Below are 44,374 nucleotides of genomic sequence, written 5' to 3'. Positions count from 1 at the left end.
AACCAATTTGGGAGTTGAAAATAATCTCTATTAGCCTTAAATCTATATGAAGGATTAACAGAAACATGCATTTTTGTAATTCTGCTCAAATTTTTATTTAAATTTTTAGGAATATTTGCCCTTTCGAAGTTTAGAGTAGTTAAAAGCAAGTCGGGAATACCATTCTTACCCACTAATGTAGTAAAACCATCACTAAATAAAACGGAACTGTTGTCATGTTCACCTGAGTGCATATTTATACTTACACCTTGAATATAACTTTTATCTTTTTTTTTCATTTTCATTTTAAATCTAGGGAAACAGATATATTAAGTTAGATTTTGCAGCGCCAATCCATTTATTTGGTCTTCTTAATTGAGCTTCACCTCCTCCAAAATTGGCCTTTATTGCAACATTTAAACTCTTTATTAAATAATCAATTGCCTCATCATCAACAACAAATTCTCTCTTAGAAAACTTTCGAAATATATCATATCGTATTTTTGTCATTATTAAAGCTAATTCAATCTTAGTCATAAGTGCACCTGCAAATTGCCCATTTCTTTTTCTTGAATTAATCCTTATATTTAAACTATTTATGAAAACCTCCAAAATACCTATCCCTCTGTTATTAAAATTATAATCATAGAATATCTCCTCATAAGTTACATTAGTGTAATAAGATTCGCCAATTTTCTTAAAATTAAAACTAAAAGGATTAGTCGGAACACTTAATATTAGTCCACCGTCTTGCTGTGCCCTATTATTTTCATTACCACTATTATTTTCCTTGTCATATATTGGCTTGCTTTCAGGATTACTGTCGTTTATGAATCCCCCATCTCCTTGATTTTTCCACGTAGTCTCATTTCCTTTCGATTCTCGAAAAAGTTTATTTACAAATTCCTTAGAAATCCTACCGTCAGGATCAATAAATCTAATTGGGTTATCGAAGGCATAGTTATAAGGAGACCATCTCCTGCTAATCTCAGCCATCGGATCTACTACATTCCACCTACCTATCTCCGGGTCGTAGAACCTTGCGTCATAATCGTACTGATCCCCAAGCTCGCCCTGGATCTCCTTACCATTATAAAGATAATTATTATTTCCGCCTGCCACAACCTTACGCTTACCAAAGGGATAATAATTGTCCCGCTGCGCTACATCAACTGCTGTAGGGCTGCTACCACGTTTCAATGTAGCCCGTACATTGCCCAAATGATCAGTCAGATTATAATGGTACACATAGTTTGTTCCATTCCGTTGGGCATAGCCCTCCGAATTATGGATAATATCAATAGTACCATTATTGTATTCGATACCACCCACATAATCCCTGGTGGTGGTGATTATGTTAGGTGCTGTGCCGATCTTCGAAAGCTTCTGCAGCTTCACTCCAGCCGAATTATACAAAAATGCTACGTCCACCCCTATTTTTTTGGCCGTTTGCGGCAGGTTCAGGTAATTATAGGTAATCGCCATCCCCATACGGTCAGTTTTGGCATTACCGTTAGCATCGTAGGTATAGCTTCCTGTCAAGCCGCCACTCAGGCTCATCAGTTTATTGCCGGTATAGGTATATGTCGTGGCAACAAGGGCATCTCGTTTCAGGGTCTTGATATTGCCCATACCAAGATCATCATAGGTAATCACCTCAGCTATGCTCGCTACCCCTGTCTGGCCATTGCTACCACTGGTCAACCTGTTCAGCTTATCATATTGATAGCTAAACGTGTTGGGTAGCGTCGCATCATCGCCCCAAAGCTGCTGGCTGATATTGCCGTTCCACTGTGGATTTGTCCCATCCTGGTATTTCAGCTGCTGGCTGAATTTGGGCGATGTACTTTTACTTAGCCAGCCCCGCTCATTGTAGGTATAGTTAGTACTGTTGACAAAGGAAGTCTCCGTGCCAGCCTTGCCCACAGCTTTGCTTTTCAGCTGGCCGATCTCATTGTAGCTATTGGATGCCAGAGTCACCTCAGTCTGAGAACCGATCTTCTCTTTGGTCGAAACCAGTCTACCAACATGGTCATATTCATTGGTGGTCACGATAGTTGTTGTAGCCCCTGTCGCCGGTGTATGTACCCGGGTACTAGTCAGCAACTCGCCCGGAAAATTATAGGTATTGGTCACATAATCCGTGCCCCCAAGATGGTTTTTCGAAGCGCTCTGGATCACCCTGCCGTAGTCATCGTAATATAATACTTTGAGCAGCGGCTGGGTACCATCTGTCCTATAGATTTTGCTACCGGTCTGCAGTGACTTGATCTTGGTACTTTTGGTGATTCCGCTGGCAGGAAGTGTAGTCGCTTCGGCAAAGGTATAGTCATCGTAATAATTGACAATGAGCGGCGTAATCGAAATACCTGGACCAGCAAGCGGAAAAGTAGTTGCAAGAGCTGGATAATCATCTCCCACGCGCGTCTCCCAGAGCGGTCCTGCCGTCGCATTCACAAGCCCGCTCACATCCGCTCGGGTTACCTTTGCCGTATTGATATAAAGTCCACTGGAAGTAATACGTCCAAATGCATCATATCTGTTGTAGGCCCACTCTTTTCGTACCCGCTGCTCGGCATCCTGTGTAAGCACAACCTGATCATTTTTGTTATACGCCAGATATTCCCATCCTTTTCCAGGGATCTTTTTCTCGATCAGCCTGCGACGTTCATCGTACCTGTAAGCATAGATATAATTGTCAAAATTAACATAAGTAGCATCCGTTAAAAGCTCACTAAAACCCGTCCCCGTCACTGCCGGCGGGATCACATAACGCAGGTCCCCAAAATCATCATAAACATAATAAGTATCAAGTGCCTTGCTTTCGCTCTCCCACACACGCTTGAGGACAACACGTCCTTCAACATCCTTGTACTCATCCACCGAACCAATACGTATAGCCGTATTTACAGTATTCTCATCCCTGACAGTGGTACGATAGAGTTTCCCAGCACCATAGTTCGTCGTACCACTGGCTCCGCTTGCCGTTACCGTCCATAGCTTAACAACATCAAGCCCCGTGGCCGTATTGGTGCCATAGTCCGTTTTTACCGTATGCCCTGTTCCTACAACTGCCAATGGCTGCCAGGCCGACCCCGGTGCCCCCTGTTCCAGTACACGATTCAGCGGGCTGTTCTCAAAGACAGTAACGGAATAGGGATTTGCCGTCTTCACCACTGCTGCATCCCACCCTATACCGTCCTTGTAAAAGTCCGACTGTGTCGTTTTAGCTCCCGTCCGAAAACTGCCATTGCCTGACTTCTCGCCATAGGGAAGATATTTCGTCGACTCACGTCCAAACCCGTCATATTCTATATACTGCACGATATCTTTGTAAGTTGGACTGGCCATAAGTTGCACCGTCTGACTCGGTCTACCCAGCCCGTCAAAGTATTGGATACTCTGGTTCTCCTGCCCGATCGTGCGCTGGTTCCCAAGTTGAGCAAGCTTTACCGTATCTCGAAAAGTCCGTGTCAGGATATAATTCTGACCTGCTGTCGGAGTGCTCACAAGATTCTGAAAGCCGGCAATACTGATCGTTACAGTTTTACCTGCTGGCTGTACTGGAATATAGAAGCCATCTTTTAAGGTAATGCTCTTGAGGGCCTGGATATTTGTTTGACCATTATAAGAAGTCAAGGGAAGATCATCTACCAGTGCCTGGCCATGGACAGCCCCCAATACAACTAATGATAGTAAGATTAAAAAGTTCTTTTTCATAACTGAAAAGCTTAGTTGGGTCTATAATGGTAATCGATGGACTTATTCACATAATTAAGATGGTCAAGGATCGCCCTCATACGTTGCATGCCATCGTACGTATAGGTCTCTTTTATCCCACGTGCATCTGTTTTGCTGGTCATGCCGACTAAAGGCTTGTACGTATAACTCGTCACCAAGGCATTTGGAAGGCCGGCTCGTAGCTTATCGGCGGCAACCTTGACCAGCGCCTCCATAGTGGCTTCTGTCTGTGCGACTAGGTTCAGGTTGTCAATAGCCGCTTGCGTAAGCGCTGTTGCAACTTCCGCATATGTTGCGTTCTTGATCTCCATCACTGGATATTGGCCCATATAGCCCCAAAGGTAAACAGTAGTAGGATTCTCTAATTTTTTAAGTTCTTGTAGCTTATTAAATGAATTGTAAGAAAGTATCTTAATTTCATCTGAATATCGAGTATCAGCGCTAAATATAGCCGGGCTTCCCAATGGAGGCTGTGTTCCTAAGGAACGATTACTGAATTTAAACATATTAAGCGGCACAGGATTAATAGAGGATAGGGCCTGTCGAGACTCGATAAGGCCTCTGCCTCCTGGACGATATTTGTTAATTGTTCCCGAAACAATACTTTTTACCGAACCTAAATCTCGATACGTTATACTTTCAATCGGAAGCCCCGTGATATAGTTTGAGGCCATATTGTCAATGAAAGAAGTACCAGGGGCATAATCATTTGGATACAATGTATGGGTAACAAGTCTATTCGATTTGCCATCGAGAATAGTATGGCGAGACAGTAATGCATTTGTTGGGTTATCATAGAAAAAAGCCTCCACAGTTTCATTAAAATCAACTCCATTCGTTGCATAATCTTTTGTCCGAATAGTATCGGGATATATCCACCCTTGATTATGATCATAGCCCATAAGGTCCAGAGGCTCCCAATCGCTGCTGGGATCTATTATACTCTGATAACGTTCATTGACAACATATGCTCTATATGTAACCGATTTTCTATCATCTCTATTATATGATGTACTCACCCTCTTTACCGGAATCCTTTGACCGTCCACATATTTATATACAAGACGATCCAGTTCCAGTCCGTTCAAATTTGCATTACTGGTCCACGGTGCATTGAATTCCTGCCCTCGAAAAAGTATTGGCCTTGCATTTGGAAATTGATTGAAAAGATAAATGGTACCACTATTGTCAAGACTATTCTCTTCAATGACATCGGAATAATATTGGGGGGCAGAATCATACAAATCATATGAATAAAATGGATTCGACTGTAAAATATGCTTTTCATATTCACCATAATATACACCGCTTTCAACTGAGCATCGATAGCTCCCTCTCAAATGCCACTCATATATAGGATCATAGGTAGGTGATCCAGTTGATTTTTTATCAGGATCACCTACTTTGTGATAGCTGTATTTTTTTTCGTAAACGGAACCATTTTCTTTTGTAATTACTTTTTGAATTCTAACTCCCCCACTATTTTGATTCTTGAAAGACTGTACATCAGGTGTAAGTTTATAGCTAAATAAAGCAGAAGCTGTCACAAAACTCCCTTTTCCAGCTTCAACTTTTACCTGATAATTAACCCCTGGAGCCAAAGTCTCTTCAAAAACAGCTGTTTTATAAGCTTGTACACTGTTTATGGACATGACGACCCCATCTCTGATGAGAATTACACGTCCAGTACCTGGATAGGGTCCATCTGTTGCTGTTATATCACACAAAATTTCAAATTTCACCCTTTGTTGCATTGGGACCGTAAAAACACTGGAAGTATTTGATCCTGTACCTATATTTCCTACTCCTTGAGCGTCAACCCTCTGAAACGTAGAAGTTCCGGGAATAGTGTATTCTTTCCAGACAGTATTAGGCTCATAAATTAAGCTGTCCTGCCCACCAGTTGGATAAATTATTCGTGAAAGCATCCCCGCTCCAACATACTGACCATCAGGACCCCTGTTCGCTGTCGCATATTTAAAATATTGTTTAAATGATTCATTTTGTGAAGGGGGAATCAAGGTACTATTTGATTTACCATTGTTATACCCAAAATAATCCTGACTATTGGAATACCTTGCGGTTAACTTATCCATATCCTGATAGGCAAACTTATATTTTGAGTCAGCTATGCCGTTCGCATCAAAGAATTGTACTTCGGTCAGAAAACTTCTACTCGGCAAACTAGCTTTAACCATTAAATTTGGATTAAGGCTGGAGGCACCAGCGCTATGATCCAGATAAGAAAGACCGATTTGCTTAATTGGGCTGGTAGAACCTGTTTTGTAGATCTTGATATTCTGCAATATTTTACCTACCTTTGCATTATGGTCAATATAACTTAACTGAACTTTTCCTATATTTGAATTGATTTCTGTCAATAGATAGGTATTCGTATACATAGCAGAGGTACAATTATTGGTAGAAACATCGGGCGCGCCCGAATTGCAGGGTACAGTTTGGGGTATATTATCAATCCTATAGGTCTGGGATTCGCTAACTCCTGTTACATAAGTGTAATGTATCCCTTCATAGGACATATTTATTACGGAACCATCAGGATGTGTTATTTTATATAAAAAAAATGCTGTATTGGTCGGATTTGGGAATACTCTACCGCAACCGCTCCCCATTTTATAAGTATTCTCAACAACCTGATCTCCAAACTCGTATTTCACACCATCTGGGGTATATATTTCAAATATCGTCCCCGAAATTCGTCTAATCTTCAAGCCATTATAGTTCAATAAAATTACATTGTTATTTTGATCAAATATGAACTTACCCGAATAGGTGCCAAAATTGAAACTATATATATCGGGCTCACCATCATAAGAACTTGCAGTTATATTGTAACTGATCATTCCCTTGACATAGTTGAATGTCTGCTGATCAGCTCCATAAGGATCAAAAGTGCTCGGCAACCGGGTAGTATTTCGTTCATCATCCTCACCCAAAACAGTACGGCGTATTACTCCACCCATATTGGCCGTCCATCCGGTTCCGATAATGCCCCCGTTATCGTTCACCCTAATTCCATTACTTGAATAATTTATCTGCAGCGGTACCTGCAGTGATCCCTGGACAAAAGTATAGAGATCAATAGTCTTATTAACGGTTCCAGAAGATAAACCGACATTAACACCTCCATACTGGCCCAAACTACTAGCAGTGGGGGAAGCAGGAATAATATCGAATCCGTCCTTTACCCCTTTTCCATCGGGAACTTGACCAAACAACAGGGCCGAACTTCCCAGAATAAATAAAGAAAATAAAATTCTATAGACTGTCCACATATATTTCTTTTTAATGATAAACTTATATTCTATTAATTAGTTACCGGTACTTATTTGGTAGGCTTTAAGGATCTGATCTCTTTATCTTGTTGCTGAACAGTTTTATTTAATTGAATTACCTGTAAAGTCAACTCCTCAATCTTCTTCAATAGTATTTTATTCATCTCACCCAATGAAATACCATTGGCTTCAACCTCACTTGCTTTAGGAACATCGGGAAGGTGACCGTTTTTCTGGATAAATTTTTCAGTTTCTTCCAGAGATGGTAGTTTATAATCTTCTTCAAAGACATAGTCTGCCCATCCCGCAGTTTCCACTTTTATTTCCTGGCTGCGGATCTTTCCGTTGACAGCCAGGTCGTAATCCCCTGGAGCCTGTGTCTTGATGCCGACTTTTCCCGAAAAATAAAAATCGCCCGCGCCTACCGGATTACCCAAGAGCGCACTTATCGTTGGTTCATTGCCGTTGACTTCTTCCAGTCTTGGCCCATAGAAATACTGTCTGTCATTGACATTTGGATCATAAAATAGAAAGCTTCTCAGACGAGTTGAAGTTGCTGTAGTCGGAAATTTAAAATCGGTTATTGAAACGACTTTCTTACCGGTAACACCATCATAAATTCCACCTGAGCTTGCTGTAGAAGCATCTCCTGAACCATGAACATAGCCGACCAATAAATACCATCTGTTCAATTCGGGCAGGTCACCATACCAAAAATAAGGATTGTTATTGGCGCTTCCGTCCAGGTTATTTACCCCAGCTTCACAACCTAGATAACTATAACCGTCCGTCGAATTTGTTTTCTTAAGCCATATGGTATAACGATAGGCTTTCTGATTATTAATGGCAGTAGTAGGCGCCACAAAGCCACCATCTCCATTTTGATCGCCACTCGGTTTGGCAGTCCAAAGCACTACCTGAGTACCCGATGGACCTATTCCCCATTCGCGCTCATTTTCGGAGACAAGCCCATTTAACGAAAAGCCAGTAATGCTTCCGCTGCCGGTTACCCATTCGTTGAGATTTATTAAATTTTGTGCTTTGCTTCCTAAAGCACAAACACTAAGGAGAAGGAACAGTCCTAATGGTGACTTTTTCATAATTGTTAATAATGGGTAAATAAAGATCAGTTCCCTTTGAACAAAATCTAGGTTAATTACTTTTCATCAATACAGTCTATTTGTTAGCTAAAATCAAGAAAAGGTCTGTTTTCTTAAATTTTAATGAAAATTACAACAAAAAAATATTTAAAAAAAGTGTTCTCAAAAAAAAATCGCGTATAAAAAATTTCCAGAAAAACACATTAATTAATAAGTGTAACATATATTATATATTTCCATATCCTTCACTCAATGCATCTTGAAATAAGGACTAGTTATAAAATATTTTTAAACTGTAAGTAAGTCCCTTACTAACTAAGGGACTTAAAGAAACAGTAACCGTACATTTATTAAGGAATATTTTTAATCCATTTGTCGCTAAAATATTCCCAATATTTTCGACTGAAGACAATGAGATAAACACCATTGACATTAGTTCCCCGCTGCGCATTCAACCAGGTTAATCCTCCATTTGAGGTTGACACTTCAAAGCCAGCAGGTATAGTACCTTTCAGCTGGCGGTCATACTGCCACCATCCCGAGCTATGCCAATAAGGATTGATCAGGTAATAACCTTGCTCGTTGCGTACAATTTCCTTAAAATTATCGAACCCTCGGCCGTTATCTTTATTAGTCCCAACCAAGACGGCAAAAAATCCCAAACTTTCCAGAAAACTTCGTGGTATATAATTACTCAGATCGATATTGCCACTGCCAACAAATGGGATATAGGTCTGAAAAATATCGTCAGCTTTCGGAAATATATTGGATACAACATATTTCTTCGTCCGATCTTTACCGCAGGTGTACGAATCAACCTTGCTTTCGCTTTTACAATCATGGAAACGTAGATACTGATTGTCGGATTTAAAATATCGATTACTATTATTCAGAAACGAGCAATTGTTAAAAAAGTAATCAGCTTCATTGGCCACCCATCCCGAGACTGAATATTGATTGGCATCTTCGCTACCAAAACCATTGAATACACAGCTATCAAAAACAACATTTTTACCATCGTAAAATCGCAGGTTGTTTCCATTACTGTAAAAATCGACTCCCTGAAATAGTACAATACTTCCAATCTGTGCGTTACGGTTTGTGACGGTCGTCATTTGGCTGATCCGCCCACCGATAAACTTCGTCACGGCATCACCTGAACTTTCGATATACGATAATATCGAAGCTTCCAATTGTTCTAATCCGTCGACATTCTTTTGTTCAACATCACAGTTTAAGTAGGTAATATCCGAGATACTGGCTGCATTTGCAGCTAACATATTAAAGTTAAAAAATTTGACATTTTCAAAGGTATTCTGAAAATAACCGGTCTGCTCTGTATGAAAGCATTTGGAAAAGTTTGCGATCGTTGAATCCCGGACGATCATGCTTGATTCACGGTTATTATAATTGATCATAAATTCGTGAACGATACCACATCGGGAAAAATTACCAGAAGTTTGCTTACCTACAAAATGACAGCCCTCCAACATATACCTGGCTCCGGATTTGGTCCCCATGATATGCAAAGCATCCCCATAGCTATCGGGCAATGTCATGGGAAGATTCTTGTCGCGGCCTCCAAAATTATTCACAGTGATATTTGAAAGGTTAAGTCGTCGGCTTCCCATTAAGCGAATCGCACTTCCTATACCGTTATCGATGCGAATATTTGATAGTCTAATCCTTTCTGCAGAGATTTGAAATGCCGAAACAATGTCATTATTATAAGGAGTAGCAGACGGGACCGCATCGTATGCCGAGAGATCAAATTCAAGTCCGTCTATCTCGACGCTATGCCCAACGTTATTGTCGAAAATATTGTACAAATTTGGTGGATAAGGGTATATTCCATCAGCCCCTAAGCTGAACACATTAACCTCCCGGTTTTGAGTCACGTTCCAAATATTCTGACCTTTACTATGGGTAAGCTTTTGATTGGGCTTAATCAAGGCACCATTAGATAAAATGACAAGCCTGACTCTGCTGCCAACTTCAAACGGAACCCGGATATTTTTGGTGATGTTATAATGCGCAGCTGTCTTTGGGATATAAACAGGAGCCTTATGATATAATGCACTTTTGATGCAGCGGATTAGTGCATCCGCATCGTCAGTTAGACCATCTCCTTTGGTACCAAAGTATCTACTATCAATTTGTTGGGTGAATTTATGTTCCAGCTTTTTACCACCGACAGCTATTACGCTACCCGCATTATCCTGCTCAGCAGTGTTACTGATATAGTAATTGATCGGGTGCGGTGTATCATTTGCCTGGTGGTAGCCCAATAGTCGCAGTCCGTCATAGGTACCGTTTGTTAATGCTGTAAGTTCTGCCGCCGATAGAGTCCTTATATCGTCTAGCCTGTTTTTAATAAGAAATTGATTTGCCATTATGTTGTTGTTTTTAAATCTTACACAAACTTAGGCTTCATCTAGGGGCTATGGCAGGAAAAGAAGGAGTATGTTATCGGTAGGATGAAACTACCGAAAAGTCGATTTTAAGGATGACTAGGAAAAGCAAAAAGCCAGGTCACACAACCTGGCTTTTATAAAATACTGCAACTTAGGCTTACAATAACTAGGGAGCAGCTTTATCTGCCCCTTAATTTATCGATCTCGACAGCCTGTTTCTTCACCGTCTCATTCAATTGAATCATTTGCAGCGTCATCTCCTCAATCTTTTTTAATAAAATTTTATCCATTTCATTAAGCGAGTATCCTTCCTTTTCCACGACTTCAGCTTTTGGAACATCGGGCAAATGGCCATGTTCATTTATAGGACATTTGAGGTATAATGATAGGTTGATTTACCTTTTAACCAAATGACAAAATCACGGCTACCACTGGATTTTGTAGCGTCATGATAACCAGCTACAAAAGGAACGATTACGACCATATCCTGGCGTCCCTGATAGATATTGGTTTCTATAAAATGAGATCCATGTCCCCACATCATCGTGTGGATCCTGAATCTTGCCATTACCGATCCATTCCAGTTGGCGTCTTCATGCGCATCAGATCGGCCGATTTGAATTTCGGTAGGTTGATGTCCCACCCAGCCATAATCGTTAAAAATTACGGGATAGTATTTATCAATATCACCATTAACAACAAACTTACCACTACTAGCCTGTCCAAATACCAACTGCGTAACGCTTAATAACAAAGCGAAAAAGAATATTTTCATAAATTTTAATATATGCTTTAAAATAAATTTGATCCTCTTTATAAAAGACAACTTTTTAATGATCTACTATCTTTTCATTCTTTTTGTCGATCACAGCTTTCATCTCTCGAATCTGCTTTTGCTGGTCAATCATGTGTAGTGTCATTTCCTCCATTTTTTTTAACAGCAAAAGATTCATTTCGGCTACATCCAAACCATCAGCTTGAATCTGTTTTGCCGATGGAATCTCGGGTAAATGCTTATTTTCTTTCACATAACTTTCAATCTCCTCCAGGCTTTTTAGTTTATAATCAGGTTCGAAAACGTAGTCAGGAACAGAGATATCTGTCTTAACCTTGATTTGATTGGCTAGGATATTACCGTTTACAGCGAGTTCGGCTTGAGGATCAGCAGTGCCTATTCCAACTTTACCCAAGACATTAAATCTTGACACGTAATTGGTGATTTGTCTATTTGCAGAATAATCTACGATTTCACTCAAAACATCTGTATTTTGAGGTGTATTATTCTTTTCGTAAATAACAAACTCTAAGCTCATTCCAGAAGACTTTGCCCAGCCAATAAACTGAATCCCATTACCATGCCATGCAGCATAAGGCACATCCAAGGCAATATATTTTTTTCCCTTATACCGACAGGTTTTGAGCTGCCAGCGAAATGATTCTTCATCATTGGACACCAAATTGGCAAATGTTGCGTTATAGGAAGATGAGCTATTTACATTTGCAACGTTAAGACGATTAAATGCACCTTGGCTTCCCCGTCGAGCAGCTAATGTACCAATCAGATAGTTATCGGCTAAAAGTGTATTATCATATATTTCATGTAGAAGAATTAGCGACTTAGTAAAGTCCCCGTTTCCTGCAGTATTAATAATTTTGTGTACATAATCACCAGATACAGTTGTGACCTGGGCCATCGAAATTCTGAGATTGAATAAAGCTGTAAAAAGTAGTAAAAATTTAAAAATTTGACGCTTCATAAGGTTGTTTTATACTTATAATTTGATTTTAATTATTTCCCTTCTTTAACTCGTCGATCTGCTTTTGCAGTGAAATAACATGTAAGGTCAGTTCTTCATTATTTTTCAGAAGCTTCTTGATCATTTCGCCCAATTGAACACCATTCTGTTCGACTTCTTTTGCCGTTGGCATGTCAGGTAGGTGCTTATTGCTTTTAACAAAAGTTTCTATCTCCTTTAAACTATTCAGTTGATAATCTTCCTCAAAGACATAATCGGGCCACTCGGTTGCTGTAGTTGTTACCTTAATTTCCTCCGCTTGGATTTTTCCTTTGACGGAAAGCTTTTGCTGTGGGTTATCGGTGCCAATTCCAAGGTTTCCTTTGGCATTCATGGTCATGTAATTACTCTCATAGCTACCCCAAGAGAAAAGTGGCCGATTTACAAGTGGTCCCGAACTCCTACGGGCGTCGAAACGTACCATGGGCATAATACCGACATCTGAAGTCTCAGGCACACTAGCTCCTATACCAAGCGCAAAATCGTCATTATAGGTCCTGGAAGCTTGGATCCAAGGTATAAATCGTCCATTTATGGCCGTACCATTTGCAATCGTCAGGCTTTCATTAGGGGCATCACTAACGGTATATTGAACAATTTTTTCCCATAGGTTATTTTCTGCTGCCTTTCGGACATCAATTTGATAGACCGGGTTTGTTATACCGATTCCAACATTTCCTGTTGCAGGAAATATATTTGTTTGCGCATGGCCTTGTGACAGCAAAATTCCAGAAATAACTGCTGTCATAAAAATAGATTTTAAATTCATATGGCTTGTATTAATTCGAAGCGAACACTGTTGCTAAACTCAGAGAGAAGGAAAACTTGACTTTAGCTATAAGCTAATCTAAAAGCAATAATGCTTTTATTAACAATATTTCTATATCTGTAAGCAAATAAGCAACAACATTTAAAGGTTAAAACAATTATTAGCCAAATATACAAACACTTTTAATTAATAAATCTCATTATTTTAAAAACATGATTAATGTATAAGATAAAATAGCTAAAAAAAATCGGTTTACATAAAGGTTGACAAATCAGAGGCTTAAATACTTTCGTCCAACTATTTTGGAAATTCAAAAATGGCTAAACATTATTTTCAATTAATTAATCACCCCTTTTTAGATCTCACACCGATGCAGTACAAGTTTTTCATCGCGCATTTAGATCACTGAAAGGCACCCACTGATTACTAGCGATTAGTATTTTTTGATTCTAACAGTTTTATTCGTTGATCCATACGTTCAATTAATTTTCGCTGTTGCTCCAAAAGGTCCTTTTGTTGTTCCGATTTTAGGTTTTGATTTTTTATTTCTGTCTCTTGTTTGATCGCATATAACGTGAGTTCTTCTATTTTTTTAAGCAGTTGTAGATTCATACCCGCTACATCGAGGCCATCCCTTTCGATCTCTTTGGCAGAAGGAATTTCGGGGAGATGCTTATTCGATTTAATATATTGCTCAATAAAATCCAGACTGTTGAGCTCATAATCCGGTTCAAATACATAGTCTGGAACCGATATATCTGTTTTAATTTTGATCTCTTTTGCGAGTATGTTACCATTTACCGAAAGTTTCGCTTGAGGAGTTTCCGTCCCTATACCAACATTACCACTGGAAAAAATATGATTACCAGTTCCAGTTAACAAGAGTCTGCCAGTAGATTTAATATCACTGTGCGAATCCAATAGCGTCCGCCAATTATTAAATTGCCCAGTACCATTCTCACCGCCGCCTCCACTCCATGTACTCGTCCTAAAATACATCCGCTTATCGCTGGCTCCAAAATAAATATTCGACTCCCAATGAGATATTCTACCATAAATTGCCAATAGAGTTCCATAACTGTTGTTACCAGGACTTGTTCCCCCAGGACGATAAGTAACATAATCATCAAATAGCTTTAAACTCATTGGCCCCAACTGTGTACGCGGAGCACTGCTAAAATCATACCCGATGGCCGGGAAATTTATCTCATTCCCTTTAATGGTTCCAACCACGTCAAGTGATTTGGTCGGACTATTTGTTCCGATCCCCACATTGCCCGAAGTGGGGAAGATGTTTTGGGCAAAACTATTAAGACCGGCCAGCAGAAACAGCAAAGTGACACAAAAAATAACTTTTTCTTTTTTACAAAATTCCATAAGTTAAAACATACAGGTTTATTACTATTTTTACGATATTCTCATGTTTTTCTGCCGAAGATCTTCGATGACTAAAACCGATATCATCATCTCTTAATTTTAAAACATCCTAAGCACACAAAAACAAAATACGGGTCATCCAAGACAAACAATAAAGAGGAAATTTCAGACACACCTCTGTAGGTGGCATTTATTTAATAAAATTATTTGTACTATCCGGCTTTATTGATAATGGTCTAAAATTGAACGTATCTCGTCTTGTTTCAAGCTTCCCTGTTTTGATGTATTTTCGTGAAGTTATGATAAACTGTCTTTCATCTATTATGTGTCCTTTATCAACATAGGTTTGATATTTTTCAGCATAGATTGGGGTTAAGTATCGTTCTAGCGTGATATTATTTCCGTCAACTATATATAATCCCCAGATATATCCCGTCTTTTTATCATTAACATAAGTTTTCGAAAAAGTATCATCAATATTCTTAAAACCCTCTTTAATTCTTGGGTTCCCGCCTTGATAAACTATTCCGTTTTTATACAAGAAGATAACATCAAAAAAAACGCTATCTAATTTAGAATAATAATATCCGTTCAACAAAAGTTTTTCACTACTATTCTCTTCCAGCTGTAATGTCGGAAGTTGTCGACGAACAGAACATGAAACTATTAAAATAAAAATAACGCAATAAAAAATTGTCCTTACCATACCGTAAATGGATTAAGTGTGCGATAATAAACATCTAAATTGACCATATTGCTCAATACCGGAAAAATTGGATAGTTCTTCCCATTGCCATGCGCGAATTTGTTCTGAAAAATATTTCTGTTGTCCTCACTATTTGTCCCGATATTAAATCCCTTATAGCCAAAAGTCCAGGAGCCCAATCGAAACATATTCGTATTTTCTCCATCATATGTTTTTTTTCCATTAATTTCACTCGAAGGCCTCTTTGTCAAATTTAACCCATCGGATGGATCTCCAGTTACCATTAGTAGAGTCGTCGATACATCGCCAACCGTCGCCCTAATACCCGTCGTTCGCCAGCGGTCTCCTCCATCACCCAAGGGTAGAGAACCCAGCTTTGCATGTCCAAGCCAATCGTTTTCATAATGTACAGCCCAATTTTTGCCGTAAAATCCGATTGAACCGGTCCTTTGATCCACATTCCCGCCCTTGAAGCTCATCGTTCCCAAACTAAGCTTAAAGCCCTCTCCCCCGATACCAATTTGCCCTCCCATACGTCGTTCAACAAAACTGCTTCCTGTAAAAATATTCTTGTTCCAGGCGGTAAAGCCAGAACTAAAACCAATATCAAAATTTTCCGAAGAATATCCAAGTGAATAATTTAAGCCATATCCCCAGCCGTTCGTACCCATAAATAGTGAAGGACCGACGCCGAAACCAAAATTTCCTATGGACATGGAAAGACTATATTTAGATAAAATAGAACTGCTCATTGAATTGACCAACGTGCCTGGATAGGTGCTTAAAGACGCCATAGACGAACTCCAGCTCGAACTAAAAATACTTGCTCCTTGCATTCCCGAAACTGCTCCGTATGCAGTGACCGCTCCCATTAGTGCCGCTCCTGTCCATCCCTTAAAAAAAGAATCACCTTTTATTGCATTACCCAGCCCGTTACCTAACACACCCACGGCAGCTCCGATGAGAACAGGCACAATCCACTCACCGTTCGGATCAATATAGATTGCCGGATTATTACCCATCGCTAAATAGGGATTGACAAATTGACTTGCTGGATCCATCGCAGACCATTTTCCTGTCGCAGGGTCATAAAGCCGCGATCCATGATCATACCAATTTAGCCCACCCTGATCGTACAGTTCTTTGCCCGAATATAAAAATTTACTCTTTTCTCCTGCGGCATAGGCTAAATTCAGACCATTTGCAGCATCTCCATACATCGAAAGTCCGTAGGCATAGTAGCTATTCTGCTGCACAACCTTGGCAATGGAGTGATTAGCATCCGGAACAAAGGTTACCCGGACATTGCCCAAATGATCTTTAATATCGTATTCGTAAACATATGATCCGGCATTTAGTCTCGCTCTGCCCTCTTCTGTATGAATGAATTCGATCTGATTTTGCCGATATTGAATACCATCCACATAATCTATCTTATAGCTAGCAGTACCATTGATATAATTTGCCTGAAGTTTTTTCCCAGTTCGATCATACATAAATTCCAAACGGTGCCCCGTACCAAAGATAATGACAGCTGGTAAGTCCAAATCATTATAAGCGATTTCAATTCCTTTACCACTATCTTTAATCATATTGCCATTGGCATCATAGGTCTGTTCAACGGCTTGTACAACTTTGTCATCTAATCCCAAGGCCTTACTCGAAGCATTACTCACATCATCTATCTTAAGACTTCGATACCCTTGATAAGTATAAACCAGGCTGTCTATTTGCTGTATGGCATTATTCGTAAATGCATAACGTCCCAAATTTGTGATACTTCCACTTGAATTGTATTTGACAAATTCGCTATGCGCATTGTCCACTATATCATTCTTTTCGGAAATTGCAGCAGTCATTCGATTAAGTGCATCGTAGCGATATTGATAGCCCATTTTTGGCGGAGCGACGGACTGAGACGCCACTTTACTGGTCTTCCACTGAAATGATGCGACATTGCCATTAAACTGAGGAGCCTTAGCATGCGTGTTATATTCGAGTTTACTCCCAAATAAATCCGCATTGCTATCTGAGTCACCATCATTCATCGTAGAGGAAGATGTCAAATTGGGGTCATTGATCGAGGTCAACCAGCCACGCTCATTATATCGATAATCAATACTTTGCAAAAACTTCGTTTGTCCGGGGGCTTGATGCAATTTTTTATCTACCAACTGGCCAAGTTCATTGTAGGTATTGGCAACAACTTTGATTTCCTCCTGGTTGTTTATCTTTTGACTTAATGTCAATGCTCTTCCATTTTGATCATATGTATATTCATTTTTTACGTTAACGGCCTGCCCCGCTGTTCCGCTATGTTTTCGCTCAGCGGACACAAGCTCCCCTGTAAAATTGAATTGGTTGTCGACTTGATCGATCCCGCCGAGATGGTTCGTTGATTTTGTCTGTATGCAACGCCCATTTCGATCATAATAATTTGCGGTCCATAGTACTGTATTGGCATTATTTATTTCCCATGTTTTGGTCACAGTCGCCATCCCTGTTGGGTAATCAACTTTGACATTTCCGGCGAACGCAGAATAAGACAAACTTGCAGGAAGAGCATTTACATTATAATTATCATAATAGTTGATGATAGCGTAAGACGCGATCCCAGATGTCGGCCATGCAGTATTTGTATAACCTGTACTGGATGTACTTGGTTTTTCATAGGTTACTGCCGCTGCTTCTGCCGCAGTTCTTAACGCTGTAAAAGATTCTGTGGACGTGTAAGATCCAGACATAATCGTACGTCCCTGTGCATCATACTTGATGAAATTCCATTGATTTTTCAATCTTAATTTTGGACTTTGGGACGCCACCAGTTGATTTTGGTTGTTATAGATATAGTAATAGGCTGCTATCCCTGGTTCCTTTTTCTGTATAAGTCTCCTTTTCCAATCATAGGTATATCGATATCCCAAAAGATCAATATTGGCACTTGTCATTGTTGCCACATCAGGGTTTAAAGCAGGCGGCAAGACGAAGTATAATTCGCCTAGATCCGAGTACACATAATACGTGGAAAGAATAACGGTTTCACCTGATTCAGCCTTTATGAAAGCTCGGCTTAAAACAGTTTTCCCATTTTTGTCCAAATATGCTTCGCTTGTATTGATACGCCCATCGGAAGCCACCCAATTATTATTTTTACTTATTGCAACCTTCAATTGATTGTCGGCGTAATAACCGTCCGCTGTTGGTATCGCCAATGCGCTTGTGTCCTGGCTATTGACTGTAAATTTTCTCACTTTTCTCGTTGCAGCCGTATTTGACAGATCGACGTTGTTGTTGAGTGTTTCCTCGAAACGTGCTGTTCTGCCATTCGGTTGCCAATCTGCCCCTACGGCACCCTGTTCCTTCACTTTGTCACTTGGAGAATTATCATATACTGTTTTACTATAAGGAAATCCCGTTTTCGCAGTAAAAGGATCAAAGCCAGTTCCACTATAAAATGTACTTTGTGCTGTTAGATCATTTGATTTATAAGATCCGTTGATATTTCCCTGTTCGACATAAGGAAGATAGTCAACTGCTTTCCTTCCCTGTGCATCGTATCGGACAGGAATTACAACATCTTTAAAACTGCTGGACCCCATTACGTCTATCCCCTGTATCTGGCGACCTAAATTATCGTAGTAGGTAACTTGTTGGGACTCTTCAGATAAGTTGCGTTTTACATTTAAATTCCCTGTATTGACACCCGAGACCTTAAAATTTCGGACCATGACAAAATTCCGGTCGCCGGTAGGTTGGGTGTTTGGATACTTATCTTGTGCAGTGGCCTTAACCGTAAAAACACGAAGATTACTGCCAAAAGGCACCTGAAAACCATTCTTCAAAATGACCGTCTCAAATGCGGAAATATTGGGTTCATTGTTATACTGGCTTAACTCGAGCTTATCCACTTGTGCAAAGACATCCAAATGAAGGCTCAAACAACTGATTAATACGATTAGATAACGCATAATTCAAAAATTTACTGAAACACAATATTGTTAAATGTCCCCAAGTAACCCGGCTGCGGAATAGATGAGGTAGAATTGGTCAAACGGATTTTGATATCACCATTTGGATGTACCGTAAATTCATACTCCCGACCGTCCAGTGAGGTGCGCTGTGTTAATATGGAAATCGGGCGACAATCTTCAAGAATATTTGCGACCACAATACCATTAGAATACCAATCCGAGCTTGAGTAATAGATAGTACCCTGAAGTCCGAGGGCAATATAATTGATCTTGAACTCCGTATTGGATTTGTAAATATAACGGGAGATAAGATCCCAACCTGAAACTGCCTGAACATTACAATCTCTATTAGTTTCCTCTACAAGATTCGCAAAACAATCCACCCGCTCACCACCGATATTATAGCAATAGCTTTTTAAAATATTATTATCCTGATCCATAACAAGCTGAAGGCGATTATACATATCATACTTGTAAAAAACGGTCTGTCCAAAAGTATTGGATTCACTAGTTTTTAGTCCCAGCTCATTGTAACCAACCGTCTTTATCTGTGCGTCCTCAGGATAAACCCGTACCTCATCAATCCTTGTGCCTTCAGTCAGAATCATATTATTTGAATAAGGTTTCTTCACATAGGCCCATGTACCATTCGCATTCAAATACCAATAGTCGATCAAATATTTTCGAGAAGCAGTAGCTGCGAAAGGCACGGTAAAATTGGTCTGCCCCGACCCCAAACCAGCATAGCTGGCTACCGAAGCCTGACTTTCAAATCCTTCGTAATAAAACTCATAATACTTACCGGGTGCAGTTCCAGTTAAAGGAAGCGCCATGGCGTTGTTGATCTCTACCGAAACCCGATCATAGTCATCATAGCCGATAGAACTATAAATTCCATTATTTGATTGCGTCATCGCAAGCCTGTTACTACCACTTTCATAAAAATTTAATTGTTGCGCAACTTTATGGTCTATGGATCCAGCTGTAATCTTTCGGTAATTCGTTGTGCTCATTAGCTTAAATGGTGCCTGAAAAATGTTATGGGTATGTAATAATTCATTTTGGGCAAGCTGTTGCGACTCATGTACAATAACGCCGAGAATATTCTGTCCTTTCAGTGTATTCAGGGTATTTACTTCGGCAGTATTGACCATCGGAATGTTGTTACCGTCTTCTGGATAATAAAGTGTCTTTTTCTTCACGACTGCTTTCGAGTCCTTTGTTTCGATGGACCGGATATAGTTTTTATTTGTATGGTAAGCATACGTTGTGCTCTGTGAGACATTTTTAGAGGTATCACTCGTGCTCTCGTCATATGCTCTATTGATCACATTTGCCAATCTATAATTTTCGATAGGCGTAAAATACAAGGAGCTATGGCCAATATATCCGGACTGCCCAGCAATCGAAGCTCCCGTGACACGGCTGACCACACCATAACTAGCCCGTATTTCGTTTGCATTCAATGCAAGATACTCGTAATCTGACTGGTTCAACAATTTGTTTGCACTATTATAATGGCTAATCCTGGACAGCAGTGCACGCTTATGTGCATAACTGATGGAAGACCCTGTTAAAACCCCTCCAAAAAAAACAGTGGATCCCGACTGATACGTGGTTAATTTATCAGGATATGACTTAAAGTCCTGGTAATTGTAATCTGAATATGAATTGTTGGCATTAATCTCCCGGACACGAGCATATCCAACAAAATAGCCGTTCAGATCCGAATAATTAGCTAATGATCCAGAAAAGATCTTTTGGATAGAAGAACTCCCATTATTAGCGATCAAGGAGAGTGTACTATAATTTGAACCATAAACGGATCCTGTGGATCGCCCGTCAAACTCATACTGAAATCTTCTTTTAAGGGAAGAGACACTGCTTTCGAATGTCTGAATTTCCTGCACCCGAAGTCCCCCCAAAATATCCGCAGGTTGTGAATCATTTTGATAAACCGTATTAAAACCATAGGCGATCTGCGTATAAGCGTTGGTACGTTCCGTAATTTTAAAAAGCATATACGTACCCGCCGTTGCCAGTGAATGTGGTTTTCTCAATGCTGGATCCTTCATTGGGTCTCCGCTCTGGAATGTTGTCCGAAATCCAAAATAGTCCGTATTATTGTCCTTTCGGTCGAATGTACTACCCGAATTCTGATACTCAAATTTCTTATACCGTTGTCCAACCAGATCTTTTTCTCCTGAGTAAACCCGAATACTATCCAATCTCAATCGACATCTATCCGACAATCTTGCACCAGCTGGAGGTGATGCCACCGATCCAAAATAGGATGTCCCGAATACTATTTTTTGATTGAGGCGCTCACCTCCCACCGTATTTACAAATGAACTTATGGTACTCAATCTCGGTGCGCCACCTTCTACATCTTTTCGGTCTGATTCGTAGGAAAAGTGAATACGTCCATATTTTGTATTTATATTGGCCAAGTAATAGTTGTCCATTTCCTGAACATATTCGTTGAATTGTAAATTATCAGTTGTCGTAAACATTAATGTGGTATAGTCCCAACTATATTGATAATATTTCTCCTTTTGTCCCGAGCTTCCCAGTTTCCAATAATAGAAAGAAATCGTATCCGTATTGTCCGCGTTAACGATTCTTTCCAAGTACCAAGTGGAGGTATATGTCGTCTGAACACCACAAAGTTTTTCTGAAGTTGTATTTCGATAACCTAAAGTGGCCCCAAAATAATAGCTGTTTCCCTGGTCGTCTTTGACAACAAAGCTGGAATTGGTATAATTAGAAGAATTATTAAAATTTGTCGAGACAATTTTAAAAGCGCTATTGTTTGAAGTCACGGGGTTTCCGTTTTCATCAAAAGAAAATTGAAACGAAAAGGTAGGCGTATTTACAAAAAATAAATCGGGTTCCGAATCATAAACCTGATCATAATATCTAAGACCATTTGAAATAGTTATTCGATTGAAATAATTTTCATGAAGGGCTGTATTATTGACCGCAGCATCACGAATCGTTTTACCGTGTTGCCCGGGGCCCAAATAACCTTTGGTATGTTCATCTGGTAATGCGCGGACGACTCTTGTGATGCTTCCACCCGCTATAAGCTGCCAGCCTAATCCAACTACACCTGAATATTCCTGATGCCTGATTCCACCGCCTGAAGAATAGCTCAATTGAACAGGTATAACCTGACTTTTACCTGATATCTGTGTAAGCGGAATATTTAAAACCAATCTACCTGAATATCTATCAACGTCAATACCCTGGCCGATATTACCGATATTGCCCAAGAATTTATTGTCTGCGGCAGGAAAACCATAGCCACTCTGAGCAACAACCTTTTGCATAAATATTAAAAAAAATATAGTAGGAATTAACGTAGAAAGGATTTTACTTACACTTTTCATAAAAACTATTTTTTAGTTCTCCGATATTTCGAAAGAAACGAGATTCTTTACGACAAAATAAACAGATTAAAAAAAGTACGACAAACAAGTACTCATGGTTAACAATAGCTACAAGATAAAAACAATAATCTATCTAAACAATAAAAATTAAATAAAATTTCTTAAAAAATACAACTTTTTAACCTACAACATTACAATATTCCAAAATTTTAGATCGAGTATACAAGGTCAGAATAGCTTCAGCTTTAATCGGGAACCGGCCTATGCGAAGCGAAACAGCGAGAGAGCATTGAAACAGAAACTCGGCCTGAAAAAGAGTCCCTCCCTTGAAGAATTTCTAGAAGACTACTTCAAACGGCAGAAAGAAGTTTTTACACCCCGAACTGATATCATTATGGATTAATACGATCATGCTGCTTATTATCATAACTTCTCTGAAAATCAATCCATTTATCATAGGACATGCCATTCATTAAATAATCACCACAAGTTGACGTGAGATCAAATCGTTTCAGGTCGTATTTCATGTTTGTTTTATGAAGTTCAATAATTGAAGTCCCGCTACGTTTAACAATAGTATCACCCAAATCGCATAAAGGATTTAGGTGAACAAAGTACCTGGAGGGCAGCAATTGAACAGTATCCCTCGTGGTAATAGGGTCAATTCCAATAAGGATAAAATCTTCAAATCTTATCTTGGGCTTTTTTTGAAGGATTATATTAGTTTGAAGCCCACTTATATACTTCATATATTTCTCACAACCATTATCAGAGGAAGTTGTGCATCCTGTTATAGCGATTAGTAATATACTATAAATTACTTTCATACTGATTTCTCTACCTGAAATTATCTGTTTCATTAAAGATATACATCATTAAATAATAACATGCGTTACTTTCTTGTCGTCAGGATGACAACTACAAAAAAAAGCTGATACACAAACTAGAAGTAACAATCGCAATCCCATACGTTCCTATTTATATTTTACATCGACTTCATAATAAGTTTTTGGTGGACCTGATGGATTTTTTATGGCCTTATATTTATGTTTATCCAAAAATGCTGAATTTCCAGATAAATAGATCAGGTCGACCTTCTCAAAATAATTGTAATAGTCAATCAGCGATCTGATTTTATCTCCAAAATCCTTATCCCGAAACGTGACGATGCCGTTTTTGCTCTTATAAAAAATATCGTTATCATTATTAATCAATAAGATATCGTCTTTAGAAGTAATTAGGTAAATTTTATAGTCTCCATAGGGGTACATTTTATTGTCATCGCGATTAACGGTATCTCCCTGGGTTCGATATTTATTTAATATCGTTTTATACAACTTGTCGCATTCCGCACTATCTAATAGTTTATCATGCGCCTTTGCAACAGCATCGTAATCAAAGATATTTCTCTGAAATGTTGAAAAGCTAAACTTGTCATCTTGGATAAGTCCTTCTTCAAAGATAACTTTAATATAAGGACTGTCTGTCCTAAATGCGCGGTCTATCTTTTTATTTTCAACAACAGGTCCATTGCAGCTTGATATAAACAACAGGCAACTTATCATGCTGGCTAGCAAACAATGTAGAATCTGTTTCGTTTTTTTCATTTCTGACTTCTCATTTTTAAATATATTTTCATAATGCTATGTTTCGGAAGTTTATTTCTTACGATGTTTATTGTTCTGACTTTCCATAACTTCACCACTACCTATTTCTCAGCGTATTTCGTATATAAATCAATAATTCTGAGCATACATATACAATAAACATAAATATGAGAATGATTTGAGCCCAATCATTCAAAAAAGCTAGTTTATCCGTCATATTTCGGTTTATTTTTAAGTTTAAAAATATTTTTCACAATCTTAACAAAGAAATAAATAATCAAAATTATATGGAGAAGCAGGCTGGCAGGGGTTAGTATACCTCCATCACCTGGCTCATACCTAACTACGGTATTCATTTGTGGATTATGCACCCCAATCCCACCGTAGGGTACAACTACTTTATGATTATATCCTTCCAGACGAATCAATGAATCATAATATTTGACATACTGCAATGAATCATAATTCACAGTTTCCTTTTTATCCATATTTAAAATTGACTTGGTCTAAAATAAATTGCGGTACTTTCTTATCCATGCTATTTCCATAAACTGTCCATCGTACTCATTAATATTTTTCAATCGTTCGGGTAGATCCTATAAGGAAGTTCCTCTATAGGGCTTTAATAGAAAAGAATCCGACTTGTTTTCAGAGACAACTTTGCGCAGCAGCTTTTCATCCGTACTTAATAAATCGATATTCAGATGATCCAATACTTTTATCACGAATGGCAATTCACGATGTGAGATATCAATATTCGAATAGAACAAGCCCTCTTCCTTATACAACCCATAGGGATAAGAGATCAAGTCCTTTGATAGCTCCATCAAAAGATCTTCGCTACAAATCAATGCACCTCTAAAATTAGCTGAAATATCATTTTGCTTGAACAGGTTTCGCAAGGAGCGCAAATTATCCTCATTATTCGGAAACCACTCGAGATCTATCTTATCGTGATTTATGATCCATGAAGAGCCCCGCTCAAACGTTGATATAACTTTCTTGAACCAGGGGTCATATAACCTAATAAAATCAGCTAAATTAAATTCCTTTCCTTTTTCCCTTACTTGAAAGGAAACACCATACCAGTTGACAGATGAAATAGGCTCGCCAACAAGGAAGTCATTATAATGATTCCTATCGTAAGGGAGTATATCTGTCCTATTGCTCGTTATCATAAATATTTCTAATTATGGGTGGACAACCTTCATGTAAGTGTAGCTTATAAGATTTGCGCATACCAATTTTTTATGTTCGGTATTGTATAATGATCCACAATTAAAAAATGTAACGGTTTTTTGGCCTTTTTTTTACTGAAGCAAATTTATAACTTTATTTACTTTGAGACTTAAAAAAATGCAATCATTTAATGAAGATCTGGCGCAATGCACCAACAAATAATGATATTCTCTAAAGTCGATTATTTAACATGCCAGAGAACCGCATCAGCAGATTGGAATATTGATATAGCCAAATTAGAGATAAGCACATGAAAAATTTCGAAAGAAACGGAAATGAATACAAAATGAAACCCCAGTTAGGAACCTATGTTCCTTTGGTTGGTATATTTTCCATTATGGCCCTAGTAGGTTTCATCAAAATGCCTGAATCCTCCTTAAAATGGTGGATGCTGGGTATTGTCGTTATCTTGATGATTTCCCTGCTTAGAGCCTATTTTATCATTGATATGGACAATAGGGAGATCCGTACACGTAAGGGACTTTTGGGTAAAGAAGTGACCATTCCCCTGGAGAGCCTACAGGGTTTTAGTATCCACAAGCTTAAACAATATGGCTTTATCACAATCAACGTCGCCCTGATCGCGCGTTATAAGGATGAAAATGGGAAAGAAAAAAAGGTGCAGCTGGCACAGAGCTATTTTACAAAACCCATTAACCGTATTATTAATGATATCGATGAAATCATTGCCGAAGATAATAATCGATAAATTAAAAACAGTATTCAGGCGCGTCCCCTATCATTGAGTTTCATCTAAACCCCATTTCTTCTGATATATACAAGTTTATTACCTTTAGGAGTATAAAACATAAAATAGCTTTCTCCAGAATCAGCATAGATATAGGCATAAAAATTTCCAGGCTGGTTGAGCTTTCTATTCAATTCTTGAAAACAGCTATTTTCGAAATTCGTACTATTCAGTTCCAATGAAAATAATGCTTTGGTTTCCTCGTCAATAGGGCACTCTCTCCATTGTCCAATTTTTGCATCTCCGGCAATAGTTCTATTTCCCCATTTTGAAATTGGTTTTATATCTTTCTTTAATAGGACGTTTTCTGCCTTATATTGTATTACATCAAAAAATTCACCCCGCATACTAAATCCGATAAGATCCACTGCACATTCCTGTTTTAAGGTTGGAAGCTGATCAAACACGGCCAATTGATCACTTTTCTTAAAGAAATCAACGGACTGATTTTTAACCATAAAAAAGATCAGTAGGCAGATCAATAAAACACCAATTTTTTTCCAAACATTCATAAAGATAAGCTCTCGGCAAACAGACCTCCCTTTAAAATTAGTAATTCAGCGCTGAATTTTCTAATTTTAATCATTAATGACCGACATAGAAATCCTAAAACGACAATTTCTACATGCGCTGAAACGCGGAACAGGTGAAGCATACCTGATCGTAAAAGAGCATCCGAAAATTGACTTTTCAAATCAAATTATACAAGGAGCATTAAACATTTTCGCCTATGACGGACAATGTGAAGGCGACCGGGCAACTTATATTTTTGATATTATTTCTATTTCAAAACAAAAAGACAAAATCCGTAAAGCCGTCTTGCAGGGTTTGGCAAGGGAACAGGATGACACCTGGAATTTGACGCATTTGTTTGCCCTGGCAAAACTTTACGCGCAGCAAAATGACACCGAAGCAAAACAAGCTATTTATGACCGCTTTTTAAACAATCCGATCGCCGGAGCTGATTGGGCCGGCGCTTATGAAATAGCACAACTTGACGGACTAAATGGCTTATTTTACGTTGCCGAGAAATTTGGAAAATACATTGAACAACATCCTGAAGATTGGCAAGACGATGGCATCATTCAGCATTTTCAAGCAGAACACCAAAACATACAGGTTTCTGAAGAACTTCAAAAGAAAGCCCGGACCAATAAGTTCATACGTCTTTACCTTGACAACATACAACGGACAGTAATAAACCAGAATGCACAGCGAACAAAACCCCAAAAATACAAAGACATCATTGATGAAGTTTTAAATAGTAAAGCCCGTATTTCTTTTGCAAGAATGAGAAAGCTAACAGAAGAAGAGATAAACACTATCGCAAAGCATCTTTTGAAAGAAACAGACCAGGAAAATATTGAATGCCTTTTGGATATTTTTGGCTTTCACAAATTTCCTTACGATAGCCAACTCATTTTAGACTATGCTAAACAAAAGGGAACAGGCAAAAACAGAATAGCTAAAAATGCCATTAAAGCACTAAAACATCTAAAAAGCAAAGCCATTAGAGATTTTGCCGTGGACAAAATACAAACTGCCAAAAATCCGATAGACTATTTGGAATTGCTGATTTCTAATTACAGAAGTGGCGACTCGAAGCTACTGACCGAAATCGCCGAAAAGGCAAAAAATGAACACGAAATTGAGCGATTGGCAGGGATATACACAGATATTTTCAATGAAAACAAAACCAAATCCTGTAAAAAACCCCTTGAAATCCTGTATAGCAAAATGAATTGTGCGCTTCACAGAAAAGATATCATAGAAGTTCTGCTGCATAACAACGTTCTCTCCGACACGATAGAAAAAGAACTTCACTATGACTGCAACCCGGAAACAAGGATGATAGCTCTTCAAGCTAGGTTGCAGCATCCTAGTGACCGTAATTTCTGATTAAATTCTCCAGCACCTTATTGTTCAAAGCCGTGGAGCACTTAGATATTATTATCTTTTATCTTGAAAACAGTTCATTAGGCTCAACAAGGATATAAATCCCTATATAATCATCAAACTGCAAAAATTTATTATTGATAAAGCAATAGTAACTTATAGACATGAGCTGTGATTTAGCATATCCATCTTTAAGTCTCCAACCACTATTTTCCTTGGTGAAGTATTCGAGTAGAAAATCTTCCAAATTATGACTTTTATAATAATTAGCTACTTTTGAATCCAATAAAAAACAATCAGCGCTACTTAAAATACGCGTATCATCTACCTCTATTTTTTGGTTCAAAGCTAAATCCAAAAACTTTTCATAAGACAAGTTTTTCGGATTTTCACGATGAATTCCCCACAATGCAGGTTCATTAATCATAGCGACTTTGCCATTTTTGCATCGAACAAAAAAGTCAAAATCAAATCTTGAGGGCGTTGTTCTGTCATCATAAGCCATTTCATAAATTATCCTTGAGTCAATGCGCTTTGTATTCTTATTTCTAGAACAAGAGCTTAAAACGATGAACGCTATCAGTATAAATTTTAACAAAATGCAAAAGTTATTTAATTTTTAAATAACATATCGGCTCACCTTTGTCATCTTGATAATCCTCCATACAAAATTTAAGCTGCTTATAGTCTTTTACCAAATCCACCACCCATCCTCCTGCAGTATCTGCTAATAATTCAGGAAACACATCAAGATCTCTATCCAAATTTGTAAAATAAGGCCTAAAATGGATCGAATTATTATCCTTGTTATAGAAGTTCCATCCACCTTTCATACTCAGTAATAGTTTTCCATTTCTGTTATAAATCTTCCGAGAATAATGACCATTTTTCATTATGTTCAAGGTGTCTTTTGTATTAACGAATTGTTCAGGGACATAAACTCCTATAATGTTATCTTCAGTAAATTTCTGTGTACAAGAGATGCAAATAAGTATGGAAGTCGTTATTGATAACAATATTTTAATCATATCAGCTCACGAGTTAACCGCTTATAAAAGATAGTAAATATCAGCATTCCAATAATCAAATTGTAAATCCCCGTAATTTTATTGCTTGGGGAAAACCAATAGGTATACAAAACATATTCTATGGTAAAAAATGCGATCATAGAAAGCATAAAATAAGTTTTACTCTTTATTTGCAGTATAAAGCAAAGAGGAATACTGAATAATAAAACTAGAAAAAACACATAAAATAGGATATACAGTACATATCCTAAGGACAGTTTCATGAACTCCGATAAAGTATTTGCATTGTTAATTACCGCATTTTGAAATCTGTCGCCGATAAATGCAAGGATAAAAAAGAATACAACATATTTTAGGAGCAAATAGCAGATACTATTTAAAAAGCTTGCTTTAAACATATTTCTACAGCTTATATAATCCTCCTCACAGCACTACCAGCTCGACAGTTTGATCTTACCATCGCTATCAAAATCCGTATTGTCCGTCACTCTTTTTAGATTCAACTGCTTCAATGATAAACCTTCCTGCAAGGTCAAATCTGAGGCTTTCATCCGAAATAAGGGATATGATAATGGCTTCTCGTTCCATTCCAGCACAAACTCGTATCCATCTACGATCTTTTGTTGGTCATCTGTTTTGATGATCAAGATATTGTGAAAGGTTTGCTCCTGCTTGGCCGGATCGCTATCTGGTGAGATACCTCTTCCTTTATAGGTGGCTATAAACTTGTAATAATGGTACTTGCCATTTATGGGATTAAATACTAATTCGCGGCTGTTATTTTCCTTGATTAAAGCTGAAAAAGACTGCTCAAAATCATCCAGTAACTTATAATTAAAATCGGTATTGATCTTATTAGCGACCAATATATAGGTCTTTTCATCTTTACTGGCACTATTTCCCTTCGCTTGATTTTGTGCAGCGACCGAATAACAAGTGAACCAGACTAACAATAGGACTATTAAATATCTCATCCTACTAATTTATTAAAATTCAAAGAATATTACCTTAGCTGGCCAGCAATCATTTCATTTTTCGATTTCTAGGTGACACAAGCGGAAAACTTTTACACTGCTTCAATAAATTTTCCAATCGCTTATCATGTATTGGTCAATTGAGGGACATTATCCTCGCAAATGTCCAATCATTTGTGATCAAATTGTATCTTTTAGTGTCTGACGCGAACTATTAACTTATATTTATTAAAATTGTAGCATTACGAATACTATTTCCGTATGTACTGGTGTAGCATCAAAATAAATTATGAAAAGACCTATTTTGACGAAATACAAAAGAAAATCTGACACACTTATAAGTTTATATTTCTAGTGCGAATTTGCAACAACGAACAACAAGAAATCAATTATAAAATCTATAACCATACATTCATGTGCCTAAAAATTTACTTTTCAGGATATTTCTTTCCGTTTTAACTTTATCAGGAACTAATCTCTATGCCCAGCAAAGAAATGGCAGCGATTATGACATCGAATTTTCTATAACTCCCCTAGCTGAGCGTACTATTGGACCTCGGATGGGCCTTATGGGAGCCGGTAGCGACGACAGTAAGAATTATATCGCTGGATTGCTCCGCATAGGCTATCACTATAATGAAACATGGTCGTTTGGTGCAGGTGTGGGCTATTCCCACCAGAATATAACGACAACATCGGCAATAGTCGATCCCTCGGTGGAGCGGATCCAATACTCCTCAGAACTTTCTATTTGGGAAATCCCTTTAGATGCCAGGGTAAAATTTTTAAAATATCTCTACGCAAATGCGGGGCCTATGTTACACTTCCAGCAGAACGCAAACAGTTATGTAGACAAGCAGCATGGCATAGGTTTCCATATTGGACTAGGCGCAAAGGTTCCATTATCCCAACAGTTTGCTGTCTTGCTGTCGCCACACTACAAAATGTACTCACTCATCCCTTTCCAATCGGAGAGAAATTATGATCGTGTGCGGGTTTTGGGAATTGCGGCTGGATTAAATTATAGGTTTGCCAAGAATTAATATAAATCACAGTTCAAACAGCCTCTTTTTCCATTTTCTCTACTGAAGAAAATTTATATCTTTATAAACAGGAAAACCTAAAATTATACTATTATTTACCGCAGGTTGCATTTAAATGATCATGAATAAAATACTATTTACCATCCTCTTTGTTTTGGTTTCTACTTTCGGCTTTTCACAGACCTTGACTAAAGCAGACTTTCTTGAAGACCTCGATTTTTTAAAAAGAACATTGCCCGCCAAACATACCAACCTATTTGCTAAAACCACAAAAGCTACCTTTGAGAAGCTCGTAGATGACATTGCCAGCAAAGCGGATTCGTTGAATTATGAGACCTTCACCGTAGCGCTCTTCAAGCTTATGGTAAGTATAAAAGATGAGCATACATTTGTTGAAGCAAAATTCAATCGGATACTTCCCATTCAGTTGGATATGTTTAATGATGAAGTATATATAACAGCTATAGATCCAGCTTTTGCATCCCTATTGGGGAACAAATTAGTAGCAATCAATAACCACAGCTTCAATCAGATTAATGCTTTGTTTAAGGAGGCTATCTTAAGTGAAAACCGTTCGTATTTTAATGATCACCTGCTCCGTTTCATCAACAATCCGGCTTTTTTAAAAGGCCTTGGCATCATCGATTCGGACAAAGAAGCTGCATTCACATTTGTTGACCGGAACAATAAAATCAGTAAGATAAAATTGACGTCATCGAAAGGCAATGACCTAAAAAAATTAAACCTAACAGCTGGGGCAGTCAATCTACTATCAAAGAAGAAAAAAGGGAACTATTGGTACGATTATGACGCTACTCACAAAATCCTTTATTTTAATTATACGACATGCCGGGAAGATCCGGCTCAGCCTTTCGATCAATTCAATCAGGAGTTGTTCACATTGATCAATGCCGAACATCCCAATAAAATTGTGCTAGATCTAAGGTATAACAACGGTGGGAATTCCGGTATTTTAACACCATTTATTGAACAAATAAAAAACAGCTACCTCAATAAAAAAGACAGCTTTTTTGTATTGATAGGTAAGAATACCTTCTCCTCGGCTGTGATGAATGCCGTTGAACTGAAGAAAAATTCTAATGCAACCTTTATTGGTGAAGAAACCAGTGGTTCAATCAATCATTACGGAGAAGTAAGGGGATTCAGTTTACCAAAATCAGGCATCGTGATTGCCTACTCCACGAAATACTGGGAAGTATGGAAAGGAAAAAAAGGACCTTTAAAACCGGATATAGATATTAAGTATACGATCGAGAATTATATGAAAGGAAAAGACGAGGCGTTAATGAGCATTTGGCCCCAAAGATCGCGTCCTAAAGGAAAGCCAATAAGCAGTAGACTAATACTGCGATAAAAAGAGCTACCAGCTCGACAGTTTGATCTTGCCATCGCTATCAAAATCGGTATTGATCTTATTGGCGACCAATATATAGGTCTTTTCATCTTTACCGGCACTATTTCCCTTCGCTTGGTTTTGTGCAGCGACCGAATAACAAGTAAACCAGCCTAACAATAGGACTATTAAATATCTCATCCCACTAATTTATTAAAATTCAAAGAATATTCCTTTAGTTGGCCAGCAATCATTTCATTTTTCGATTTCTAGGTGACACAGGCGGAGAACTATTACACTACTCCAATAGATAGTTCCAATCGCTTATGCTTGACGAAACATCCCAGGTTAAAGCCGTTTTTTTGTAACGCTCAAAATTGTCCTTTTTCCATTTGGTGATATGGTATCCTTTACAGAGCCTGCAATAGTAGGCTCTGCGGCAAGCCGGTTTTCCCATACGGTGTTTGATGCGTTTACCATTGGTGACATTTTTGACGCGCGAGCGTAATTTAAACCGGAACATTGCATATTGGGCATCAAACCGGGACGGAAATGCCACCTTTCCAGTGGCCCGGCATTTCCAAGTGTTGCTTTTCATGCTTTCCATAATCAATCTGTTAAAGGTTATTATTTATTGTATTCTCTTTTTCAATAGGTACCTGGAGCATGACCCAGTCTTTTATCCTGCGGGAAATGGTCGACGAAACCACAAAACTGTCGATATCTCCAAACGGTACAAGCAAAATGATGCGAAGCCGCCCGCCCTTCATTTGATAGCAGGCCTTGATCATGTCCAATGGAATCGCGTGATGTCGGTCTATTTTCTGCACAAAGCCCTGGGTATCGCGCACAATTTCGTTCAGGCTACGCTGCTCGCAGCCTTTGCTATCTTCCATATCTTCTTTTAGGTATAGCTTAACGATAGGCGTATTATTGGTCTTCTCAAATAGAAATATCCCCAGCTCCGTGTACATAATCTTTTTTGTGAGGTATTTGTTGTTGATCACAAACTCCTCCTCTGCCGGATTTATCGATTTGAGCAGCGTCAGATCAATTTCCTCCACAGCATCTGTTTCCTTCCCGGTCTCATCGGCCGATGCCGGATCTATAGTATCATACAAATCAAAAGATTCTGCGTCAATTTGCGCATCCGCATTGACAGCTAAGTTATTCTGCCTTTGTAAAGTACGTTCCAAGCGGATCAGGTACCGTTCCCTTTTCCGATAAATACTCCAATAAAAAAAGGTGATATAGAGCAGATTAAAAAGCAGTATACAGACAAAAATCACCAATAAAGGCAGCCATATCCATTCACTTTTAGGTGCTGCAACAGGCTTGAGGATACCAAATAGGGCTACGGTTGGCAGCAGTACACAGAAAAAGAACTGTGTGCCCAGCCGATCGCCCATGTGCAGCAGCCAGCTTTTCTTTTTGTCCAACAGCTTGATCCCCCATCTTATATAAAAGAGTGTCAATGCCGCGATAATTACATTAAATAGATAACTTACAATCAGTGGTCTGCTATCAAACCAGCCTGACAGCGCTGTTACCGCACCGATATACCAACAGATGCCGCCAAAAAGAAACGAAGCGATCCACACCCAGATGAAATCTGGATAATATACGTGCATCTCCGTATCTTTAGCATACTTGACCTGTTGGTTACTTTCCATAATGTACTGTTAATTTCAACGATTAACCTTGAACTGATCGATAGATAAATGCAGGCGAGGCTAATGCTTTCCAAAAATCTCCTATTAAAAAAATTTCTGTATACTAAATTTAGCCATTAATTCTTTTAAACAGTACCATCAGATCGATAAACCACCCTTTTGTGTCCTGCCAAATACGCAGAAACACACCTTTTTAGCTTATAAACACGTTCTTTATTGTATAAAATGAATGCTTCGTTACAGAAAAAGGGAGTTCGATGCGAAAAACATACGCTTATTGAAATAAAGATAATATTCAAACCAAATAGCATGCGTTATAGGTAATTTTAATTTGATATCAAATCATTGATTTAACAGCCCTGCGTATGAGACCTCCCATGCATTTTTTCAGACGGATCAGCCGCAATCACATCCTGATTTTTATCGCGATCGTGGTGACTGTATATGGATCCTTTTTAGCGTCGGCATTTTACCTAAAGGTTTATAGTATCGGTGTCCTAGTCCTGCTGATTCCTTTTTTGGAAATTCGTAGCCATCATGTCATACTCCAGCTTTTTGCTCTATTTTTTATCTGCATTCAGATCTGCAGTATAGCGGTGTATGACCGCTTACCTTATGAGCTGTTGCTGAGTTCACAGCCACTTAAGCCAGCATTTAAACATGCCTTCCCCATCGCCCTTGGCAGCTGTGCGGTGGCCAATATTATTTTCGTCAAACGTGCCAATCTGGTTACGCTTTACGCCATCCAATTTCCACTGATGCTCCTGGCCTGTACCTGGTATATCCGGATGAACCTTATTATGAATAATTGCCAAAAGGTCGATAGCCCCAAAGCGGTCTATATCCAAGCCGAAGTGGTACAGAAATGCCCAGTCTGCTGCGACATACATGAATTATTGGTGTCATTTACGTATGAAGATGAGAAATACCAATTTCCGGTCGAGGTACATCCAAAGACTTTTGAGCAGGCAAAAGAGGGCGGCAAGCTGAACATGACGCTGCATCCGGGTGTATATGGCTGGCCATGGTATCACAAAGAAATGAAAAGGAGGTACAAATGATCACAAGCTTATATCCCCTGATGCTTTTAATAGAGACCTTTGCCCATATCAGCCCTTCCAGCCGAACCAAACAACTGGAAGCCATTGCTTCTGCCTGTACCGAACATTTGAACGATGCCCTGGCCCTCCATCGGCAATATACCCATGCCGATCAGGCGATCCGTGGCATACAGCTCTACCATACGCAGTTACTTCGCCTGCATGAAGTATTATACACCTGCTGCGATCTGTCCATTTCCGAGGAACTCAACACGCTTCATCGGGTGGAGGAACTACTGGAAAGTATAGAATTTTTATTTAAGAAAGATATCAATCCTCTGACACCGCTACCGCAGCATCATGAAAAACGCATCAGGCAATATATAGATCTTCACCTCGAAGACAGCTTAGAGAGGTTAAGGCTTAAACAGATTCCCCAAGCTTATCTGGATGAAGTGCATTCCGCCATTGAGAGCCTTTTCCAGCGGGGCAAAATACCCTACCTACAATATCATCATCAGCACTACCTTGTTCAGCTGATCGATGCACTCAGGCAACTGGCTCAGGACGAGCGTCAGCATAAAAACTGGCCTTCTCGCTTTTTGATCTTGATGATCAATTTTAATTTTAACCATATCGGCTTTTTAAATCGCTGGAAGGAGTTCTACGAAGCTGACCCGGCCGCTACCGACAATCTATTGCGGTATCCGCAGCATTTTTCCGCCATCCCAGGCTTTGCCTATGATCCCAACCGCAGCACGCTGCTCATGCTGATGTGCCAATATATTGAAATGGAAACGGCAGATGATAAGTCATCCAGTGCTGTTCCCTATCGGTTTATCCATAGCAATCTGAATGGCAAGGAGCTCAAACTCTGGCTACATTTATGTGTGAAGGCCAAAGTCATGCGCTCGTCCGAGAAAAAGGAAGCTGCGGAAGAATTCTCAAAACTCGTGAAAACCAAGGAAGGCATACTGCTTTCGATACACAGCCTCACAAAGATGGACAGAGGCAGCGAATTTCCCGCTGCTGTACACCTACGCAAAGTATTGAAAACGATGCTGAATGAATTGCACGAAAAATTCCCGGAATTAAATGGATAAAAATCCATCCAAATTTTAAAAAGCAGGGGTATTCCCACGTTACCCCTGCAATCGCAGGATTGACCAAGATTTAAATCTTGTTTAAAATCATTTCTGTCGGCTATTTTGCTCCGCCATGCTTATAGCAGTTATTTCGTCTCTAATTCCCCGCCCCCGTTCATACAGCTATTTAGAACGGTATTCGCTGGCTCACTATGCCCTATTTACTACCCCTGCGGTCGACTGATATCCGATCTATCTTTGTTTTGAAGCGTACGAGAGGTAGAAGTTGACGCTGAATCAGGCCGCTGTACCCGAGCAGGGCGCACAGGTATGGCGCCCTGTTTTTGGAAAGAAAAAAACAGCGGAGAAAATAATAAGTGACGCTGTACAAATAATTAAAGCTATGGAAGCGAACAAAACCAATACAACAATTTACAAAATCCTCCGGGCGGCCATGATCCTCTTTTGGGTTTATGCAGGTATTGAAAAACTCTGGCAGCTCAGTGCATTTCATATTGCGCTACAGCAACAACCGGTCATTAGCATCCTTGCGCCAATACTTTTTTGGCTGCTTCCGCTGCTGGAAATTAGCATCGGAGCTTTGCTTGGGTGGCCTGCACGCCGTTTACAGCATTTGGGCTGGATAGCATCGACTATCATGATCACCTTATTTTCGATTTATATTGCCCTTGGCGTCCTGGATGTATATGACAAGAAACCTTGTATGTGTACCAGCTTTCTCAGTCATATCTCGTGGACAGCGCATCTGATCTTTAACCTCGTTATTCTTGGTCTATCGCTAGCAGGGCAAATACTCAATCGTAAGGTTTTCCTTCACGGCCAAAGCAATTTAACCAACAAGACCGCTGTCGGCCTCTTTCTCACGTTTATTCTAGCAACAGGAATTGTAAGCTATAAAAACGCAGCAATTAAACCAACATATGAAATTTGGTTTATGCCAGACAGCATAGACCATGCTCCAGTATATGACACCGTCAGTAGGCTTATAGTAGGCAGCCTGGCATACAGATACGATCGGTACACAGAACCGTACCGACAACAATTATTTACCAAAAGTTTGCAGGCCAACAACTTCACCAATCAATTATTGGCTTGCAGTACAGAAAGGAGGGTAGCATTATGCTAACCAAATTTTTAAACAATTATGGCTACATGATATTAGGCGGAGCCATGATTATCGGATTCTCAGCATTTAAAGGTGCTGAGGCTTATACAGGAAAAAGTTTAGCTCCTGTAACTGTTTATTTTCACGGGACTCCAACGGATCCCACACAGGTAGAAGATTTGTCGCAATGGAGCACATCTCCTAATGGCAAAAGTTGTAATAACCAAGATGAGCTCGCTTGTGCAGTTCAAGTTGATCCAACAGACCTTAACAGTTCTGGAACTTCTTTCGACTCGAGCAAAATAGCGATCGAAGCGACATCTACCAGCTCCGGATACATTCCATCGTTGGAGCCGGGGTCTAACCCTATGCAGTTTAATCCGATTAATCGAAATTAGAGATTCGACTTGCATCAATTAATAGTGGCCCTATACAGGGCCGCTATTATCGTAAATTAACGTGGATTTTGAGGAATTCCTGCTATCCTCACAATATCTGCCGGCAGAGGTAATGCATACCGGTTTTCGTTGGGCACAAGCCTGTATTCTTTCCCATCGACTAGTCTTTTTAAGACGCTCTCCTGCCCTTCCAGATTTAATCGTTTGATATCCATCCACCTCAGCCCTCGATAGACCAGCTCTTTCCGTCTTTCACTTAATATCAATTTCAGCACCTCGCCCGCCCCCGTCAAAAGATAAGGTTTATAGGTTCCTGCTTTATATCGCGTCGCCAAAAGTTTATTAAGATCTGCTTGCGCTTCCACCAACTTGCCCGCTCGCGCCAGACATTCCGCCCGGATCAGGTATATTTCATCTGTAGCCACGCCGCCAAATAACAGCGCACTTCCTGAGTACTGCCCTTTAAAATTGATTACATTATTTAACACTTTAAAATACGCTTGCTTCCGCAGGTCATTGGAATCATAAGAGCGATAGAGTACAGAATCGATATTTGAATACGCATTACTCAATATCGTTGCCTTCAGTTCCATATAAAATGTAGTCTCTTTATTGAATAAACTAAAGGGAAAAGAGGCCGTCAACTTCACTTCATTGCTGTTATTATAATCAAGTAGCTCGTTTCGCCTTTGCAAATACAGCTCAACATATTTTAATGCCAGATCATATTGACGCATCGACAGATAAGCTCTTGCCAAAACCCCATATACAGCTGGTTTACTTGGCTGTACCATATGATCCGGTTCCAATGGCAGAAGCGAAATCGAAGCTTCCAGATCTGTGATCACCTTTCTATAGCTATCTTCCACGGAGGCCCGTACGGATTTCACATTAAAATCCGATGTTTCCCGAAGAACAATACCTAGATCCGTCTCAGCGGCATTCTGCTGATAGGCCTTGGCATAGGTCCATAACAAACTGAGATAACTATTGGCACGAAAAAATAGGGCTGCGCCTTTAATACCGTCCCATTTTGCAGCATTCTGTTCATTTCTATCAATTTTATCAAGACGCTCCAGTACGAGATTAGCTATATATACAACATTGTACATGCTCGACCAATCGTTGGAAAAATTATATTGGGAGTCTTCCCAGATATAATCCAGCTTCTCCACATCATTCAATGCTTTGTAATTGCTTTCAGGAATAAAATAATCGTCACAGGCCTTTTCACCACGTGAACAAAAATTATTGTTCATTACACGTACATTGTCCAGTAGTTTCTGTAAGTCATCCAATTCTTTGGGTACAACCAATTTATTATTGGATTGTACATCCAAATATTTATCACAAGCCCCGAAAATTAGTGTAGCAAAGCCCAGGGTTATACTTATAATTATTGTTTTCATCTCTTAATAATCTATTTGAATTCCCAATGAAAATGTTTTTGGAGGTGTTAGACGATAGGCAAATTCAGGATCAATATGTTGCCTATTGGTCCTCCAGATTACACCTAGGTTAGCAATATTCCCATACAGCCTAAATTTCATTTCGTTCTTACCGGGTAGCCTATGTTCCCAGGCGGCATTAATATATTCCAAGCGGATATGGTCTCCTTTGAGTACATGAATTTCCGATTGGGTATAAAATGTACTGAGATTATCATTGATCGGATATTCCATTTTAGGCATGCTGGTCTGCTTTTCATCGCCAGGCTTCATCCAGCGATTTTCAAAATCGGGATAAGCCACGCCCTGCTCGAAGAGTGAGTAATAAGAGGTGGACGGCTTCTGAAAATAATAATCAGCTTTAAAGCTCATGTTAAGAGACATCGAAAATGCTTTCCACGCAAAGGTATTGATGAGATTGCCAAACAGCTGAGGTTTGGAAGAGCCGACAAAGACAATACTTTCTGAATCCGAAGCGCTCTGTAGAGACGCATTTCTGATCTTGAGATATTCTGTACTGACTTCACCGTTCAGGTATCCCTGTGGCTGCCCCTGTTCATTCAGTCCAGCCCATCGATAAGCCGCTATTGCATTTAAAGGTCTTCCTACTATCGGCGTGATGCCATTCCCATTGCCGAGAAAATTGCCGAGCCCTTGGTTCACGCTTCTATAATATGCGGTCGTTTTGTTTTTATTCAGGCTTAATACCAGACTCGTACTCCATTTGAGCCTATTGATTGTATTGATACTATTCAAAGCGAGGTCGAGTCCATGACCACGCATGGCGCCGACATTTTTGACTACTGTTGCCTGTGCTCCCCAGGTTGTGTAATCATAATCTGTGGTACCATACAGGTCTTTTCCATTTTTCACATAATAGTCAACACTGCCCGAGATCCGGTTTTTAAATAAAGCATAATCCAGCCCTAGATTGAAAGTTCCGACCTTCTCCCATCGGAGCGAAGGATCATTTAGGTTTCGGATATTCAACATGGGGTAATTCGTATAACGAGCGGTCTCAATATTTGCAATGGGTTCGGGCGTCCTGGTCAGATCAACGTTACCACTGTAACCAAATGTGGCTCTGAGCTTGAGATTATCCAACCAAGGCAGCTCCATAAACTGCTCTTTGCCGAGATCCCAAAAACCACCCACAGACCATAGGGGTGACCATTTATCATTTGTATTGGCTCCAAATATATTGGCTCCATCCTGCCTAAAACTGAAAGAAATGCCATATTTCTCCTTCCATATATCAGAAAAATTGATGTATGTCGAAACAAACCTATTGACCGTTTTTGTGAAATCCGGACTTCCCCCTATTGTCTGTAATAGTGCATCAGGACTGGTGCGGTAAAGGTTTATAAAGTCTACAGCCTGCGACGTCAGGGGGATGCTGTTGTATCCATACACAGTATAGGCTGTTCCGCTCTGTGTATTCTGCCGCATCTCAGCACCAAAGATGCCGATTAAGTGATGCGCACTCAATCGTTTATCTAAAGTGAGCTGACTACGCACCGTGTACGACTGCCCCTCACTTTCACCAATTTTGTTAATTCCCGCACGCGGCACCGGATAGCTTACTTTTCCAGTCACCGGATCCACCTGTGTAAATTTATTGATCAACAGTCGAGCACTATAACTTTCCATTTCACTTAAAAACTCACTCTTGGAGGCCTGCTTTTGATATTGTCCTGAAGCGGTAAACTTGAGGTAGGGCAAGATCTGATAAGATATACCGGCCGATGCAAAGAGCTCATTCAAGTTTTTGGTAGTCTTCGAATAGTTATATTCCGACAGCGGATAGTAAGACCAGTCTAAATAATTAGCACCAAAATTCTGGTCGAGATACGACCTTCTAAAATCCCCGTCAAACGATATTTCCTTACCGTTATTATCAAAGAACTGCATATAGGGAACCGATTTGCTACCATAGCTCAGGCTGGAATAATCAGGTCTCCCCGATTGATCCCTATGATCGGTATAGTTCACATTCAGATCGACCTGCAAGTTTGCGATCGGACGATAACTATTTGAAAATAGCAGATTCCATTTTCTATTTCGGCTATCCAATTCAGTTGTTGTTTTCGTGTAGCCTAATCCTAACCCATAACTGTTTTTTGCATTGCCACCAGCGATATGCAAGTTATACTGCATGGACATCGGTGATCTATAAAAAGCGTCTGAATAATTCTTCAAACCGTCCTGCGCCAAGAGGTTATTGATTGCCTCTGCGGAATCCAATGACGAAATCTTTCCATTTTTTGTACGGTCCAAAATATCAATTACGGGGGTCATTGCTACATAAGGAAATGATTGTAGAAAAACATCATAATGTCCCCCATCGAACAGCATCTTTTCAATAGCTATAAAATCGGCATTCGGAACCTGATATAGCTGCGACAGATTTGGGCGATCTTTAAAGATCATCGTACTTCCAAACGTAGTTTTATTGCGGGTATTTGTACCTATCATACCTTTCTTGGTGGTCAGTACAATTACACCGTTTCCTGCCCGGGCTCCCCATATTGCACTCGCCCCGGCATCTTTCAAAACCGTAGCCGATTCAATCATCGCAGGGTCTATGTTGGTAATATCACCCTCATAGATAAACCCGTCCAGCACAATTAAAGGATCAAGATTACCGTTAATGGTACTTAGTCCCCGAACAGAAACATTTAGCTTCTGCTGCATAGCATTTTTGATCGGCTGATTGTCAAAGCGAATAGCGGGTACAACATTGTTAAGACGCTGCAGGATATTGGCACCTACCTGCTGATCCAACATTTTTCGGGAAATTACATTTATAGCCCCCGTGACTTCGTTTGCCCGAAGCGTCTGATAGCCGGTATTTACCTGTACCTCCTGCAAATAGTTTTCTTCCTTTTGAAGCAATATCACTGCATTATCTCTAAAATAACCTCCGGCCACGGTGCGGCTGTGGTATCCTACCGAACTGACTGCCAACGAGTCCCTATCGACAATACCATTTACAACAAACTGCCCCTTGTCATCAGTACGCGTTACCTGCTGTTTATTGATCACGCGAATATTGGCATTTGGCACAGGAGATCTATCCGTACTATTTAGTACGCGTCCTTTAATCTCCATACGTTGCACTTGCTGAGCCTTGCCCAGCAAGATACTTACGCTGCATAGCAGCGTTAATAATCCTACTTTCATTACTTCGGACTAGTAGATTGGATAAACTAAAGGATAAGTTCTGTATTCTTTCACAGCACTAAACACTATCCCTCTTTCGTTCAGAAAAGATAACTTTTCTTGTTCTGTCCAACGGACAAAACCAGCAGGTATGGTGATATCGATATTAAAATTTTCCTTCTCCTTTAGTTCAGTCGGAAGATCAAAAGCATAAAAGAGATTCTGCAGAAACAGACCGATAGGGATATTCTGATAGAAAGCCTCTTCACCTATCCCTTGAAACCGTGCAATTGAAGCCTTTCCACTGGTAAGAATGTTTTTGATCTTATCGGAGAATCGTATTTTATACAGTTCAATGCTGTCGCTTTTACGCGCGACAGCAATTTTAAAATAGTTCTGAAATTCTCGACAAAAAATATCCGCAAATTTTGGGCGGGATACCGAGTCATCGGTATAAAACTGATACCAATACTTATTTTGGGTGCTATTTACATTCAACAACTTTTCTTTGAACTGTCTGCCGAGACGAGCATCTATGACCAGATCATTTTGTCGGAATCCTTTGAGCGCCTGCCCATAGGCTTGAAAGAGCATAAACTGTAGACTCTGATTGCCCATTTGAAGGAACGTTGTCCCATTCTTATGATTCAGATTCGGGTAAACAGGCAAATAATGGTTTCTATATCCCCCAAATGCAGAAATGTAATACATGCCCACAGTATCCAGTAGCGGCTCAGCAGCACTCCGAGTGAGGTTTTTATAAACGCCTTCGTTCTTTAACACGGCATTTCCATCCAACAAAGCCTGAATATTTTTGTCAGTCAGTGAATGTGAGCTGGTCATGGCGACAAATGCACCATTTGCATCAACTACCGCCAATGCAGGCAGGGTATTATGCGCAAACAATGCGGTAAACACGGTATCATCTAATACTGTGGGTAGAGAGGGCGTAAAATTAAAATCAGCTTTAAATTTCTCAAATCTTGTCTTTATCCGTTTTGCTGTATCTTTATTCCGCTTACTATTGACCATTATGACCTGTATGTTATTCAGAAAACGCTGCTGGATCATTTCCATTTTGGGAATACCTTCAATGCAACTGGGGCAGCCCGTGGACCAAAAATCCAGCAGGATCAGCTTCCCTTTCAGATCAGCGAATTTGATCATCTTCTTTTGGCCATTGAAATAGTTGAGTTCGAGCGACTGGTTCCAAACCGCATCCGGGATCTTATCACCCGGTTTTAGGGCAACGAGACTGGATAGCCCATCGGCCCCGCTGTCCTTGCGGGGCGCCTGAGCTGATAAACTAAACATAGAAACTAAACATAAAAACAAGCATGTCAAAATCATGCGATATGCACGCTTATAATCTGCAACGAATAAAAAGCATTTTAAAGCCCGCTGAACAACTGGACCTAGTAATCCAAGCAAAGTATTGGCTAGAAACACCAAAGCCTTACAGATCGACTTAAAGAACCTTAAAACAGATCGTTCACATTCTACTCTATACGTCAATCTAGCATCTCCCACCTTTTGAAAATCTTCGACCATCTTTTGAGCAATTCCTGCCGAATTTTTACATTTCATCGGATTTTCATCGGGTCGGCATCGGGTTTTGATCGGTGTGGCCCGATGAGATCCCGATGAAAACTTGATGCCAATAGCATGAAAGGCAGAAGCTGGGGCGAAGTTGATTAGGCAAAAGTCCGAACAATGTGATACCTCTTCCGCTCTTCGACTGACCTTTGGCTCAGCTTCTGTCCATTCCTGAAAAAGGTTTACAAAAACCGAATATTAAAATCTTAAATTTAATATTATGAAAAAGCGTATGACAAAACGTAAATCAGGGGGACAGCAAGTTTACAGCGATAGCTTCAAAATCCTCGTTTCCAGAGAATACCTTGCGGGCAAGCTGAGTTATTCGCAACTTGCCCAGAAGTACAATCTTCCGGGGGAAGCCACTCCGCGGTATTTTATGAAATGGTACCAGCAGTGGGAAAGCAATCTGGAGC

The 44,374-nt window shown here is 39.5% G+C and carries 35 protein-coding genes and 1 pseudogene; 9 read left to right on the top strand and 27 right to left on the bottom strand.

All coding sequences use genetic code 11. From position 1 onward, the window contains the following. The 17 genes from A9970_RS12920 to A9970_RS12840 all read right to left on the bottom strand — a co-directional run. A partial coding sequence (locus A9970_RS12920; RefSeq protein ID WP_182982585.1) for a hypothetical protein occupies nucleotides 1-278 on the bottom strand: 278 nt, incomplete at its 3' end. Nucleotides 279-291: 13 nt separating this feature from the next. Further along, nucleotides 292-3,699, bottom strand: a complete 3,408-nt coding sequence (locus tag A9970_RS12915; protein ID WP_182982584.1) for a DUF6443 domain-containing protein — start codon at nucleotides 3,697-3,699, stop codon at nucleotides 292-294. Nucleotides 3,700-3,710: 11 nt separating this feature from the next. After that, nucleotides 3,711-7,016: a hypothetical protein gene (locus A9970_RS12910; protein ID WP_182982583.1), complete on the bottom strand. Its 3,306-nt coding sequence runs from the start codon at nucleotides 7,014-7,016 to the stop codon at nucleotides 3,711-3,713. 50 nt (nucleotides 7,017-7,066) lie between these two features. Then, nucleotides 7,067-8,116: a tail fiber protein gene (locus tag A9970_RS12905; protein WP_182982582.1), complete on the bottom strand. Its 1,050-nt coding sequence runs from the start codon at nucleotides 8,114-8,116 to the stop codon at nucleotides 7,067-7,069. A 350-nt stretch (nucleotides 8,117-8,466) separates the two neighbouring features. Next, nucleotides 8,467-10,509, bottom strand: coding sequence for a hypothetical protein (locus tag A9970_RS12900; RefSeq protein WP_182982581.1), 2,043 nt, complete (start codon nucleotides 10,507-10,509; stop codon nucleotides 8,467-8,469). A 200-nt stretch (nucleotides 10,510-10,709) separates the two neighbouring features. After that, complete coding sequence (locus tag A9970_RS12895; protein WP_182982580.1) at nucleotides 10,710-10,850, bottom strand: hypothetical protein; 141 nt, start codon at nucleotides 10,848-10,850, stop codon at nucleotides 10,710-10,712. A 41-nt stretch (nucleotides 10,851-10,891) separates the two neighbouring features. Next, nucleotides 10,892-11,305: a hypothetical protein gene (locus A9970_RS12890; RefSeq protein ID WP_182982579.1), complete on the bottom strand. Its 414-nt coding sequence runs from the start codon at nucleotides 11,303-11,305 to the stop codon at nucleotides 10,892-10,894. Nucleotides 11,306-11,360: 55 nt separating this feature from the next. Continuing rightward, complete coding sequence (locus A9970_RS12885; protein WP_182982578.1) at nucleotides 11,361-12,287, bottom strand: hypothetical protein; 927 nt, start codon at nucleotides 12,285-12,287, stop codon at nucleotides 11,361-11,363. A 28-nt stretch (nucleotides 12,288-12,315) separates the two neighbouring features. Further along, nucleotides 12,316-13,074, bottom strand: coding sequence for a tail fiber protein (locus tag A9970_RS12880; protein WP_182982577.1), 759 nt, complete (start codon nucleotides 13,072-13,074; stop codon nucleotides 12,316-12,318). 447 nt (nucleotides 13,075-13,521) lie between these two features. Continuing rightward, nucleotides 13,522-14,472, bottom strand: coding sequence for a hypothetical protein (locus A9970_RS12875; protein WP_182982576.1), 951 nt, complete (start codon nucleotides 14,470-14,472; stop codon nucleotides 13,522-13,524). Nucleotides 14,473-14,662: 190 nt separating this feature from the next. Next, nucleotides 14,663-15,178, bottom strand: coding sequence for a hypothetical protein (locus tag A9970_RS12870; protein WP_182982575.1), 516 nt, complete (start codon nucleotides 15,176-15,178; stop codon nucleotides 14,663-14,665). Next, complete coding sequence (locus tag A9970_RS12865) at nucleotides 15,172-19,146, bottom strand: DUF6443 domain-containing protein (protein WP_182982574.1); 3,975 nt, start codon at nucleotides 19,144-19,146, stop codon at nucleotides 15,172-15,174. The genes A9970_RS12870 and A9970_RS12865 overlap by 7 nt, the downstream gene beginning before the upstream one ends. Before the next feature lie 11 nt (nucleotides 19,147-19,157). Further along, the gene (locus A9970_RS12860) at nucleotides 19,158-22,541 is read right to left on the bottom strand and encodes a hypothetical protein (protein ID WP_182982573.1); all 3,384 of its coding nucleotides are present in this window, start codon (nucleotides 22,539-22,541) and stop codon (nucleotides 19,158-19,160) included. Nucleotides 22,542-22,933: 392 nt separating this feature from the next. Further along, on the bottom strand, nucleotides 22,934-23,290 hold the full coding sequence (locus A9970_RS12855) for a hypothetical protein (RefSeq protein WP_182982572.1): 357 nt from the start codon (nucleotides 23,288-23,290) through the stop codon (nucleotides 22,934-22,936). A 225-nt stretch (nucleotides 23,291-23,515) separates the two neighbouring features. Further along, on the bottom strand, nucleotides 23,516-24,148 hold the full coding sequence (locus A9970_RS12850) for a hypothetical protein (RefSeq protein ID WP_182982571.1): 633 nt from the start codon (nucleotides 24,146-24,148) through the stop codon (nucleotides 23,516-23,518). A gap of 206 nt (nucleotides 24,149-24,354) precedes the next feature. Continuing rightward, nucleotides 24,355-24,636 (bottom strand): hypothetical protein, encoded by a 282-nt coding sequence (locus A9970_RS12845; protein ID WP_159729418.1) that lies wholly within the window; start codon nucleotides 24,634-24,636, stop codon nucleotides 24,355-24,357. A 108-nt stretch (nucleotides 24,637-24,744) separates the two neighbouring features. Beyond that, the gene (locus A9970_RS12840) at nucleotides 24,745-25,326 is read right to left on the bottom strand and encodes a hypothetical protein (protein ID WP_182982570.1); all 582 of its coding nucleotides are present in this window, start codon (nucleotides 25,324-25,326) and stop codon (nucleotides 24,745-24,747) included. 311 nt (nucleotides 25,327-25,637) lie between these two features. Between A9970_RS12840 and A9970_RS12835 the strand changes: the two genes are divergently transcribed. After that, on the top strand, nucleotides 25,638-26,096 hold the full coding sequence (locus tag A9970_RS12835; protein WP_182982569.1) for a hypothetical protein: 459 nt from the start codon (nucleotides 25,638-25,640) through the stop codon (nucleotides 26,094-26,096). A gap of 44 nt (nucleotides 26,097-26,140) precedes the next feature. Here A9970_RS12835 and A9970_RS12830 read toward each other — a convergent pair whose 3' ends face one another. Next, the gene (locus A9970_RS12830) at nucleotides 26,141-26,647 is read right to left on the bottom strand and encodes a hypothetical protein (RefSeq protein WP_182982568.1); all 507 of its coding nucleotides are present in this window, start codon (nucleotides 26,645-26,647) and stop codon (nucleotides 26,141-26,143) included. Nucleotides 26,648-26,723: 76 nt separating this feature from the next. On the opposite strand from A9970_RS12830, the gene A9970_RS12825 reads away from it, so the two are divergent. Next, a complete protein-coding gene (locus A9970_RS12825; protein ID WP_182982567.1) occupies nucleotides 26,724-28,034 on the top strand; it encodes a hypothetical protein in 1,311 nt (436 codons plus the stop codon). A gap of 58 nt (nucleotides 28,035-28,092) precedes the next feature. On the opposite strand, the gene A9970_RS12820 is transcribed toward A9970_RS12825, so the two are convergent. From A9970_RS12820 to A9970_RS12810, 3 genes are all read right to left on the bottom strand, one after another. Next, nucleotides 28,093-28,536 carry a hypothetical protein gene (locus A9970_RS12820; protein WP_182982566.1) on the bottom strand — a complete coding sequence of 148 codons (444 nt, stop codon included), beginning with the start codon at nucleotides 28,534-28,536 and terminating at the stop codon, nucleotides 28,093-28,095. 103 nt (nucleotides 28,537-28,639) lie between these two features. After that, nucleotides 28,640-28,924 carry a hypothetical protein gene (locus A9970_RS12815; RefSeq protein ID WP_182982565.1) on the bottom strand — a complete coding sequence of 95 codons (285 nt, stop codon included), beginning with the start codon at nucleotides 28,922-28,924 and terminating at the stop codon, nucleotides 28,640-28,642. A gap of 566 nt (nucleotides 28,925-29,490) precedes the next feature. After that, a complete protein-coding gene (locus A9970_RS12810; protein WP_182982564.1) occupies nucleotides 29,491-30,033 on the bottom strand; it encodes a hypothetical protein in 543 nt (180 codons plus the stop codon). A 416-nt stretch (nucleotides 30,034-30,449) separates the two neighbouring features. Between A9970_RS12810 and A9970_RS12805 the strand changes: the two genes are divergently transcribed. Continuing rightward, nucleotides 30,450-31,076 (top strand): outer membrane beta-barrel protein, encoded by a 627-nt coding sequence (locus tag A9970_RS12805; RefSeq protein WP_182982563.1) that lies wholly within the window; start codon nucleotides 30,450-30,452, stop codon nucleotides 31,074-31,076. A gap of 121 nt (nucleotides 31,077-31,197) precedes the next feature. After that, nucleotides 31,198-32,451, top strand: a complete 1,254-nt coding sequence (locus tag A9970_RS12800; RefSeq protein WP_182982562.1) for a S41 family peptidase — start codon at nucleotides 31,198-31,200, stop codon at nucleotides 32,449-32,451. Nucleotides 32,452-32,457: 6 nt separating this feature from the next. Here the strand turns inward: A9970_RS12800 and A9970_RS12795 are convergent, their stop codons facing one another. From A9970_RS12795 to A9970_RS12785, 3 genes are all read right to left on the bottom strand, one after another. Further along, the gene (locus A9970_RS12795; RefSeq protein WP_182982561.1) at nucleotides 32,458-32,631 is read right to left on the bottom strand and encodes a hypothetical protein; all 174 of its coding nucleotides are present in this window, start codon (nucleotides 32,629-32,631) and stop codon (nucleotides 32,458-32,460) included. A gap of 97 nt (nucleotides 32,632-32,728) precedes the next feature. After that, on the bottom strand, nucleotides 32,729-33,037 hold the full coding sequence (locus A9970_RS12790; RefSeq protein ID WP_182982560.1) for a hypothetical protein: 309 nt from the start codon (nucleotides 33,035-33,037) through the stop codon (nucleotides 32,729-32,731). 10 nt (nucleotides 33,038-33,047) lie between these two features. Next, entirely contained in the window at nucleotides 33,048-34,103 is a 1,056-nt protein-coding gene (locus A9970_RS12785; protein ID WP_182982559.1) for a hypothetical protein, read from the bottom strand. Nucleotides 34,104-34,468: 365 nt separating this feature from the next. On the opposite strand from A9970_RS12785, the gene A9970_RS12780 reads away from it, so the two are divergent. The 4 genes from A9970_RS12780 (at nucleotide 34,469) to A9970_RS12765 (ending at nucleotide 37,752) form a co-directional block, all read left to right on the top strand. Then, nucleotides 34,469-35,164: a hypothetical protein gene (locus A9970_RS12780; protein ID WP_182329666.1), complete on the top strand. Its 696-nt coding sequence runs from the start codon at nucleotides 34,469-34,471 to the stop codon at nucleotides 35,162-35,164. After that, nucleotides 35,161-36,246, top strand: a complete 1,086-nt coding sequence (locus A9970_RS12775; RefSeq protein ID WP_182982558.1) for a hypothetical protein — start codon at nucleotides 35,161-35,163, stop codon at nucleotides 36,244-36,246. The genes A9970_RS12780 and A9970_RS12775 overlap by 4 nt, the downstream gene beginning before the upstream one ends. 268 nt (nucleotides 36,247-36,514) lie before the next feature. Then, entirely contained in the window at nucleotides 36,515-37,375 is an 861-nt protein-coding gene (locus A9970_RS12770; RefSeq protein WP_182982557.1) for a MauE/DoxX family redox-associated membrane protein, read from the top strand. Beyond that, a complete protein-coding gene (locus A9970_RS12765; protein WP_182982556.1) occupies nucleotides 37,369-37,752 on the top strand; it encodes a hypothetical protein in 384 nt (127 codons plus the stop codon). The genes A9970_RS12770 and A9970_RS12765 overlap by 7 nt, the downstream gene beginning before the upstream one ends. A gap of 56 nt (nucleotides 37,753-37,808) precedes the next feature. On the opposite strand, the gene A9970_RS12760 is transcribed toward A9970_RS12765, so the two are convergent. From A9970_RS12760 to A9970_RS12750, 3 genes are read right to left on the bottom strand one after another with little or no spacing between them, the layout of a single operon-like run. After that, nucleotides 37,809-39,161, bottom strand: coding sequence for a RagB/SusD family nutrient uptake outer membrane protein (locus A9970_RS12760; RefSeq protein ID WP_182982555.1), 1,353 nt, complete (start codon nucleotides 39,159-39,161; stop codon nucleotides 37,809-37,811). A 3-nt stretch (nucleotides 39,162-39,164) separates the two neighbouring features. Continuing rightward, nucleotides 39,165-42,383, bottom strand: coding sequence for a SusC/RagA family TonB-linked outer membrane protein (locus tag A9970_RS12755; RefSeq protein ID WP_182982554.1), 3,219 nt, complete (start codon nucleotides 42,381-42,383; stop codon nucleotides 39,165-39,167). Nucleotides 42,384-42,392: 9 nt separating this feature from the next. After that, complete coding sequence (locus tag A9970_RS12750; RefSeq protein WP_182982553.1) at nucleotides 42,393-43,676, bottom strand: TlpA disulfide reductase family protein; 1,284 nt, start codon at nucleotides 43,674-43,676, stop codon at nucleotides 42,393-42,395. Nucleotides 43,677-44,178: 502 nt separating this feature from the next. On the opposite strand from A9970_RS12750, the pseudogene A9970_RS12745 reads away from it, so the two are divergent. After that, nucleotides 44,179-44,374, top strand: a pseudogene (locus A9970_RS12745) (hypothetical protein); the annotation flags it as partial.

Source organism: Sphingobacterium sp. UME9 (assembly GCF_014170215.1).
GTDB classification, from domain to species: Bacteria; Bacteroidota; Bacteroidia; order Sphingobacteriales; family Sphingobacteriaceae; genus Sphingobacterium; species Sphingobacterium paramultivorum.
The sequence above is the reverse complement of the archived record's forward strand: the minus strand, read 5'-3'. Positions and strand labels throughout refer to the sequence as shown.

Coding starts and splice junctions, on each gene's coding strand:
- A9970_RS12915 (WP_182982584.1), bottom strand. CDS start 3,699: ATGAAAAAGAACTTTTTAATCTTACTATCATTAGTTGTATTGGGGGCT.
- A9970_RS12910 (WP_182982583.1), bottom strand. CDS start 7,016: ATGTGGACAGTCTATAGAATTTTATTTTCTTTATTTATTCTGGGAAGT.
- A9970_RS12905 (WP_182982582.1), bottom strand. CDS start 8,116: ATGAAAAAGTCACCATTAGGACTGTTCCTTCTCCTTAGTGTTTGTGCT.
- A9970_RS12900 (WP_182982581.1), bottom strand. CDS start 10,509: ATGGCAAATCAATTTCTTATTAAAAACAGGCTAGACGATATAAGGACT.
- A9970_RS12890 (WP_182982579.1), bottom strand. CDS start 11,305: ATGAAAATATTCTTTTTCGCTTTGTTATTAAGCGTTACGCAGTTGGTA.
- A9970_RS12885 (WP_182982578.1), bottom strand. CDS start 12,287: ATGAAGCGTCAAATTTTTAAATTTTTACTACTTTTTACAGCTTTATTC.
- A9970_RS12880 (WP_182982577.1), bottom strand. CDS start 13,074: ATGACAGCAGTTATTTCTGGAATTTTGCTGTCACAAGGCCATGCGCAA.
- A9970_RS12875 (WP_182982576.1), bottom strand. CDS start 14,472: ATGGAATTTTGTAAAAAAGAAAAAGTTATTTTTTGTGTCACTTTGCTG.
- A9970_RS12870 (WP_182982575.1), bottom strand. CDS start 15,178: ATGGTAAGGACAATTTTTTATTGCGTTATTTTTATTTTAATAGTTTCA.
- A9970_RS12865 (WP_182982574.1), bottom strand. CDS start 19,146: ATGCGTTATCTAATCGTATTAATCAGTTGTTTGAGCCTTCATTTGGAT.
- A9970_RS12860 (WP_182982573.1), bottom strand. CDS start 22,541: ATGAAAAGTGTAAGTAAAATCCTTTCTACGTTAATTCCTACTATATTT.
- A9970_RS12855 (WP_182982572.1), bottom strand. CDS start 23,290: ATGAAGTATATAAGTGGGCTTCAAACTAATATAATCCTTCAAAAAAAG.
- A9970_RS12850 (WP_182982571.1), bottom strand. CDS start 24,148: ATGAAAAAAACGAAACAGATTCTACATTGTTTGCTAGCCAGCATGATA.
- A9970_RS12845 (WP_159729418.1), bottom strand. CDS start 24,636: ATGGATAAAAAGGAAACTGTGAATTATGATTCATTGCAGTATGTCAAA.
- A9970_RS12840 (WP_182982570.1), bottom strand. CDS start 25,326: ATGATAACGAGCAATAGGACAGATATACTCCCTTACGATAGGAATCAT.
- A9970_RS12835 (WP_182982569.1), top strand. CDS start 25,638: ATGAAAAATTTCGAAAGAAACGGAAATGAATACAAAATGAAACCCCAG.
- A9970_RS12830 (WP_182982568.1), bottom strand. CDS start 26,647: ATGAATGTTTGGAAAAAAATTGGTGTTTTATTGATCTGCCTACTGATC.
- A9970_RS12825 (WP_182982567.1), top strand. CDS start 26,724: ATGACCGACATAGAAATCCTAAAACGACAATTTCTACATGCGCTGAAA.
- A9970_RS12820 (WP_182982566.1), bottom strand. CDS start 28,536: ATGGCTTATGATGACAGAACAACGCCCTCAAGATTTGATTTTGACTTT.
- A9970_RS12815 (WP_182982565.1), bottom strand. CDS start 28,924: ATGAAAAATGGTCATTATTCTCGGAAGATTTATAACAGAAATGGAAAA.
- A9970_RS12810 (WP_182982564.1), bottom strand. CDS start 30,033: ATGAGATATTTAATAGTCCTATTGTTAGTCTGGTTCACTTGTTATTCG.
- A9970_RS12800 (WP_182982562.1), top strand. CDS start 31,198: ATGAATAAAATACTATTTACCATCCTCTTTGTTTTGGTTTCTACTTTC.
- A9970_RS12795 (WP_182982561.1), bottom strand. CDS start 32,631: ATGAGATATTTAATAGTCCTATTGTTAGGCTGGTTTACTTGTTATTCG.
- A9970_RS12790 (WP_182982560.1), bottom strand. CDS start 33,037: ATGGAAAGCATGAAAAGCAACACTTGGAAATGCCGGGCCACTGGAAAG.
- A9970_RS12785 (WP_182982559.1), bottom strand. CDS start 34,103: ATGGAAAGTAACCAACAGGTCAAGTATGCTAAAGATACGGAGATGCAC.
- A9970_RS12780 (WP_182329666.1), top strand. CDS start 34,469: ATGAGACCTCCCATGCATTTTTTCAGACGGATCAGCCGCAATCACATC.
- A9970_RS12775 (WP_182982558.1), top strand. CDS start 35,161: ATGATCACAAGCTTATATCCCCTGATGCTTTTAATAGAGACCTTTGCC.
- A9970_RS12765 (WP_182982556.1), top strand. CDS start 37,369: ATGCTAACCAAATTTTTAAACAATTATGGCTACATGATATTAGGCGGA.
- A9970_RS12760 (WP_182982555.1), bottom strand. CDS start 39,161: ATGAAAACAATAATTATAAGTATAACCCTGGGCTTTGCTACACTAATT.
- A9970_RS12755 (WP_182982554.1), bottom strand. CDS start 42,383: ATGAAAGTAGGATTATTAACGCTGCTATGCAGCGTAAGTATCTTGCTG.
- A9970_RS12750 (WP_182982553.1), bottom strand. CDS start 43,676: ATGTTTAGTTTATCAGCTCAGGCGCCCCGCAAGGACAGCGGGGCCGAT.